At 42.2% G+C, this 57,671-nt stretch carries 53 protein-coding genes; 41 read left to right on the top strand and 12 right to left on the bottom strand.

The features are described from left to right. Positions 1-77 precede the first annotated feature (77 nt). The 30 genes from ACMVDV_RS13595 to creD all read left to right on the top strand — a co-directional run bounded on the left by ACMVDV_RS13595 (position 78) and on the right by creD (position 27,622). Positions 78-566 (top strand): hypothetical protein, encoded by a 489-nt coding sequence (locus tag ACMVDV_RS13595; RefSeq protein ID WP_416158482.1) that lies wholly within the window; start codon positions 78-80, stop codon positions 564-566. Positions 567-653: 87 nt separating this feature from the next. Continuing rightward, entirely contained in the window at positions 654-956 is a 303-nt protein-coding gene (locus ACMVDV_RS13590) for a hypothetical protein (RefSeq protein ID WP_416158481.1), read from the top strand. 84 nt (positions 957-1,040) lie between these two features. Then, a complete protein-coding gene (locus ACMVDV_RS13585) occupies positions 1,041-1,622 on the top strand; it encodes a glycoside hydrolase family 108 protein (RefSeq protein ID WP_197120486.1) in 582 nt (193 codons plus the stop codon). Then, positions 1,619-1,849, top strand: coding sequence for a hypothetical protein (locus ACMVDV_RS13580; RefSeq protein WP_283709806.1), 231 nt, complete (start codon positions 1,619-1,621; stop codon positions 1,847-1,849). Before ACMVDV_RS13585 ends, ACMVDV_RS13580 begins: the two co-directional genes overlap by 4 nt. Next, positions 1,833-2,195, top strand: a complete 363-nt coding sequence (locus ACMVDV_RS13575; protein WP_416158480.1) for a hypothetical protein — start codon at positions 1,833-1,835, stop codon at positions 2,193-2,195. Before ACMVDV_RS13580 ends, ACMVDV_RS13575 begins: the two co-directional genes overlap by 17 nt. A gap of 143 nt (positions 2,196-2,338) precedes the next feature. Then, entirely contained in the window at positions 2,339-2,635 is a 297-nt protein-coding gene (locus ACMVDV_RS13570; protein WP_416158479.1) for an ArsR family transcriptional regulator, read from the top strand. Between the two features lie 2 nt (positions 2,636-2,637). Further along, entirely contained in the window at positions 2,638-3,213 is a 576-nt protein-coding gene (locus tag ACMVDV_RS13565; protein ID WP_416158478.1) for a phage protein Gp27 family protein, read from the top strand. Continuing rightward, positions 3,213-4,748 (top strand): hypothetical protein, encoded by a 1,536-nt coding sequence (locus ACMVDV_RS13560; protein WP_416158477.1) that lies wholly within the window; start codon positions 3,213-3,215, stop codon positions 4,746-4,748. The genes ACMVDV_RS13565 and ACMVDV_RS13560 overlap by 1 nt, the downstream gene beginning before the upstream one ends. A 120-nt stretch (positions 4,749-4,868) precedes the next feature. After that, entirely contained in the window at positions 4,869-6,431 is a 1,563-nt protein-coding gene (locus ACMVDV_RS13555; RefSeq protein WP_416158476.1) for a hypothetical protein, read from the top strand. Then, positions 6,418-7,254, top strand: a complete 837-nt coding sequence (locus tag ACMVDV_RS13550; RefSeq protein WP_416158475.1) for a hypothetical protein — start codon at positions 6,418-6,420, stop codon at positions 7,252-7,254. Before ACMVDV_RS13555 ends, ACMVDV_RS13550 begins: the two co-directional genes overlap by 14 nt. Positions 7,255-7,263: 9 nt before the next feature. After that, positions 7,264-8,343, top strand: coding sequence for a phosphoadenosine phosphosulfate reductase family protein (locus tag ACMVDV_RS13545; RefSeq protein ID WP_416158474.1), 1,080 nt, complete (start codon positions 7,264-7,266; stop codon positions 8,341-8,343). 127 nt (positions 8,344-8,470) lie between these two features. Continuing rightward, positions 8,471-9,010, top strand: a complete 540-nt coding sequence (locus tag ACMVDV_RS13540) for a hypothetical protein (RefSeq protein ID WP_416158473.1) — start codon at positions 8,471-8,473, stop codon at positions 9,008-9,010. Between the two features lie 11 nt (positions 9,011-9,021). After that, positions 9,022-11,289, top strand: coding sequence for a hypothetical protein (locus ACMVDV_RS13535; RefSeq protein WP_416158472.1), 2,268 nt, complete (start codon positions 9,022-9,024; stop codon positions 11,287-11,289). Between the two features lie 66 nt (positions 11,290-11,355). Further along, the gene (locus ACMVDV_RS13530; RefSeq protein WP_145236453.1) at positions 11,356-11,733 is read left to right on the top strand and encodes a hypothetical protein; all 378 of its coding nucleotides are present in this window, start codon (positions 11,356-11,358) and stop codon (positions 11,731-11,733) included. Beyond that, entirely contained in the window at positions 11,733-12,239 is a 507-nt protein-coding gene (locus ACMVDV_RS13525; RefSeq protein WP_416158471.1) for a hypothetical protein, read from the top strand. Before ACMVDV_RS13530 ends, ACMVDV_RS13525 begins: the two co-directional genes overlap by 1 nt. Then, positions 12,232-12,678, top strand: coding sequence for a hypothetical protein (locus tag ACMVDV_RS13520; RefSeq protein ID WP_416158470.1), 447 nt, complete (start codon positions 12,232-12,234; stop codon positions 12,676-12,678). Before ACMVDV_RS13525 ends, ACMVDV_RS13520 begins: the two co-directional genes overlap by 8 nt. 6 nt (positions 12,679-12,684) lie before the next feature. Then, on the top strand, positions 12,685-12,831 hold the full coding sequence (locus ACMVDV_RS13515; protein ID WP_416158469.1) for a hypothetical protein: 147 nt from the start codon (positions 12,685-12,687) through the stop codon (positions 12,829-12,831). Then, positions 12,824-13,738, top strand: coding sequence for a phage tail tube protein (locus ACMVDV_RS13510; RefSeq protein ID WP_416158468.1), 915 nt, complete (start codon positions 12,824-12,826; stop codon positions 13,736-13,738). Before ACMVDV_RS13515 ends, ACMVDV_RS13510 begins: the two co-directional genes overlap by 8 nt. Positions 13,739-13,774: 36 nt before the next feature. Then, a complete protein-coding gene (locus ACMVDV_RS13505; protein WP_182757792.1) occupies positions 13,775-14,098 on the top strand; it encodes a hypothetical protein in 324 nt (107 codons plus the stop codon). A 131-nt stretch (positions 14,099-14,229) separates the two neighbouring features. After that, on the top strand, positions 14,230-14,436 hold the full coding sequence (locus tag ACMVDV_RS13500) for a hypothetical protein (RefSeq protein WP_145236472.1): 207 nt from the start codon (positions 14,230-14,232) through the stop codon (positions 14,434-14,436). Next, a complete protein-coding gene (locus tag ACMVDV_RS13495) occupies positions 14,423-17,194 on the top strand; it encodes a tape measure protein (RefSeq protein ID WP_416158467.1) in 2,772 nt (923 codons plus the stop codon). The genes ACMVDV_RS13500 and ACMVDV_RS13495 overlap by 14 nt, the downstream gene beginning before the upstream one ends. Next, a complete protein-coding gene (locus tag ACMVDV_RS13490) occupies positions 17,194-17,658 on the top strand; it encodes a hypothetical protein (RefSeq protein WP_416158466.1) in 465 nt (154 codons plus the stop codon). The genes ACMVDV_RS13495 and ACMVDV_RS13490 overlap by 1 nt, the downstream gene beginning before the upstream one ends. A 1-nt stretch (position 17,659) precedes the next feature. Further along, entirely contained in the window at positions 17,660-19,705 is a 2,046-nt protein-coding gene (locus tag ACMVDV_RS13485) for a sialate O-acetylesterase (protein ID WP_416158465.1), read from the top strand. Between the two features lie 12 nt (positions 19,706-19,717). Beyond that, positions 19,718-20,467 carry a hypothetical protein gene (locus ACMVDV_RS13480; protein WP_416158464.1) on the top strand — a complete coding sequence of 250 codons (750 nt, stop codon included), beginning with the start codon at positions 19,718-19,720 and terminating at the stop codon, positions 20,465-20,467. Next, on the top strand, positions 20,467-20,958 hold the full coding sequence (locus tag ACMVDV_RS13475; RefSeq protein ID WP_416158463.1) for a DUF1833 family protein: 492 nt from the start codon (positions 20,467-20,469) through the stop codon (positions 20,956-20,958). Before ACMVDV_RS13480 ends, ACMVDV_RS13475 begins: the two co-directional genes overlap by 1 nt. A gap of 4 nt (positions 20,959-20,962) precedes the next feature. Beyond that, complete coding sequence (locus ACMVDV_RS13470; protein WP_416158462.1) at positions 20,963-21,358, top strand: hypothetical protein; 396 nt, start codon at positions 20,963-20,965, stop codon at positions 21,356-21,358. Further along, the gene (locus ACMVDV_RS13465; protein WP_416158461.1) at positions 21,342-23,828 is read left to right on the top strand and encodes a host specificity factor TipJ family phage tail protein; all 2,487 of its coding nucleotides are present in this window, start codon (positions 21,342-21,344) and stop codon (positions 23,826-23,828) included. The genes ACMVDV_RS13470 and ACMVDV_RS13465 overlap by 17 nt, the downstream gene beginning before the upstream one ends. Before the next feature lie 271 nt (positions 23,829-24,099). After that, a complete protein-coding gene (locus ACMVDV_RS13460; RefSeq protein WP_416158460.1) occupies positions 24,100-24,780 on the top strand; it encodes a response regulator in 681 nt (226 codons plus the stop codon). Further along, positions 24,767-26,248, top strand: a complete 1,482-nt coding sequence (gene creC / locus ACMVDV_RS13455; RefSeq protein WP_416158459.1) for a two-component system sensor histidine kinase CreC — start codon at positions 24,767-24,769, stop codon at positions 26,246-26,248. Before ACMVDV_RS13460 ends, creC begins: the two co-directional genes overlap by 14 nt. A gap of 78 nt (positions 26,249-26,326) precedes the next feature. After that, positions 26,327-27,622, top strand: a complete 1,296-nt coding sequence (gene creD, locus ACMVDV_RS13450; RefSeq protein ID WP_416158458.1) for a cell envelope integrity protein CreD — start codon at positions 26,327-26,329, stop codon at positions 27,620-27,622. Between the two features lie 43 nt (positions 27,623-27,665). On the opposite strand, the gene ACMVDV_RS13445 is transcribed toward creD, so the two are convergent. The 4 genes from ACMVDV_RS13445 to ACMVDV_RS13430 all read right to left on the bottom strand — a co-directional run bounded on the left by ACMVDV_RS13445 (position 27,666) and on the right by ACMVDV_RS13430 (position 32,803). Then, positions 27,666-28,331 carry a hypothetical protein gene (locus ACMVDV_RS13445; RefSeq protein WP_416158457.1) on the bottom strand — a complete coding sequence of 222 codons (666 nt, stop codon included), beginning with the start codon at positions 28,329-28,331 and terminating at the stop codon, positions 27,666-27,668. A 373-nt stretch (positions 28,332-28,704) separates the two neighbouring features. Beyond that, positions 28,705-29,976: a LysM peptidoglycan-binding domain-containing protein gene (locus tag ACMVDV_RS13440; protein ID WP_416158456.1), complete on the bottom strand. Its 1,272-nt coding sequence runs from the start codon at positions 29,974-29,976 to the stop codon at positions 28,705-28,707. A gap of 89 nt (positions 29,977-30,065) precedes the next feature. Beyond that, the gene (locus ACMVDV_RS13435; protein ID WP_416158455.1) at positions 30,066-31,382 is read right to left on the bottom strand and encodes a sensor histidine kinase; all 1,317 of its coding nucleotides are present in this window, start codon (positions 31,380-31,382) and stop codon (positions 30,066-30,068) included. Between the two features lie 2 nt (positions 31,383-31,384). Then, on the bottom strand, positions 31,385-32,803 hold the full coding sequence (locus ACMVDV_RS13430) for a sigma-54-dependent transcriptional regulator (RefSeq protein WP_416158454.1): 1,419 nt from the start codon (positions 32,801-32,803) through the stop codon (positions 31,385-31,387). 226 nt (positions 32,804-33,029) lie between these two features. On the opposite strand from ACMVDV_RS13430, the gene ACMVDV_RS13425 reads away from it, so the two are divergent. Genes ACMVDV_RS13425 through ACMVDV_RS13415 form a run of 3 tightly spaced genes read left to right on the top strand, consistent with a single transcriptional unit; the run spans position 33,030 to position 37,403 of the window. Further along, positions 33,030-34,283 carry an efflux RND transporter periplasmic adaptor subunit gene (locus ACMVDV_RS13425; protein WP_416158453.1) on the top strand — a complete coding sequence of 418 codons (1,254 nt, stop codon included), beginning with the start codon at positions 33,030-33,032 and terminating at the stop codon, positions 34,281-34,283. An 11-nt stretch (positions 34,284-34,294) separates the two neighbouring features. Beyond that, on the top strand, positions 34,295-34,999 hold the full coding sequence (locus ACMVDV_RS13420; RefSeq protein ID WP_304181204.1) for an ABC transporter ATP-binding protein: 705 nt from the start codon (positions 34,295-34,297) through the stop codon (positions 34,997-34,999). Between the two features lies 1 nt (position 35,000). Continuing rightward, complete coding sequence (locus ACMVDV_RS13415; RefSeq protein WP_416158452.1) at positions 35,001-37,403, top strand: FtsX-like permease family protein; 2,403 nt, start codon at positions 35,001-35,003, stop codon at positions 37,401-37,403. Between the two features lie 96 nt (positions 37,404-37,499). On the opposite strand, the gene ACMVDV_RS13410 is transcribed toward ACMVDV_RS13415, so the two are convergent. Continuing rightward, entirely contained in the window at positions 37,500-38,027 is a 528-nt protein-coding gene (locus ACMVDV_RS13410; protein ID WP_416158451.1) for a sugar O-acetyltransferase, read from the bottom strand. Between the two features lie 180 nt (positions 38,028-38,207). Between ACMVDV_RS13410 and ACMVDV_RS13405 the strand changes: the two genes are divergently transcribed. Both ACMVDV_RS13405 and glmS read left to right on the top strand, forming a co-directional pair. After that, positions 38,208-38,966: a DeoR/GlpR family DNA-binding transcription regulator gene (locus ACMVDV_RS13405; protein WP_416158450.1), complete on the top strand. Its 759-nt coding sequence runs from the start codon at positions 38,208-38,210 to the stop codon at positions 38,964-38,966. 113 nt (positions 38,967-39,079) lie between these two features. Beyond that, entirely contained in the window at positions 39,080-40,900 is a 1,821-nt protein-coding gene (gene glmS / locus ACMVDV_RS13400; protein ID WP_416158449.1) for a glutamine--fructose-6-phosphate transaminase (isomerizing), read from the top strand. Positions 40,901-40,957: 57 nt separating this feature from the next. Here the strand turns inward: glmS and ACMVDV_RS13395 are convergent, their stop codons facing one another. From ACMVDV_RS13395 to ACMVDV_RS13385, 3 genes are all read right to left on the bottom strand, one after another. Next, the gene (locus ACMVDV_RS13395; RefSeq protein WP_416158448.1) at positions 40,958-41,227 is read right to left on the bottom strand and encodes a hypothetical protein; all 270 of its coding nucleotides are present in this window, start codon (positions 41,225-41,227) and stop codon (positions 40,958-40,960) included. A gap of 178 nt (positions 41,228-41,405) precedes the next feature. Continuing rightward, a complete protein-coding gene (locus tag ACMVDV_RS13390) occupies positions 41,406-41,594 on the bottom strand; it encodes a hypothetical protein (protein ID WP_416158447.1) in 189 nt (62 codons plus the stop codon). A 174-nt stretch (positions 41,595-41,768) separates the two neighbouring features. After that, positions 41,769-42,857: a hypothetical protein gene (locus tag ACMVDV_RS13385; protein ID WP_416158446.1), complete on the bottom strand. Its 1,089-nt coding sequence runs from the start codon at positions 42,855-42,857 to the stop codon at positions 41,769-41,771. Positions 42,858-43,183: 326 nt separating this feature from the next. Between ACMVDV_RS13385 and ACMVDV_RS13380 the strand changes: the two genes are divergently transcribed. Further along, positions 43,184-44,374 (top strand): alpha/beta hydrolase-fold protein, encoded by a 1,191-nt coding sequence (locus tag ACMVDV_RS13380; protein WP_416158445.1) that lies wholly within the window; start codon positions 43,184-43,186, stop codon positions 44,372-44,374. A 126-nt stretch (positions 44,375-44,500) separates the two neighbouring features. Here the strand turns inward: ACMVDV_RS13380 and ACMVDV_RS13375 are convergent, their stop codons facing one another. Then, positions 44,501-45,892 carry an MATE family efflux transporter gene (locus ACMVDV_RS13375; RefSeq protein ID WP_416158444.1) on the bottom strand — a complete coding sequence of 464 codons (1,392 nt, stop codon included), beginning with the start codon at positions 45,890-45,892 and terminating at the stop codon, positions 44,501-44,503. Between the two features lie 716 nt (positions 45,893-46,608). Between ACMVDV_RS13375 and ACMVDV_RS13370 the strand changes: the two genes are divergently transcribed. Together ACMVDV_RS13370 and ACMVDV_RS13365 are read left to right on the top strand one after the other, a co-directional pair. Further along, positions 46,609-47,568, top strand: a complete 960-nt coding sequence (locus ACMVDV_RS13370; protein ID WP_416158443.1) for a FecR family protein — start codon at positions 46,609-46,611, stop codon at positions 47,566-47,568. Positions 47,569-47,710: 142 nt separating this feature from the next. Beyond that, positions 47,711-50,461: a TonB-dependent receptor plug domain-containing protein gene (locus ACMVDV_RS13365; protein ID WP_416158442.1), complete on the top strand. Its 2,751-nt coding sequence runs from the start codon at positions 47,711-47,713 to the stop codon at positions 50,459-50,461. Between the two features lie 26 nt (positions 50,462-50,487). On the opposite strand, the gene ACMVDV_RS13360 is transcribed toward ACMVDV_RS13365, so the two are convergent. Next, positions 50,488-51,276, bottom strand: coding sequence for an NPP1 family protein (locus ACMVDV_RS13360; RefSeq protein WP_416158441.1), 789 nt, complete (start codon positions 51,274-51,276; stop codon positions 50,488-50,490). A 98-nt stretch (positions 51,277-51,374) separates the two neighbouring features. After that, on the bottom strand, positions 51,375-51,854 hold the full coding sequence (locus tag ACMVDV_RS13355) for an RNA polymerase sigma factor (protein WP_416158440.1): 480 nt from the start codon (positions 51,852-51,854) through the stop codon (positions 51,375-51,377). Positions 51,855-52,038: 184 nt separating this feature from the next. Here ACMVDV_RS13355 and ACMVDV_RS13350 point away from each other — a divergent pair, with 184 nt between their 5' ends. Further along, positions 52,039-53,139, top strand: coding sequence for a Ca2+-dependent phosphoinositide-specific phospholipase C (locus tag ACMVDV_RS13350; RefSeq protein ID WP_416158439.1), 1,101 nt, complete (start codon positions 52,039-52,041; stop codon positions 53,137-53,139). A 25-nt stretch (positions 53,140-53,164) separates the two neighbouring features. Next, on the top strand, positions 53,165-55,873 hold the full coding sequence (locus ACMVDV_RS13345; RefSeq protein WP_416158438.1) for a TonB-dependent receptor: 2,709 nt from the start codon (positions 53,165-53,167) through the stop codon (positions 55,871-55,873). 119 nt (positions 55,874-55,992) lie between these two features. Here ACMVDV_RS13345 and ACMVDV_RS13340 read toward each other — a convergent pair whose 3' ends face one another. Continuing rightward, positions 55,993-56,673 carry an AraC family transcriptional regulator gene (locus tag ACMVDV_RS13340; RefSeq protein ID WP_416158437.1) on the bottom strand — a complete coding sequence of 227 codons (681 nt, stop codon included), beginning with the start codon at positions 56,671-56,673 and terminating at the stop codon, positions 55,993-55,995. A gap of 212 nt (positions 56,674-56,885) precedes the next feature. On the opposite strand from ACMVDV_RS13340, the gene ACMVDV_RS13335 reads away from it, so the two are divergent. After that, on the top strand, positions 56,886-57,590 hold the full coding sequence (locus ACMVDV_RS13335) for a type 1 glutamine amidotransferase (protein ID WP_416158436.1): 705 nt from the start codon (positions 56,886-56,888) through the stop codon (positions 57,588-57,590). Positions 57,591-57,671: the final 81 nt, after the last annotated feature.

The raw sequence follows: 57,671 nt of genomic DNA, 5'->3' as shown, positions 1-57,671 counted from the left end.
TCGGAGGTTTATCTTTATTTAACTCTTACTGATGCTACTTGCAAACCAGTAGCTTAACGATTTAAAAGGAATTTCACATGATAAAACGTGGTTTAATTTTTATGCTTGCTATAAGTAGTGCATTGCTTGGTTGTGGTAAGCAGGAAACCAAAGTGGAAACAGTGCAGCTTACTCCACCGCCTGCTGAATTTATTAGCCCTTATCGGTTTCTTAAATTTAGGATCAGCGCAGCGAGTGACATTTTAAAAGTAGCACCAGATGCTAATGGTTCGATAGTTACTAGCACCAGCCAATATGAAACGCGATATGAAAGTAATGATGGCATTATTACTTATTCAGAAATTGCACTTCTAGAAACCGCTCCATGTAGCCAAACACAAGAGTTTGATCCTATCGCCATGCTTAATGCTGTTTCGGTAGATGTTAGACGCTTAGAAGCTCAAATGAGAATGACGCATGTAGCGACTTATTATGATCATAGCGACAAGTTAAAAGTGAGTGTGACTTGCCAACAAGATGGAATGCCAATAATAGTCGCCTTTAGCAATAAATATTATGGCTATTAGTCTATTTGTTTACGGTCATTTAACTCTTGCGGATGTGATTTGCAACCAATAGACTAAAAAGCACTCTTATATTGCTAATTAATTACAATGACGCCTGAGCTTTCTGAGCACATTACTCTTGTTATATTTTTTGTTGGTATTGCTTTGTGCTTGCCGTATTTATGCCATGTTGGGTATCACCTGCTGCGGTATTTGTGGGTGATTATTAGTATTCGTTACAGTGTTAAAGAGCGCGAATACCGTAAAAACATGGCACGATTAACAAAAGATCGTAAGGCGCTTAAAAAGTCAAACAGCTCAACTGTGCATGTTGAGCAACAAATACAGGCATTAATAATTGATTATTGCCGTGACAGTGACGAACTGGTTGAACAATTACTCAAGCATTAACATTCCCAATATCATTCTTATAACCCCTATTTTTACTAAAACCCTTTAATTTAGCCCCTTAGAAAATAGCGCCACACTGGCGCTATGAAAAAACTTATTCCAGCCGACCTTACCCCGCATTACAGCCGTGCCTTTTTATTTTGCATGGACTGGATTTATGAGGCAGAAGGAGGCGACTCTGATCATAGTGCAGACAAAGGTGGCCGTACTCGCTTTGGTATTAGCAAAGGCGCTTACCCTGGTGTGGATATACCGACTTTAACGTGGCCGCAGGCTATGCGCATTTATCACCGTGACTTTTGGCGCGGTAGCCGCGCTAAAGAACTGGCTGAGCATGGCTTACTTGAACTTGCCTTTTTACATTGTGATGCCGCCATAAACCACGGCGTGCCACTGGCCAACATGCTGTTACAGCAAGTGCTGGGTGTGAAGGTAGATGGCATTTTAGGCTCGCGCACCCTTGCTGCGGCCATTAACCACAACCAAGAAGATTTACTGGTTGATTACTTTGCCCGCCGCGCCAGTAAATACAGCCGTATTGCAGTGAATGATCCTAGCCAAATAACGTTTTTATATGGCTGGCACCGCCGCCTATTTAAGCTTGAAAACCGCATAGAAAAAGCGGTAATGAACGAGTCATTTTATTGCTCTTGGGATTTTGTATGAAGAGCATTCCACTTTATGAAAAGCGCGGTTATGAGATGCGCATTAGCACCTTTGCTAATGGCGAAAACCCCGACCCTCAAACCGTTTGCCCCACAGGCAACCCCACATTAAAGAACGCCTTTTTAAAAGGTTGGCACTCAATAACGGGTGTGCGCCTTGAAGTAGAGGCGCGTGTTTTGAATTCAAAAAATACAGTAAGGAGTTTGCCCCGTGGACGAATATGTTAAGTGGTACCCATGGGTGCAAGGTTTTGTGCTGGTGGTGTTTTTTGTGGTGGTTTATGCACTTAAAAAATCCTTTGCCAGCAAAGACGATGTGAACAGCCAAGACAAGCGCTTGCAAACCGTTGAGCAAACCTATGTGACCAGTAAAGATTTTACCAAGGTGAACGAAACCGTGCAGCGCATTGAAGTTGAGATAAAAGATTTACCGCAAGACGTAAGTAGGTTGACCCAAGAAGTCACTAAGTTGCAGAGCGAAACCAAGCATCTACACGATATTTTAAAGCGTATAGAGCACCCACTTAATTTAATTGTTGCATCAAAAATTACAGGTGAACGAAATGGCAAGTGAGTTTCAGGTAGAGGTGTGGCTGCTTATATGTTTGCTCATTGCGGGTGCATTGTTCTTTTTGTATGTGTGTGGGCGGCTTGGTTATGTACTGGGTATGTTTATAGGTGCGTTTATTTTTAAACGATTTTTTAAGGATGGGGACAATGAAAGAGCTATTTGAAGCTGATCAGCGTTTAGTTATTTTGCGTGCCTTAGCTGAGGCCGCAGGCTATAGCGCTAACTGTAGCATGTTGAGCTGTGTGCTTAGCTCGTATGGGCATCAATTGAGCCGCGACAAAGTACGCGCGCATATGCGTTTTTTAGAAGACGTTAACTTGATCACCATTGATGTGGTGGGTGATAAAACCTTAGTGGCTAAAATTACAGAGCAAGGGGCTGATGTAGCAACAGGCCGTAAGTTTGTAGATGGCATTAAGCGACCAGCACCTGGGGGCATTTAATTATGGCACGCGGCAATAAGATAGAGCGCTTGCCTGATCACTTACGTGAAAACCTACGTGAAATGCTGGCAACCAAACAACACACCTGCCAACAAATAGCCGATGCAATTAACGAAGAACTAGCGGAATTATCTGGCGTGCAAACCGATGTTGAAAGCATTGATGACAACACAGTATGGCGTGAGAAAAAACGTATTGAGAGCATTGCTGATGAAATACGCCGCAGCCAAGCCTATGTTGAGTCGTTATCTAAGCAGTGTGATTTAACCAGTATTGGTGACACTGGCCGCGTACTTATGAGCCTGCTGCAAAGTGCGGCGTTTAAAACAACCAGTAGCTTAATGGGCGGCGAAGACCCCATTGATGCTGAAACACTTAACGATCTTGTATTAGCGGTTGCCCGCTTACAACGCAGTGCTAACCATAATGCCGACTTAGAAAAGCAGATAGCTGAAAAAGCCCGTAAACAGGCGCTAGCTGAAGCACAAGCTCAGGCTGAAAGTGCAGGTAAAGCGGCTGGTTTAAGTTCTGGCAATATTGATTTAATACGCCGTGCAATTGCAGGAGAGCGTTTGTAATGGCTATGAATGAAGAAGAATTAACCGCGATTTTATTACCGTATCAGGCGGAATATGTGTGGGATCAATCGCCGGTTATTCTTTATGAAAAGTCGCGTCGTATTGGTTTAAGTTGGGGCGAGGCGGCGGCCAGTGTGCTTGATGCCGCTGCAAGTAAAGCCGCTGGCGGCATGGATTGCTGGTACATAGGTTATAACAAGGATATGGCCGAAGAGTTTATACGCGACTGTGCCAACTGGGCTAAAAGCTTTAATGAAGTGTGCGACGATGTAAGCGAAGAGATTTACGTTGATGAAGACAAAGACATTCTTACCTATGTTATTCGCTTTGCCAGTGGCTTTAGGATTAACGCGCTTAGCTCACGCCCATCGAATTTACGGGGTAAGCAAGGCCGCGTGATACTCGATGAGGCTGCATTCCACGACAAACTTGATGAGCTAATAAAAGCGGCGTTCGCGTTATTAATTTGGGGCGGCAAAGTGCGCATTATTAGCACCCATGACGGCGAAGAAAACTCCTTTAACTTACTTATTAAAGAATGCCGCGCGGGCACTAAACCTTATAAGGTTTACCGCACAACGTTTAGAGAAGCATTAAGCCAGGGCTTGTATAAACGCATTTGTGCAATGAAAGGCACAGAGTATAGCCAAGAACTCGAAGACGAATGGGCCAATGGTATTTATGACTTTTATGGTGATGGCGCTGCAGAAGAACTTGATGTGATCCCAAGTGCAGGCGGCGGTGTTTACATTAACCGCTTGTTGGTTGAGCGTTGCCAACACCCAGACAGTAAAGTGATCCGCCTAGAAAAACCGGATGACTTTGTAACGAACCCTGAGCGCACTCGCATTATTGATGACTGGTTAATCGATACCTTAAAACCATTAATTGATGCTATGCCTGGGCAGCGCACTGTGTTTGGCCAAGACTTTGGCCGTAGTGGCGATTTAACCGTACTTTGGCCCATGCAGCAGCAAAGCCCCATTAAGTACCACACGCCTTTTTTAGTTGAGCTGCGCAATATTCCATTTGATTGCCAAGAGCAAATAGTGTTTTACCTGCTGGATAACCTACCGCTGTTTTTTCATGGCAAGTTTGATAGCCGTGGTAATGGCCAGTCGATTGCTGAAAAAGCCATGCAACGTTATGGCCCCAGCCGCATTGATTGCGTGATGCTGTCGCGCCCTTGGTACAACCAATTCTTTCCTAAATACAAAGCCGCGCTTGAGGGGCAGTTTATTACTGTGCCTGAAAGTGAAGATGTAGTGGCCGACCACCGCCGTGTGATTTTAGAAAAAGGCCAACCCAAAATGGATGATGGCCGTGACAAAGGCAGCGATGGTAAATGGCGACACGGTGATACAGCCGTTGCAGGGGTGTTGGCTAATGCCGCCACATTAGAAGAAGGCGAACCCGCCGCAGGTGCCACGGTGAATAAAAATAAGCAGTCAATTAAAAACCAGCCATCGCGGTTACAAGGTCGAACAAGACCTGGTGGCTTGTTTAAGCGAATTACCGGTTATTTAAAAAATTAACGCTGACGCGCTCAGCGCGATTTTAAGGCTGTGTTGGGTGCGTTGAATGGCATTGCACGCAAAAACGAATTTAAAGCCGCTTAGGCAAATGTAAAAGATTTACAAAAGGGTTGAAAAGCTATGTTTGGTTCTAAAAAACGCAAGGCAAAGCAAGAGGCAGAATTTGCAGCAAAAATTGCGGCAATTGTGACTGAAACAATTGCCGCAAAAAATTCAGCAAATGAAAATACCACCACGTTTAAAGAAGCCGCTGGGGCGATGGCGGGCAGTATTGACGCAGACGATCACTTGTATTCTAAGTTGTCGGCAGATTCTAACCGCAATTTAAGTGGCCCTACGCGGGTGCGTATGAACAAAATAGCCCCGTACCTTTGGCAAAGTAATATGATTGCCAACCGCATTATTGAATTACCGCTGGCCTACCTACTGGCCGAGGGCGTTAAAATTACCAATGACGATGAAGACTACCAAGCGGTGATCGATGCGTTTTGGAATCACCCGATTAATAACATGGCCATTAAGCTTGAAAAGAAAGTGAGGGAGCTGGCGATATTTGGTGAGCAGTTTTACCCAGCGTTTGTAAACCCCTTGAGTGGTGAGGTGCAATTAAGTTATTTAGACCCCGCCCATGTAGAAGAGGTAATTTACGACCCGCGTAACCCAGAGCAACCAGTAGGCGTTAAAACTAAACGCATGAGCAATGGCCGTCATTATTTTTATAAAGTGATCATCAATGGCAGTGAATCGGTATTTACCAAACAAACCCAGCGGCTACGTGAAGGCTTTGCCGATGGTGATATTTTTTACTTTGCAATAAACAGCTTTTGCGCCCACGGACGGGGCAACTCCGACTTAACCGCGCAGTGCGATTTTTTAGATTTGTACGACGATTTTATTTTTGGCGAAGGCGACAGAGCCGAAAACTCCCGGGCGTTTGTGTGGGACGTAACCCTAACAGGCGCTGATAAAAACAAAGTGACTGAGCGCGCCTCAGAAATTGAAAGTAACCCACCGCGCCCAGGCTCTGTAAATGTGCATAACGACAGCGAAGTGTGGAAGGCCGAGAGTCCATCGCTTGGCACTGGTGATACAGAAGCCCTGGCTAAGTTATTTAGAAACCACATGCTAGGTGGTGCAACCATGCCGCCGAGTTGGTTTGCGGATGGTGGCGACGTTAACCGCGCCAACGGTGAAGCCATGGCCGAGCCAACTTTTAAAATACTTGCCATGCGCCAGCGTTACATAATTTATATGCTGCATGAAATAGCGACCTTTGTTATTCGCCAGTATTACAAAGCTACACTAGGCCAAGAGCCAGACCGCACGATTGAAGCCGATGTGTTTAAGTCAAAAGTGGTGATGCCCGAAATGACCGCTAAAGACATTAGCCGCTATGCTGCTGCGTTACAGCAAGTGGTGGTGGCTGTAAATCTTGCGATTACACAGGGCATTATTACTGAAGAAACAGGCTTAAGTGTGATTGCCTCAATTGCTGATCGCTTGGGTGTTGAGATAGACCCCGCCACTGAGCTTGAGAACGTAAAAACTGAAATAGCGCAAAAAGCAAAAGACCAGGCAAAGGCCGACACATTTAATGCGTTTGATGGTGCTGACGATGATAGTGCTGATGAAGCGGCTAATGAAAAAACAGCCGATAAAGAGTTAACTGATGACGCCGAGTGAGCGCACAGCGGCGTTTAATAAAGCCCGCACTGCACAGCTCAAGGAGTTGCTTAAAAACAAGCAAGGGCTGTGGGATTCGTTATTACGCTTATTAGAGCTGGCTGAAGAAAACACCCAAACCATATTGCAAGGGCAACCAACCGATTGGCAGCAGTGGCATTACGGTAAATTGCAGGGGCAAATTAACCAGGTGATGCTGGAACTGGGGGAGCGTAGCGCGGCGCAAATTACGGCGTTTTCAAAAACAACATGGGTGGCGGGCATTAACTTAATTGACGTGCCACTTAAAGCCGGTGGTGTAACGGTTAACGCCATGACGCAACTTTTACAGCACCGCCAGCTTGTGGCCATTGACAGCTTTATGGTTGATCGGATTAAAAACGTACTCAGCGGTAAAGCCGACTTTATACGCTCGCAGCTGGGGCTGGTGATGATGGGCGCACAAGATGCAAACACCGCTAAAAAAGCCATAGCGGAGAGCTTAGGCGATAAAAAAATGTGGCGCGCTAAAACCATTGTCAACACCGAGCTTAGCCGTTTATACAATGTTGCAGGGCAAATGCGTATGACCGAAATTGGCGATGCAGTACCAGGCATGGAAAAAGAGTGGCGTATGGGTAAACGTAAAGAACACCGCGCTAATCACTTGGCTGTGCGCAATACCCGCGTTGGAGCAAGCAAACCATTTACGGTAGGCGGTATTAAAATGATGCACCCACACGACCCCAAAGCACCCGCTAAAGAAACCGTAAATTGCAGCTGCTTTACAGTGCCGGCAATGGCGCATTGGAAAGTTGATCCAAAACTGACTGTTAAAACTTAGGAGAGAAAGATGCATGAATTTGATGATGTATTTATTCTACCCTCTTTAGAAAAAATGGCGGGTATTTGTTCTAAAAGTGATAAGCGTAGTTATTTTTCTGCACCAGAGATAGCCGTTGATGAATATGACTACATAATACTTTGTATGTCAGGCGGCAAAGATTCAATTGCAGGGCTTCTTCATTTGATAGATATAGGAGCTGATCTTAATAAGATTGAATTATGGCATCACGATGTTGATGGTAATGAAGGTTCCACCCTGATGGATTGGCCATTTATGAAGGACTTTAATAGAAAGCTCGCAGATCATTTTGGCTTACCTATTTATTTTTCTTGGTTAGAGGGGGGGTTTGAAGGAGAAATGATTAAGAAAGATTCATATAGCCGTCCTCAACATATAGAAACTCCAAATGGCAAGATAATTCTTAGTAGAGATACTAAGCGCGCTAAGCCTAGAACTAGAATGAAATTTCCACAAGTTTCAGCCAATTTACAAACTAGGTGGTGCAGCTCTAGCCTAAAAATAGATATAGGGCGAAGAGCAATTAATAATCAAGATAGGTTCAATAATAAAAAAATTCTATTTGTTACTGGGGAGCGAAGAGAGGAAAGCCATAATAGGGCTAAATATAACCAGTTTGAACCACACTCATGTGATAGGCGTTTTGGTCAAAAAGCACGATATGTAGATAGTTGGAGACCAGTTCTACATTGGGATGAAGAGCAAGTGTGGGAAAAATTGAAATCGCATGGCGTTACACCACCTGTTCCATATCGTTTAGGCTGGAGTCGTTCGTCTTGCATGAAATGTATATTTAATGATCCCACTATATGGGCTACCCTGAGACATCACTTCCAAGGGAGTCTAGATAAAATTGCTGAATATGAAAATCAGTTTGGGATTACGATCAGTAGAAGTCGCAAAGGAGTAATGCATCTATCTGAAATGGCGAAACCATTAGATATTGAAGACAGAGAAGCTTTTCTACAAGCACTTAAAAAAGATTTCACATTACCAATAACCCAACCAGTAATTGATTGGAAACTACCTGCCGGGGCATTTAACAAATCAAGTTGTGGTCCGTCATAGTTTTAAAAGGGGCTTTGATTATTTTAAAGCCCCGTTAACTTTCCTAAAACCCTTTAATTTAGCCCCTCCCCACATTCCCTTACATTAGAAACTCATTAGCCAAACTAACAAACTTGAGGGCGACATAATGAGTTTTCTTGCATTACTGACCAAGGGCCATGCGTTACTAGAAATAGCAACCAAAGTGCTCGACATTGTTGAAGACGTTAAAGAGATTGGCGACGACAAAAAGCCTAAAACGGATGAACGTGGTCAACCGATTATTAAAAAGCAAATCCGCAAAGTTCAACCTGAAGAAGTGTTTGATTTTAAAGTTGAGCGCGAAACAGGTGTTGTAAAAGCACTTACCAAAGCTGGCCAACGTGTGGAAGGTGTACTTGCTGCTGCCGACCTTGCCGAAGCTTTACTGGTTAGTGATGGCGCTAGCGATATTGGTAAAAACTTGCTGGAGCAAGAAGCCGCTGCCGCTGATAAAGCCAAAGAATTACTTGCTAATGCAGAATTGGACGCTGCAAACAAAGCGAAAGACGCAGAAAAGCAAGCGGCGGATATTATTGCTAAAGCCCACGCTGACGCTAAAGCGATGCTTGATAAAGCTGAAAAGGATGCCAAAGCTGTTGCAGATAAAGCGCCTGCTAAACCTGCTGCAGATAAAGCGGCTAAGTAAGGGGCTAAATTATGTTGACCTTATTACCTGCTGGCATTGGCTTTTTAGGCAACCGCGCGTTTGTTGAGGCTAAAGCATCTGATTACCGTGATGTGATGGACTTAGTGCGCCGTGAGCTTGCAAAAGTGATATTACCTCAAAATTCTCATAGCGAGTGTTGGGTAGATATTACCGCTTTTTACCCTGAGCAAGTGGTGGTTAAAAAAGATGGCCGTTACTGGGCATACGCTTACACAGTGAACGAAGCTAACCAGGTTACGTTTGATGCACCGGTTGAAGTGGTTAAAGAGTTTAAACCAGCGGGTGTTGTAAAGCTGACCGAAGCCTGGTTTGACGAAAACCGTTTTATTGAAGCCAGTAATATTAAGCCAAGTAAGTTTTTAGTAACGCTTATTGAAGTAGGTAAAAGCTTAAATGGTGTGAACTACCCAGCCCACGTTCTACGTGAAGCAGCCCATTTGTTTAACGGTGCCAAGTGTATGGTTAAGTCTGATGACGACCATATTAAAGGCGGCGCTCAACACTTTAACAACCTGATTGGCCAGTTTGCTAATGCCCAGTTTGTTGAAGGGATTGGCGCAGGTAAGCAAGGTGCTCTGCAAGCTGATTTAACCGTGCTTGAAAGCTCAGGTTATGCAACTAAATTGCGCGAAGCCGTTGATAACAACATGCAAGAGCTGTTTGGCTTAAGCATTGATGTAGACGGTAAAGCCACTGGCAAAGGGGCTAACCGCACGGCTAAGCAATTCCTCAAAGTTAATTCCGTCGATTTGATCATGGTACCTGGTGCAGGTGGTCGGATCGTGTCATTTAAAGAAGCTCATAATCAAGGCAATGTCATGAATGAACAATTGTTGCGCCTAATCGAAGCGCTTAAAAAATCGAACCCCGCGTTAGCTGCATCTGTGACAGCTGACGATGATGAAACCGCTATTGTGCAATTAACCGAAGCGCTGGCAAAACACGGTGCGCCCGAGCCTAGTAACGGTGAAGGCTTAACCCTTGCTGATGTGAATAAAGTAATTGTTGCAAGCCAACGTTTAGTTGAAGCAAAGCAAAGCGCGGTGGCGTTAATTAACCAATCGACTTTGCCAGACGCCGCCAAAACACGCTTAACCGAAAGCGTGCAAAGCAAAGACGACGTAACCACTGAAATGGTGAAAGGCTTAATTGATGCTGAAACCAGTTATTTAAAACAGTTTACTGAGTCGGGCAAAGTGAACATGCCGCATGGTGTGCAGTACTCCGATAACCCAAGTGGCATTGAAATGCTCACGGCATTATTTGACCCTGCTAACAAAGACGTTGTGAGCCTTAAAGAAGCTTACATTGACCTGACCGGTGATAAGCATTGTACAGGTAAGTTACGTGATTGTAGCCGCACCCGAATGGTTGAAGCACTTGATACCGATAGCCTGCCAAATGTGCTGGCTGATGTAATTAACCGCCGTGTGGTTGATGTATATGGCAGCCTTGAGAAGTACCAGCTATGGCGCAAAGTATTCCGTATTGGCACTGCAACTGATTTTAAAGATCAGAATGTCACTGAGTGGGGTGGCTATGGCGACTTACAAGAAGTACTTGAAAGCGATGCTTACCCAGAGCTTGCAAAACCTACCGATAGCAACGCGAAATACCGTGTGAGCAAAAAAGGTGGTATTGCAACCATCACCATGGAAATGATTAAAAATGATGACCGCAACATCATTACGCAAATTCCTAACAAGCTGGCACGTGCTGCTGCGCGAACTCTGAGTAAGTTTGCATGGGACTTTTACATTAACAACCGCAATGCACCGGATGCTAAAGCGCTGTTTCATGCTGACCACAACAACCTGTTTAGTGGTGCACTTGACCAAACTGAGCTGATGGCCCACTGGCGCGCGATTATGAATCAGCAAGAGCTTGATACCGGTGAGATGCTAGAAATTGAGCCAGCATTTTTACTGTGCTCGCTGGGTAATGTGGATGCTGCATTTGACTTGTTCCAACGCCTGCAAAACAACGACAAGGCGTTTGCTCAGCAACTAAACCTTGAAATCCTGCGGGTTCCTGGTGCGACTGATCCGAACGATTGGGGCTTAATGACCGACCCAGGCGAGCTGGCTAACTTTGAGATGGGCTTTTTAGATGGCATGGAAAACCCTGAAATCTTTACGCAAGACATGCAGAACGTGGGCACGGTGTTTACGAACGACCAAACCACAATGAAGATCCGCCACATTTATGGTGGCCAATGTACTGACTACCGTGGTGCGACTAAAGCGATAGTTATTTAATTTCCTTGGTGAACTGGTGATGGGATGACACGTTGCGCACGGATGCGCTTTATAAGGGTTTTTATTATGTATGCAACACGATTGCCAAGTTATGTACAAGACGAGCAAGGCATTTTAAGCGCTGAAGAAATCAATAACGCGTATGCCGATATGCTTGCTAAGTACCAAAAAGACACGGGCAATTTAGATATTGCAATTGAACATGTTGATGCCTGTTTAAAACTGGCCGCAGCAAGTTGTATTGATATGTTAGCAACCTATTTTGCTAACAATGATAACAGCACGATTTCAAGCGATAGCGTTGACCACGGCAGCAAAGCCGACAGTTACCGACGCATCGCAAACGGCTACCGCAGCCAGTACAACGCGGTAGTGATCAATGACAATAAAAGCTCTGCGTATGGTAAGCCAGTTGCGTTACCTAAACGCCAACGGTTGCGCTAATGACGGTACGAATTACCGCCCAGGGCTTTGATGCGTTAACTGAGCTTTGGCAACACTCACCGGCGATTGTACAAAATGAGTTGTCGAGCGCGATGAATGAAGCCGTGGCGTATGCACAGCATCAAATTGTAAGCCGTACACCTACGGGAGCCGGTGAAGGTGGCCACTTGGCGGCGAGTATAAACAGTGAGGTGATAATTAACCCCACTGTGCAAATTGGTTATGTGGGTACCAGTAAACTTTACGCTGAAGCGGTGGAGCTTGGCACTAAGCCACACATGCCACCCATTGAGCCATTAGTGACCTGGGTAGAAGCCGTACTGAACTTAGAAGGCTTAGAGGCTGAAAAAGTAGCCACGTTAATAGCACTCAAAATTAACTCTCGCGGTACTGAGGGGCAATTTATGTTTAAAGAAGGCCTAGAGGCCAGTGAACCTTATATTCAAGAGCGTTTTAACCAAGCAATGAAAACGCTGCTGAATACATTGGGAGACGGTAATGCTTGAACAGCTTAGAACGGCCATTGTAGCGGTGTTAAACGGTGCCAACATTGGCACGTTTTACCCTAAAGAGCGTTTTAGTAAAAACATGAACACGCTAAAAGAGATGTATGGCCAAGGTGAAGGCATTGCCGGCGGTTATATACGGCTAAAGCGCCGCAAGCGCCAAAACCCGTACGCTACCCGAACCACTAAAACCTATACGTTTGATGTGGTGTTTTTACAAAGCTTTGTTGATGAAGACAGCAGCCAAGTGGCCTTTGAAGATGCCATTGACGCATTAGATGACGCCTTTGCTGTTGATCCGCTGTTGAGTGATTTGGTTGACGATTTAGACGATGGCGATGACACCGGCCTTATTTTAGATGACCAAACACCGGTGATGTTTTGTGGCGTGTTATGCCACCAGGCGCGAATGCATTTAACCGTGAACGTGAGTAGTTAGGAGAACATGATGAGTAAAACACCCAGCCACGGCGGCAGCTATACCAAAGACGCTGACGGTAAATTAACCCTGGTTGCGCGTACACAGCCGGTTGCCACGGTTAAAAAACCAGTTACTAAACCCGTAAAAGCAAAGGGGAAAGACAATGATTAAGTGGAGCCAAACCAGCCTTTTAGCCGCAATAGAAGCGACCTATGGCACGTTGCCAGCGGTGCTAAATGCGATGCTAACTAAAGATATTGAAGTACGCCCGCTGGAAGGCGAAGAGGTTGAACGTGGTTTAAATACGCCGTATTTGGGCGCTGAAGAAACCATGTTTACCAACGAATATGCGGGAATAAGTTTTAAGGTTGAGCTTGTTGGTTCGGGCACGTTGGGCTTAGCGCCAGCGTGGGGGCCACTTATGCGCGCCTGTGGTATGGCTGAGGTGATTGTGGCTGATACCAGTGTTGAGTACACGCCTGTTTCTGATGCGGTTGAATCGGTGGCGATGCACTTTCAGCTTGGCCGAAATAAGCACACGCTCTTGGGCGCGCAAGGCAGCTATACCATTGAGCTTGAAAAAGGTATTCCTTATTTGTCGTTCGATTTTAAAGGGCTTTATGTACCACCCAGTGATAACGCATTGCCTGCTGCTGACTTTAGTGCATGGCCTAAACCAATTCCGCTCGGTCCTGGGCGTACTACTGACTTTTTATTGCATGGCTTTGAGGTTGTGCCGTCAAAACTGAGTATTGATAGCGGTAACGAAGTGGAGTTTGACCCAACGCTTACTACGGCAAAAATTGAATTTTTAGACCGTGCTATGTCTGGCTCTGTGAATATTGCTGCGCCTAACATTGCTGATATCGACTTTTTTAGCCGTGCTCTTAACTCGCAAACGGGCAACTTACAAATTAAGCACGGCCCTGCAGGTGGCCACCGCGTAACAATTAGCTGCCCTAAAGTGCAAGTAAAACAGCCTAAGTATGTTGAGCGCACTAAAAAAGCAGAGATTGAGATGGCACTGGCTATTTTACCAAGCGCCGGCAATGACGAGTTTAGCTTGCTACTCGATTAATTCTTTTTAAACCAACTTAAACACCAGGAGAAAACAATGGCTTTTTCAATAGTGACCATGCAGAACCTAGAAGTTAAACAGCCTGTTAAATTTACTTTTGACGGTGATACTCATGAGTTTACAGGCAAGTTCAAGCTGCTTGATGACAACAGTAATGAGCAGCTTGCCAATGGCGGCGACCATGATTTTATTAAAAAGATTTTGGTGGGCTGGGGTGATGACTTTGTAGGCGAAGACGATAAGCCATTGCCATTTAATGCGGAGAACTTGGCTGCGTGTTTAAAAATTAGTTGGTGGCGCACCGCTGTGATTGACGCTTATTTTGTTGCGGTTGCCACGGCCGGAAGAAAAAACTACTAGAGGCTGCACGCTATTGGGTAGCCGATGAACACCCAGATACAACTCATTTAATAGATGTATTAACTCAGCAAAACGCACCAAAGCATGTAATTGACCAAGTTAAAGCGCTCGATCTAGACAAAGAATTCAATGTGTTTAGGTGCAATGCGCTGGCCCTTACTGCGTTTTTAACGGTGTCAACACAATGGCAAGGAGACGGAAACGGCATTAGTTACAGCAATGCCGCCGTGGCATGGAAGCTGGCTGGGTTAGAGATTACGCCTGATACGTTTGCAAAGTTTCAGGTATTAGAAGTTGAAGCAATCAACGCAGCACGAGAGCAACATGAGCCGATATAATTTGAGTTTAAAAGTACTGTACGATGGCCGAGCAATCAGCCAGGGTACGCGTACTAATGCAAACGATATACGCTCGTTACAGCAACAAGCGCAGCAGCAAGTTGCGCAAAATCGTGCGTTAGCCACCAGTAATAACAGCGTAGCGCAAAGCTATAGCGGTTTAGCTACGGCCGTTGGTGGCTTTATGGCACTTAATTTTGCACAGCAACAAGTGCAAAACATTGGCCAAATTCAATTACTCAATGCCCGCTTACAAGGGCTTACTTCATCAAGCCAAGAATATGCCCAAGTGCAAAATTACTTGATAGCAACAAGTAATAAGCACAGCAAAGTGTATTCAGCAATGGCTGATAGCTACACCAAACTACTTGCATTAAGACGATCTGGCATTGTCACTGACACAGAAAGCAAACAATTGCTTGAAGGTATGAGTAATGTAGCCAGTCAGTTAGGTGCAACAACAACTCAATTGTCGCAAAGCTTATTTGGTATGGCGCAAGGCTTTACAGCTGGCACTTTACGCGCTGAAGAACTTAACCAAGTAACAGAACCTTTACCTGGTTTATTACAGAGCTTAGATAAAGCGGCTGGCTTAGTGTCTGGTGGTTTTAGGCAAATGGTTGTCGACGGAAAGATTAGCAGCCAATTCTTTAAAGAAACCTTGATCAAGGCATTCACAGATTATGAAGGGGCTGCTGAGCGTATTGCTACGACAATCCCAGCGGCACTTAACCGCACAGAAACCGCCTATGAGCAATTAATTAACCGTATTGAACAGCCTGTAAGTATCGCGCTAGTGCCAGCAATTGATGCAGCAACTAGTGTACTAAATGAGTTGACCACTAACCAAGAACTACTTGAAGACATAACCACTGCCGCCACAGCCCTTGCCATTGTATTGGGTGGGCGTTTAGCAACGAGCCTTACTGTTAGCGCTGCTGGGTTTGCGAAAAGCACCATTGCCAAAGCACGGCTAGCCCAAGAAACCGTTAAGTTGACTGCAGCAGAGCTTGCTGCAGCGCAGGCTAACTTACACAGTGTGCAAACAACTGTTAATTTAACGGGTGCGAGTAACATTTTAGCACCCGCTAAAGCGCGGTTAACTGCGGCTACGGTTGCTCATACCGCGGCTGTTCGTGGTTCTAATGTTGCGATGCGTGCGCTCGGTGGCACCATGAGTTTGCTCGGTGGGCCAGCTGGTTTGATCATGCTTGCAGCGTGGGGTATTTATGAATTTGCGAGCAGCTCTGATGATGCCACTGAATCAGTTAACAAGCTAAAAGAAGCCAGCAAGGATTTAAACCCGTATGCAAACCTAACGGGCAAACAAGCACAGGGCTTATTGTTATTAGCGCAAGGGCGTTTACAAGGGGCCATTCAATTAGCGGATGAGGCCCGCCAGCGTTTTAATAATCCGTTTTTAAAAGGCAAGTTTGATGACGTAACTGCGGCTGAACAGCGTGTTAAAGATTTAAAAAATGAAATTGTTGCGCTGCAATCTGTAGTGGGCAAGCCTGCAGGCAAAGCGCCTGAGAAAGGCCAAGACCCAAAAGAATTAGCTAACTTTCAAAAAGCGAATGCTAATTACCAGCAACGCTTGGCACTGCTTGGTAAAAATACCGAGCTTGAAAAAGTTAATTATGAAATAGCCAGCGGCAAATATGCCAGCTTACTTCCTGCGCAGCAGCAGGAATTACAGAATATTGCGAAGTTAATCGACCAAAAAAATAAACAGGCAGACTCTGAAAAAGACTTTAGCCAGCTTGAAACTGATTTACTGACTGAAGAAGGGCGAATTCGTCGGTCATACACGCGCCGTATTGATATAGCACGCACAGCGCTTGATGAGCAAGGCAAAGACAGCACCCGTTATGCTGAAATTGAGCTGCAACTACGCCAACAACGTGATGCTGCCCTTGATAAGTTAGCAACTGATAAAGCAGCACGCGATGCACAGCGCCAAAATGAATTACGCCAGCTTGAAGACCAAACCCGCCGCGACCGCTACGAAACTGAAATAGCCGAATTACAGGGCTTTCATAGTCGTTTGGAAGCCGAAGAAGCCGCACACGAAGACCGTAAACGCCAAGTGCAACTTAGATACGCTGGCAACTATGGCCAAGTAGTACAGCAATTTGTTGATTTAGACCGTGCCAGCGGTAATGACCGCGTTGCGATTGGTTTAGATATTGGTGAGAACTTAGCTGGGCAAGCCGCAAAACATAGTAAAAAAGCGTTTAAAGTTCAACAAACATTGAACATTGCTAAAGCATTAATGAGCACGTATACCGCTGCAGCAGCTGCATTAGAGCTAGGGCCAATTGCTGGGCCAATTGCGGCTGGTGTTATTACTGGCCTTGGTATGTTGCAAGTTAAATCAATAGCTTCACAAAAACCGCCAGGCTACCAATACGGTGGTTATACAAACGGCAATAAACTCATTGAAATTGGTGAGCGCAATACCCCTGAGCTGCTTGAGCTGGGCGGTAAAAACTATATTGCGGGCGGTAATGGTGGCCGTGTGTTCAACCCAAGCCAATTACCTACTGCTAAACAAACACCAGGCGCAGGTGGTAACACAGTTGTAAATGTAACTGTGCAACTAATAGAAGATGCCAGCCGCAGCGGCCAAGTAGAGCAAGAACGCACCAACGACAGTGAATTTGTTATTAAAGCCTTTGTGGCCGATATCCGCCAAGGCGGCGATGCGGCAGGTGTGCTTAGCACAACATTTGGCTTACAGCGTACAGGAACTTAATGATGGTTAATTACCCGTTGTCGCTGCCTTTACCGCGCTTAAAAGAAGTGTCTTACAAGCGACAGTCAAACATATTAAGAACAGAAATGAGCAGCGGCCGTGCCCGCCAGCGCCGCAGGTTTTTAAGCGTGCCAACATTTATGGAAGCCACATGGCGCTTGAGAAAAGACGAAGCCACCGTGTTTGAAGGTTTTATTGATCACGGTGTGAATTTAATTGAATGGTTTTTGATGGACATTTTAACGCCACGCGGTGTTGTTAAGCACCGCGTGCGATTTGTTAAAGACCCACTAGAGAATTTTAAGCCAATCAGCGCATTGGTATGGCAATACCAAGCACAGGTTGAGGTTAAAGAATATAAAGCAGCGAGTGAGGAAGAGGCGGTAATACGCTTGTTGGAACCAAGGTCGTTAGAAGATTTTGTTAATGGGCTGAGTGCGGCTCTTAATTTGTATGAGGCTTAAAATGTCAGGTTATTTTCAATTAGTAGCAAGGCTTGAAGAATATACTCAAGCATTAAGTCAGATACTAGCTGGCGATGAGAATACATCAGTCAGTATCGATGGTGAACAGAACTCATCTATTAAAAAAGCCATAGCAGATCAATTTTTGGCATTGAAATCCATGGCAAATGGTCGCGTAGCATTTGAAACGGTTGCACAGATGTATGCTGATTTAAATCACTCAGCAAATACACTTGCTGAAGTTTGGAATGACGCTGAAAATAATAATGGACTATATGGAAAGCTAGGCAGCGCGGGCAGTGGTTCATGGCAAAAATCTCCATATGACAACATAGAGCAATTTAATCAAAGTTTAAATAATATACAAACATCATTAGCTGAATTTGAGCCCTCGATTGCAAAAGTTGCGACTATTGAACCCAGCGTAAATGAGCTAAAGAGCTTTAATCAGCATATCGTTGAGCCTTCTATCAAAGCGGGATTAAAGCGCTTTATAGGTGATAAAAATAAACTAGTACCTTTGATTGTTGATGAGCAAAATAAAGTTTTGCTCGGTGTCGATGCTGAAAGTGCTGACTTGATAGCGTCTGGAATTGATAGCTATAAATATCGTGATTCATTGGTTACACCAATCGTTGTTGATCAACAAGGAAAAGCGGCAATAGCAGTAGAAAAACAATCGGGCAGAACGATAATGGATTTGCATGATAAGTCGTTATCGCCAGCGTTAAACAGATTTGGTTTATATAAACGAGATATCAAGGGAGTTGCATTTGCTATTGCAGACAAAGATGGAAAAATTGCATTTGCGATTGACGATGACGGCGAGCAAATTCGAGTAAACTTTGAGAAATGCGCTCCAATAGAAAGCAAAACCAGCACTGATGTAGAAATAAATCATATCGTATTTTATGGTCAAAGTTTATCGCTAGGTGCGGCTGGACAACCCGCAATTAGTTTAGAACAGCCATATAGCAACTTAACATTTGAAGGCGGACCGCGATCAGATTTTGATGAGTTATTATCGTTGAAACCACTTGTAGAAGACAATCTTCGTGCTCCGGATGGAGGTGCTAACAGAGGCGAGACAATTTGCAGTGGCGCTGCAAACTATATAACTGAGTTGCTGCAAATTGAAAATGGCATGTATCCAGACACACATAATTACAGCATGTTGTGCAGTACCGCCGGGCATGGCGGTTATCGTATCGATCAACTAGAAAAAGGCAGCGAATGGTACCCGCTGCTAGTTGCTCATGCGACAGCAGGATTTAACTTATCTCAAGCAGATAATAAAACGTATGCAGTTCAAGCGCTTGGTTGGGTTCAAGGTGAGGCGGACCAAAGCACAGGTAGTAAAACTTTCCAAAGTTATTTTGATGCGTTAGTTAAATTACAAAGCGACTTTGAAACTGATGCCATTGCAATTACTGGGCAAGTTAGTCCTATCCCGTTAATTACATATCAATTAGCGACATATGTCAGTAGAGGTACATTTAACGTTACATTAGCGCAGTTAGCTGCGTCTGAACAAAGTGAAAATATCATTCTTGCGGCACCAACATATCAACTCATTTACAGTGATGGTGTTCACTTGAATAACATTGGCTACAAGTGGCTTGGTCATTATTTTGCAAAAGCATATAAGCGACAAGTATATGAAGGCCGTCCATGGAAACCACTTAGCCCATTAAAAATGCAGGTTCAAAATAAATTAGTATTGATTGATTTTCATGTGCCCGTACCGCCGCTTGTTATTGACACTGACACGCTACCTGAAACTACCGATTTTGGTTTCACGGTATATGAAAACGATATACAAATCGGCATTGACTCTGTTGATGTTGTTTCATGCAATCAAGTCAAGTTAACACTTTCTCAAAGCGTTATTAATCCAGTCGTACGATATGGTTTAGACAATATTGCACCCGGCTTAAATCACACTGATGGTGGTTCGGGAAATTTACGAGATAGTGACAAATTAAATTGGTCGTATGGCGGTAAAGATTATCCGCTTTACAACTGGTGTGTAATGTTCGAAAAATAGCGAGAAAATATTATGAGCGTTTTATTAAGATTGGATGGGGTTAGTTTTACTAACTCAAATTTACCTACGTTAAATGATGCTGATCTAGTGGATGCAAATTTCATTGACGTAGAGCGAGGTGCGGTTGGACACTGGTTATTAGGTGGTGGGTTATATTCATTTAATGATATGACAGCTCAAAAACACTTATTAATGCCTATATCAAATGTACCCCCAATAAGTGATAACTTTATAACTGTATCAAAAGATCACTCGCTAGATACAGGTATCGAATTAGGTGCTGGTTCTCAAGTTACTATTATTTGTGTGTTTAAAAATAAAATTTCTAACGTTTTGCCCGTTACGACGATGCCTGAGCAAATAAACGATGATGGTACAGGCATCTCATTATTCACGACTACAAACGGTGGCACACTTGCTTTTAGTGGACGATCTCTAACTAACAGCTCTCAAGTAGCGCTGGATGGTCTGCCCTTAGGTGATGTTTTTACGGCGGTATCGGTAGGTAATGATAAAGTTATTTTACATTCACCACAAATCGACAACCCAACCGAAGGGAATATCAAAGAGGTTTCGAAACCGAATGTTAATGCTATATCTAATAACCCCATCGCCATAGGCTCGTACTATTACCAAGGCGCGTTTGGTACTGTAGACGTATCAGAAGTTATCATTTTTGATAAAGCGCTCACAGCATCAGAAATCAGTAATGTTTATGCGAGATCTAAAACACGGTTAGCTAAACGTGGTGTTTTAATCTGATGAGCCAAGTACTCCAACGCATCTACGCCAGCGCCACAACGAACGACTTGCCGATACATACATTGGAACTACAAGCCGATTCGTTTTGGGTTATCAGACTCTGTAATGGGTTTGATAATGTTAATGCTGGTATTGAGGGTGGCGAGAATGTAATTTTTGAAGCAAGTGGCATGGGAGTTTCGCTCCCATCTCGCGCTGTAAAAGGCCGCCAAGATTTACAGTTTCAGCTTGATAATGTATCGGGCGAAGCACTGGAAAAAGTTGATGCAGCTAAAGATGCTGGCGATAAAATTAAAGTGATTTATCGGGTTTATACCGCGAGTGACTTAACTGAACCTGCCGAGCCACCCGTAGAAATGACCGCTGTTAGTGTACAAGCCACTGCAATGCGGGTGAATGTGGTTGCATCATTTAATGACTTGGTTAACAGAGCATGGCCAAGAGACCGCTATACGCCAGATACTGCTCCTGGCTTAAAGTATTTTAGTTAATCCCATGAAACATATTAATGATTACCTGAGTGTACCGTATGTCGATGGTGGTCGAGATATGACTGGGCTTGATTGTTGGGGCCAGCCACGTCTTGTGCTTCACAACGTATACGGAAAACCTTTATTTAAGTCGTTTGGCCATGTTAGTCCTGATGATAAAAACAACCTCACTAACTCATACAGACAAATAGTTGATCAATTTAAACCTTGCTCAGCTAAAGAGCAGGCTATTGCGTGTGGTTTTAGAGGGGGAAACTTAATACATATGGGGTTATGTGTATTTACTGATGGCCAACTACAAATACTGCATACATCACGCAAAAAAGGGCCATCTATTATAAAAGTATCTGATTTCTACAAGCTATTTTTTGAGGTTAAATTTTATGCGTACACAGGTTGAAATTAAGATTTACCCAAACAAGCTTGACGATAGTTTGTATGAGCCATGCACTGGTCTAGTTGGTCAAACAGTAAACTCATGGTTAGATGCAAACGTGCCAGCATATGCAGAGCTAGAGCAGCCTCTATTTAGTGTAAATATAAATAGCAGACATGTACTTCCTAGTGAATGGGATACTTACACGTTTAAGCACAATGACGACATAAAATTTGTTGTTGAATCGAAAGACCCAGCAACAATTGCGTATGCGGTTATTGCTGTTATTGCCATCGGTGTTGCTATCTATGCGACTAACCAAATACCTGATAATTATAATTCGACTGTGCCTGATGGCAGCAGTATTTATGATGTTAATACGCAAGGTAATAAGCCTCGCTTAATGGGGGTTATTCCAGAGATAGCTGGTCGGCATTTAATCTTTCCCGATTACCTTACTATGCCACGGCGTGAGTACATTAATAACGAGCAATGGCTTTATCTTATGTTATGTGTAGGCAAGGGTGAGTATGAAATTTTAGATGATGAAGTGTTTATTGGTAATACACCTGTCACCGGTAAACCTAATGATGTTGATTATCAAATTTTTGGCCCAGGTGAAGACGTTACGGTTCATGAAGCGCATCGCAATGTTTATACCTCCAGTGAAGTAGGTTCAACCGCAGGAAGTACAGGTATAGAATTAAAAGGCCGTGTAACGAATACTGGTGGTTTGAATAGTCGATATATATGGTCATTTGAAGGAAACAAGCTGGTGGTTCATCGTGAAGAGTATGAGCCTGAGCTTGGCACTATAAAATATAAAACAACGCCTCCTTTTGCAGTTGGTGAAACACTTAAAATAGAAGGTACGTTAAGTGCTCAAAATGATGGGTATTTTGAGTTACTGGATGCTAGTAAATCAGGCAGTGAAGTTAATAAAGTCGATGGTCAGAACCAGGATGATCCTACGTGGAGTTCGTTTGTCACTGAGATTAATTCAAACGCCAATGTATTAGTTGAAGGCGGTGGCGGTGATGGGCAGTTTAATGGGCCATTTTTTGCGTGTCCTGCGGGTGAAAAAACGCAGAAAATATGGGTTGATTTTACATTGCCTCAGGGTCTGGGCGAGCTAGATGATGATGGTAATTTTCTAAGTCGTTCAGTGACGATAAGAATAGAATATCGTGATGAAGGCGCGCAAGAGTGGTCTTTTGTTGAGGAAACATACAGTAATTCAACTAACGATCAACTGGGCAGAACCTTTCCTATCGAGCTACCCACTAAAATTAGACCTGAAGTGCGTATTAAGCGTGTTACTGCTGCTAACGATGATACGCGTATTAAAGATGAAATTTACTGGACGTCTTTAAAAGCTGAACTTGATAGCGCAACTAGCTATGAAGGTATGACAACAATTGCAGTTAAAATTCGTGGTACCAATGCACTTGCTGGCTCTGCAGAGAATAAGTTTAATTTAATTGGTACTCGTATTTTGCCTGTATATGAAAATGGTGCATGGAGCGCGCCTAGGCCTACTACCGACATTGCACCATTCTTTACTCATGTTATTAAAAGCTCAGGCCATAGCGATAGTAAGATTGGCTTAGAGGAAATTAATACATTACACCCCGTTTGGCACAATCGAGGTGATGAGTTTAATGCTGTTTTTGATAGTGGTAGCACGATGTTTGAAGTATTAAAGCGTGTGCTAGCCGTTGGTTTTGCAGAGCCAACAATTGATTATGGCCGTGTAATTCCAGTGCGTGATCAACAGCGCACTATATTCCAGCATATGTACCAACCAGATAACTATATCGGACTTTTAGAGCGCACCATTACATTGATAGATGATGATGAACATGACGGCGTTGAAGTTGAGTACTTCTCACCAATTACATGGAAGTCAGAAACAATCTTGTGTTTACTCCCTGGTGACTTAGGTGTTAACCCTGAGAAGGTAAGAGCGTTTGGTATTACTAGCAGGGATAAAGCATATCAATTTGGCATGCGTAAGCGCCGAGCTCGCCGCTATCGCCGTACAAGCTTTAGCTTTAAAACAGAGATGGATGCATTAAACTCGCGTTACTTAGATTACTGCGCATTAGCAGATGACATACCAGGATATGAACAGACAGGACGGGTTGAATATATAGTAGGGCGGTCTGTGTATGTTGACGCTATATTAAAGTGGCAAAGCGGACAATCGCACATATTAGCGCTGAGAAAGCCTGACGGTACTTTATCTGGCCCTTACACTGCGACTATCGGTTCATCAAGCAATGAAGTTATAATTGATAGTGACATAGACTTTGCACCAGTGTTTGATGGTTCAATGGAACCACCTTTATATATGTTCGGGATTACAAACAAGTGGTGTAATGCTGTGCTGATAAGGGATATCAAACCATCGTCGGTTGATAAGGTTAATGTTACTGCAGAACTGTACGACGATAGAGTTTATCTTGACGATAATAGTTTAGCGCCTACTTAACATAATAAAACTAGTAACCAATCATCAGGCAAAAACAAAGCAGCTTAACGGCTGCTTTTACTTTCATATACTCAAATAAGCTTTAAAATACTGCAAGGTTTAGTTTTCGCAGTTTTCGCGATTTTCTATAGCGAATTTTCGCGGCTTGCATCAGGCTAGGTCGCTAGGAACTAGGATAGGCCATGTAGTGGTATCTAGCAATTGACTACATGCTTGCTAACTGTAACTATTAAAAGCTGTTAACTCAGTTTGTAAAATGGAATAGTTGCGTATGTCTAGCAGTCGGGTTGTGATCATTGAAGATGAAAAAGCGATCGCTGATACACTGATCCACACTCTAGAAATAGATGGTTTTGCTGTGCAGTGGTTTGCTACAGCGGGTGAGGGGCTTGAGTATATTAAAAACAATATGCCTGCCCTGCTGATTTTGGATGTTGGTTTACCAGATGCCAATGGTTTTGAGTTGTGCAAACAGATAAGAGAGTTCTCAGCGGTTCCAATTATTTTTCTTACTGCCCGAAATGATGAAATTGATCGGGTGGTGGGATTAGAAATAGGCGCCGATGATTATGTTACTAAGCCATTTAGCCCACGAGAAGTGCTTGCACGGGTTAAACTTAGAATTAGACATAGCGAAGCTGCGATTAAAGAATCTATTTCCTCTGAACAAGCCTCAGGGCTTTATGCTGAAAATTTCGATTATTATTTCCAAAACCAAGCACTGGCTCTTACAGCATTAGAATTTAAACTGCTGGATAAGTTAATTAGCCATCCTCGCCAAGTATTCTCCCGCGAGCAATTATTGTTGTCGGCGCAAAATCACCAAGATGCTATTTATGCCCGTAACGTTGATAGCCACATAAAGGCTATTCGTAATAAATTACGCGCGGTATCGGCTCCAGAATGTATTCATACTAAACGTGGTTTTGGTTATTACTATGAATCCAGCTAAGGAAGTAACTACGGTATTTGCTCGTCTTAAAAGATGGCCTAAGATCCCGCTTGGATTGAGGCTGTTTTTACTCTACTTTGTGTTAGTGATTTTAACCGCTTACTTAGTTAGCTCGACAGTAATGAGAGAGATCAAACCAACGGTACGCCAAGCAAGTGAAGAAACACTGGTCGACATGGCTAACATGCTGGCTGTGATGGCGAGTAACCCGATGGTTAAAGGAGATATCGCACAGAGCGCTTTTGCTAAGCAAATCAACTTTTATGGTTTACGTGATCCTGATGCTGCTATTTGGGGAATTGAAAAAAAATCAGTTAATCACCGAGTTTATATAACCGATCAACAAGGGATTGTGGTGCTGGATTCATGGCAGCAAGATGTTGGCAATGATTTTTCTAAATGGAATGACGTTTATCTCACTTTGCGTGGTGAGTACGGGGCACGTTCAACTGCATTAGACCCAAATGATCCGCTATCAACCGTCATGCATGTTGCTGCACCAATCATGTATAACGATGAGATCATTGGCAGTGTCACGGTTGCTAAAGCGAACCGCTCGGTACAGCCCTTTATTGATATTTCTAAGTATCGGGTATTAACCTGGTTAGCGTTAATGAGTGTACTCGCGCTCATTATTGGTGCTTTAATCGCGTGGCGGATAAATACCGCGCTATATAAGCTTGCTGACTACGCTGCTAAAATGGGCCGCGGTGAAAAAACCAGTAAACCCACCTTTAGAGTTTTTTATGAATATAGCTTACTGAGTGATGCGCTTGAAAATATGCGGCGTCAGCTTGATGGTAAGCGTTACGTAGAAAACTATGTGCAAACTCTAACACATGAGTTAAAAAGCCCATTGTCAGCGATCAAAGGGGCTAGTGAAATACTACAAACCCCTACCACGGTAGATAAACAACAATTATTTGCTCAGAATATTGAAACCGAAGCTACGCGAATGCAGCAATTGATTGATAAGTTGTTAGCTCTAACAAAGCTTGAGCAACTTCCAGAGCTTGAACAACGGCAATTAATTGATTTACCAGCTTTATTGGCGCAGATAAAGGCCTCTTGTATCAGCAGGCTAATGACCAAACAGGTAGAGTTAAGCGTTGCCTGTGATAACAAAGTCGCTTTTGTGGGGGATCAATTTTTAATACAGCAAGCTTTGTACAATTTGTTTGAAAACGCGCTGGATTTTGTAGATGAACAGGGCAAAATTAATATTACCGTCACGCAAACCGCAGGCGAGCTTTGTATTAACGTCGAGAACACTGGCCCGAATATACCTGATTATGCTTTAGAGAGAGTAACCGAACGCTTTTATTCGCTTGCCAGAAGTAACGGACAAAAAAGTACCGGCCTTGGGCTTAATTTTGTAGAACAAGTGGTTAAGTTGCATAAAGGAAAGTTAGACATCCATAATACCCCGCAGGGCGTATCCGTTAAGCTGTTTTTACCAACTCCATAAAGACTCCACATAAGCACCATTTAAAATCCACTTTTGTCGATTACTCTAGTTCCTATATTAAATAGGGAGTAAATAACAATGAAGCAAAAACTGGAAACAAAATTGGTAATTATCATAGGCCTAATTGTACTGTTATTAGTGCCTATTTTTATGATCCAAAACCTAATAGATGAACGTGCAGAACTACAGCAACAAGTGCAAGCTGATATTGCTAAAAGTAGCAGCGGCGAGCAACAAGTCATTGGGCCGTTTATTCAAGTACAATTTATAGAAACTCATACCGTGGAAGGCAACACCACTGAACAGTTAAGAACGCTGTTGTTGCTACCTGAAACCTTAACAATAAACAGTGAATTATCTTCTTTTGAAAAATACCGAGGTATTTATAAGGCGTTACTCTATCGCTCCGCGAATCACTTTGCAGGCCAATTTAATACCGAGGCTTTAAATGAATTAGCCGATAAAAAGATAAAGCAGGTGCATATGGTGATGGCGATTAAAGATATTCGCGGTATTGGTCAAGGTAGTAGTATGCGTATAAATAACCAAGAATATGCGTTGCAACCTGGCACTAAGCTGGCGCAATTGCCTGAAGGCGTTAATACTGAGCTTGATTTTAGTGCTTTGCTTGAGCAACAAACATTGGATTATCAAATTGATTTAAATCTACAAGGAATGCGAAAACTAGCTATTGCTCCTATCGGTAAAGAGACCAGTCTTAACATGCAAGCAGATTGGCCACATCCAAGTTTCGTTGGCGATTATTTACCTATTGACTCAAGTATTTCAGAACAAGGCTTTACTGCCAACTGGCAAACAAACTACTTTGCTACCAACTTAAAAGAGCTGTTTCAGCATTGTGTTTTTCAAAATCAGTGCGAACAATTTAAGCAACGTAGCATGGGAGTTAATCTTGTTGATGGTGTTGATCATTACTTAAAAAGCTATCGCGCCAGTAACTACGCAATTTTAGTGCTGATATTGGTATTTGCCAGCTTCTTTTTACTCGAAGTGCTACGCAGCGAACCCGTTCATCCGGTGCAATATGGCTTTGTCGGTTTAGCATTGGCAGTTTTTTACTTATTGTTGATATCACTTGGAGAACACCTAGGTTTTAACCTTGCTTACTTACTATCAGCATTAGCTTCTTCATTATTACTAAGTATTTATGTGGCCGGTATGTTGAAAAACACTAAGCATGGAGGGTTATTTCTGAGCGGCATACTGTTTTTATACAGCTTACTGTACGGGCTATTAAGTGCAGAAGATTACGCATTGTTGATGGGCAGTTTACTGGTGTTTGTAGTGCTGAGTTTGATTATGATGCTGACCAGACAAGTTAATTGGTATCGTGGTAAAGCTGAGGAAGAATAAAATTCCAAATAAGGGTGAGACAGTAACGTCCACCCTTTTTATATTAATCGTTTAGTGCGCAATGTTCTACCTCGCTAACTGTACCGCGGCCATCACTGATATAGCATTGTTCAAGCAGTGAACAATAGCAGATTGATGTTGAAATTTTAAAGCGTTGCTTATCTACAGTTTGCCATTGTGTGTCATTAAAGCTGGTTCTTTTAAAGCTGAGTAAGCTAATGCTGGCGCCAGCGGCTAATAGCCTATTTTGACTTTCACTGGTAAATAGCCAACCAAATTGTTCGAAAAAGTTTATCTTGGGCGACTTTTCTTGTAGTTCTAGAAGCTGTTTTTCATAGGCATATACATCGAAGCAGCAATCTTTTATAAGCGAGTAAATGTCTACGTACGACTGGTCATTATGAAAATACTTTACATATTTAATGATAGCAGGGCCTGAGCCTGAGTTTGTTATTTCAAGGGCTATTTCAGGTGCTTTTTCTTGGTTATTGAAATTACCAGATATCACTTCTAACCAGGGCCAAGTTGCGGCTTTTACCTGTCGCTCGGCGGCACTTGCTTGTAAGTAGGTGGCATAAAATGATGCGGCTGAAATGACAATAGCACACAGTGCTAGAAGTAAATTGAGACGTTCGTTAGTGAACCAAGCTTGCGGTTTACTGCTGGTTGTAGGCACCGGCAGTGCCTGTTGTGAGTTTTGATCATCCATATCGTTTAGTTTTTATTTTTATGAGTGTAATTAATTATTATACCCAAACCACCTCCAGATGCGAGTTTCAGTTGGAATTAAAAGCGATTTAGGCAAGGCATTGATTGCAAATCATAGTGGTTCTATTGTTAAAATCAATAACGCAGTATAAATCGCTTTTAAGCCAACCCATTGGGCGCTTCACAGGAACTTACTCTCATCGTTGTTCCTTCTTAAAAGGGATGGCCATTCTTGCAAAGTAACGCCTTGATATTAAGCCCCTGTGAAACGCTGAATTCTGCATCTTTAGGTGGCTTGGGTATATAAGGTATGTGTTTGATAAAGTGTAGATAAAATTGCGAGTAGCAAGCTACTCGCAAACATTCTCTTATAGTTAACTATTTGATAAAAATACGGTTAGCTTCTCGCCTACTTTTAAGCGGTCGCCTGAAAGGCTGTTCCATTGCTTTAGCTTAGTGATGCTGACTTTGTAATGGTTGGCTATTTTCCATAAGCTTTCGCCAGATTTTACCTTGTGCTCTATTTGTGTATCGGCTAACTGCGGCAGCAGCAACTTTTGGCCAATACGTATGGTACTACTTTTTAAATTATTGAATGCTTTAAGCTGACTCACACTTACTTTGTAGCGCTTTGCTATAACACTCAAACTATCGCCACGTTTAACAGTGTAATGCTGCCATTGGCTATAATCGTTGCTTTTTTGATTGGCGATCATATTTTCAAATTGCTTTTGCTCACTGGCAGGAACGACGAGATGTGGCGCATCAATAATTGCTGGGAAGCGAATAACCCCGTAGTTTAAAGACTCTAACTGTTGCCATTGGGCTTTATTATCTAAAATAACTGAGCCAGAAATGGCCACTTTGGCTATCGCATCTTTATTTGCGATTGCAGGGAATGCCATCTTTTGGTTTTTTAATAATTGCGCAGCAGCAAGTAGCTTTGGTACATATTGACTGGTTTGTTTAGGTAATTTTAAACTAAAAAAGTCAGTGGGTTTGCCTTGCTTTTTATTGTTGCTGATCGCTCTAAGTACACGCCCTTCACCTAAGTTATAGGCCGCTATAGCGTGATACCAATCACCATCAAAACGTTGGTATAAGTACTCCATAAAATCCAGAGCAGCACGGGTACTGTCGATCACATCTTGGCGACCATCGTACCAAGGGCTAATTTTTACCTTAAAATACTTAGCTATTGAAGGGGTTAATTGCCAAAGCCCTGATGCATGCTTGTGCGAATAGGCACTGGCATCAAAGTCGCTTTCAATCAGCGGCATTAAGGCTAATTCTATCGGTAAGTCCCGTTTTTCAACCTCATTGACAATATAGTAAAGGTAAGGCTCAGCACGGCGACTTATTTCGTCCATGTAATTTGGGTGTGATAAATACCAAGCTATGCGTTGTTGCACATCAGGGTGGCTAGAATTGGCAAATGTTAGCTGCGCTCGAATACGTTGCCACACATCATTAAGTTCTTTAGCATTTAACGGTGCTATTTGCTCAATGGGTTCGCTTGGTTTACTAACAATAGTGGTAGTTTCAGGCTTAATGGCAGGTTGTGAAGATGGCTGTTCGGGTGTGGTTTCACAACCGGATAAAATAACAATCAATGGCAAAATGCGGATAAATCGATTTAAAGACACGTACTAAACTACTCCGAAAAAATGAATGCGGCTAACCTAAAGCAAGTTAGCTTAACATAAGGTGAGTTAAAAATTAGCGGTGGCTGAATTTAACCAAACACACATCTAAAGCAGGCGCCTTGTGCTTTGGCTAGATAGACTAAGTCACCGCCGTGGTTTAGCATTATTTGCCTTGATAGGCTCAAGCCAATGCCAGAGCCTTGCTGTTTGGTGGTAAAAAATGGCACGAAGATCATATCTACCACATGTTCGCTAATGCCTGGGCCGTTGTCGCTAATTTCTATATAGAGTTGTTGGCTGGCGTTTTGTGCCAAGCTGAGTTTGATGTTTGGCTGAGCGGGGCGTTGCGGGTTATATTTTTTGTTGCTGCTTAACACTTCGAGGGCATTTTTTATCAGGTTTACTAATACTTGCTCTATTTGAGTACTATCTAACATTACCAATTGTTGGCTTTGAATTGTCAGTTCTATATTTATTTGTAGCTCGCGTGCCTGTTGTTGATGCAAGGTGATAATACGCGCTAACAAATCTGCTAAATTATTGGGCGCTAAATTGGGTTTAGGTAAGCTGCTAACTTGGCGAAAACGGGCAATAAAGTCGCCTAAATGTGCTGTTCTTGATGCTAACGTGTTTAGTGCAAGCTGTAAGTCTTGTTTATCTTCACTATCAATAAAACACAATTCTTGTGGCAGTAAGGTGGTGCACGTATTCGCTAACGATGAAAGCGGGGTAATTGAGTTGGCAATTTCGTGAGTCAGCACTTTAGTTAAGCGCTTATAAGCTTGTTGTTCTTTGAGTTGTAATTGGTCATGAATTGATTGAATGCTTACTACACGGCGCACTTTACCTTGTATTTCGGCGATACTGAGTTGAATAGAGAGGGTGTCGTGCTGCTCGCCGGTTTGCCAATAGGTGGTGCTGCGAATATTATGACTGGCGTTTAAAATGAGCTCGCCAACAGCGCCTAATTCTTGTAAATGCTGGAAGCTTTTACCCAGTAGTTTGCTGACTGCTGGGTTTGATTCGATCACTTTGCCGTTGTCGTCACACACCATGACGGCTAAATCAACATGAATAAGCAGTGCTTGTAAAAATTGCGCTTGTTGCTCGGCATTAAAGCGTGCCGTTTGCATTTGCGTTTTTACTTGCTCAAATTGTTGGCGCATTGGGTGTTGTTGGCCAAGCCCTAAGGTACTGTCGCCATTGGCTAAAGCGCGGATCACCATTTCGGCTTGTTTTTGTTGGCGTTTAAATAGGGTGAAAATATGTGCTATCAAGGCCGCAGAGACTAATATAACTAACAGTGAGGTTGCTGAAAAGCTGCTGTTTTGTAATAAGTAACTCAGTAATACGCTAGCACTAACAAGCGCTATTATATTAATCGTTAATAATAAATTAGCCCGCATGGTTACAGTCCATATTTTTCAAGGCGGCGGTACATAGCGCCACGGGTTAAACCAAGCGCTTTGGCTGCATGGCTAACATTCCCCTGATGATGCTTAAGGGCTGCACGTACAGTACGTTGTTCGAGTATTTCTAAATCAAAGGTATCGTATTCAGCCTCACTGTTTAGCATCTTTGTGCTTTGGCTATTGTTGTCAGCGCTAAGCGCTGCTGTGTTACCAACCACTGAGCTTATATCTAGCCTGTCTCCTTCAGTTAAAATAACCGCACGCTCAATAGCATGAGCAAGCTCGCGGACATTGCCCGGCCACGAATAATGGCAAAGTGCGTTCATATCATGATCGCTAATGGTTAAGTCGCGTTTATATTTTTGTGCAAAGTGCTTTAGATAGTAATTAGCTAATAATGGAATGTCATCACTGCGTTCACGCAATGCGGGTAGGCGAATTTCAACGGTGTTGATCCGGTATAGTAAATCTTGACGAAAGCGCCCCTCGGCGACAGCTTGATCAAGGTTGTCGTTGGTGGCACAAATAAGGCGAATATCTATATCAACTGCTTTGCTGCCGCCAACTGGTGTTATTTGCCTATTTTGTAATGCGGCAAGTAATTTAGCTTGGTGTTCAAGTGGTAAATTACCGAGTTCATCTAAAAATAAGCTGCCGCCTTGGGCAAGTTCAAACTTACCAATGCGATCGCTTTTAGCATCGGTAAACGCGCCTTTTTTATGGCCGAATAACTCACTTTCAAATAAATTCTGTGCCACGGCGCCCATGTCCAAGCTCATAAAGGTTTGGCTATGGCGCATACTTGCCTGATGAATGGCATGGGCGGTGAGCTCTTTACCTGTGCCGCTTTCGCCGGTTATCAATATATTGGCATCAGTTTGCGCGGCTTTTTCAATGGTGGTGAATACCTGCTGCATAGCGGTACTTCGGCCTAAAAATTCAAAGTTGGGTGTGTTTAAGGCTTGGTTTAACCCTTGCTTTTGGCGAGTTAATTTACCGACTTGTTGTTTATCTTTAGCGTGTGAAAACGCGGCTGCAACGGCGCCAAGTAACTGCTCGTTTTGCCAAGGTTTAGCAATAAAATCAGATGCGCCCGCTTTAATCGCATCCACTGCAAGTTGAATGTCGCCGTAGGCAGTCATCAACAAAACCACGATATTAGTGTCTTGCTCGATGATTTTTTTTAACCAATAAAAGCCTTCTTTGCCGCTGATGGAGTCTTGGGTAAAGTTCATGTCGAGTAAGATCACCTCAATTGGCTGATCAGCTTTGCGTTGCTCGTTAATGATGCCTGCAATATCAAATGGGTTGTCAGTGGTTTTAACGCTTTGATAATGCTGTTTTAGCAATAACCGTGCGGCGATGAGAATATCGGGGTTGTCATCAACAATTAACAGCGAGCCTGAGTGTTTCATGATTGTTATTTTTATAGAGTTTTATTTAGCCTAAAACAAAAAGGGGACAGTGTCCATAAATGGACGCTGATAAAATAACAAAGTGTTCTATAAGCGGACACTATCAATATTTAAATAGTTAAAAATAAATTTAACCTATTGAATTTGTTTGTTAAATAAAGTTGGCACAACGTTTGTAATAACTATCGGTAATTAGTTTATTAAACCTGTATCAAGGTAGCCAAACATGGACAAAAAAATACAACGCTCATTTACTCAAAAGTACTTAAAAAAATTCACTTTTGCAGCACTAGCTCTAGGTGTTGCGGCGGCTGCCTATGGCTTTACGCAAACCAGCGATACAGGTCGTAGCCAGAATATCGATCGTAGCAGTTTAACTGTTAGCACGGTAACGCAAGGTGCATTTAAAGACGCCTTGAGTTTACGCGGTCAAGTAGTGCCAAAAACCAGTATTTACCTTGATACCATCGCCGGTGGCCAAGTTGAGGAGCGCTTAGTAGAGCAAGGCGAATATGTTGAGAAAGGCCAACCTTTGGTACGCTTAAGCAACACTAACTTGCAACTGGATGTAATGAGCCGCGAAGCACAAGTAACTGAGCAGCTTAACTTTTTACGTAATACGCAAATGACCATGGAAACTAGCCGGTTAAACTTACGCCGCGACTTATTAGAAATCGAATTAAAAATTACCCACTTAACCCGCCGTTTAAAGCAAACTAAACCGTTAGTTAAAAGTGGCGTATTAGCGCAGGAGCAACTTGCAGAGCTGGAAGAGGATTTAAATTATTACCAAGCCCGTAAAGAGCTCACCCTTGAACGCCAAAAGCAAGAAAACTCAATCCGTGAGGTGCAAGTCGCACAGCTTGCCGACAGCGCTAAAATGCTGGAAAAGAATCTGCAGTTTGCGCGTCGAAATCTCGATAACTTATTAATCAAAGCGCCGGTATCTGGTTATTTAAGTGAGCTTGATGTTGAAATTGGTGAATCTAAAAACAGTGGCGCGCGATTAGGCCAAATAGATATTCCAAATGAATATAAATTAGTGGTACGCCTTGATGAGTTTTATTTAAACCAAGTACAGCGTGACATGAGCGTGATGATTGAACTTGAAAGCGGCATGATAAACGCCAAGGTGAGCAAAATTGATAGCCGCGTACAGCAGTCGCAATTTCAAATTGAAGTGGATTTACCGAGTAACACCAAAAGCATTAAGCGCGGCCAAAGTATTGATATTGAGTTAATGCTGGGTGGCGACAAAAACAATGCCTTACTGCTTAAACGTGGCGCCTTTTTTACCAACTCGGGCGGTAACTGGGTTTATGTTATTGAACAAGGCGGTAATAAAGCGCTGCGCCGTGATATTCGCTTAGGCAAAAAGAATCAACACTATTTTGAAGTGCTCGAAGGGCTAAACGCAGGGGATCAAGTGATTACCTCTAGCTACAGCAACTTTGATAAAGCACAGCAACTACAATTTTAAGGAAAATAACAATGATCAAACTAACTAATTTAAGTCGTGTATTTCGTACTCAAGATGTTGAAACTACAGCGCTAAGCAATATTAACTTAACCGTAAACGAAGGTGATTTTTTAGCGATTATGGGGCCCTCTGGCTGTGGTAAGTCAACCTTGTTGTCTATTTTAGGCATGTTGGATTCGCCAAGTGCAGGAAGCTTTGATTTTGCGGGTACTGATATCGCAGGGTACAGCGAAAAGCAATTGTCAGAGCTTCGTAAAGCATCAATCGGTTTTGTATTTCAAAGCTTTAATTTGATTGATGAACTAACCGTATATGAAAACGTAGAGCTGCCATTACAGTATCAAAAAATATCAAAAAGCGAGAGAAAACAACGTGTTGAAGCCATTTTAAAGCGCGTAGGTATTGACCACCGCGCCGAGCACTTACCACAGCAGCTGTCGGGTGGTCAGCAGCAACGGGTAGCCGTGGCGCGTGCATTAGTGATTAATCCTAAACTCATTTTAGCCGATGAACCAACCGGTAACCTCGACTCTAAAAATGGCGATGAAGTCATGGCGATGCTGCGCGAGTTAAACCGCGAAGGTACCACGGTTATTATGGTGACTCACTCAGAGAAAGAAGGCGCATATGCTGACCGTTTAGTACGCTTACTCGACGGCCAAGTGATGCTTGACAAAGCGAATGTTGTGCAGCAAAGCGCTGCTGAGGTTGCTTAACATGTTTATTAATTATTTAGTGACAGCCCTACGGGCATTTAAACAGCAAAAACAACATTTTTTACTTAACATCATTGGCTTAAGTGTTGGTTTAGCTGCGGCTATTTTAGTGGCCATGTTTGCTTTTAATGAAGCTTCTTATGATGAACAGCAACCCAATGCTGATCGCGTGTATCGTGTATATCAATATTTTCCATCACTTGGAATGGGGGCACCCGTAGTCAATAAAGATGTGATCGCGTCTTTTAAAGACATGGCTGAAATTGAAGACATACTCTCACTTGATCTGGTCCCACCTGGCTCTGAGTTTGTTCGTGATGGGGTTGGCTACAAATTAGAAAATGTACTCGCGGCGCGTAGTAACGTGACTGATTTTATCAATATCGATATTGCAGCAGGGGATCTGGCAAAAGTACTCACTACGCCAAATATGATTGCTCTCAGTGAGCAGTACGCAATACGGATTTTTGGCAGCACGGCTATTATTGGTGAGACCTTAATACAGGGTAATAAACGTTGGCAAGTCGGTGCGGTATTTGCCGATCTGCCAGATAACACTCATTTTTTCTTTCAAGCATTAATTAAAGAGCCACCAGCAAATAGTAACTTTCAAAATAACAATGGCTATACCTATATTCGGGTTACTCCTGGCACTGATGCTGGCAAGCTTGCTAAAGCTATTGAGCAACGTTATAGAGAGGTTGTTTATAAAGACTCTGATTATGACTCAGCACAGCTTACGTTGAACCCTTTAACAGCCCTACATTTAACTGCCAGCTCTAATTTTGAAATGAAAATGAATGGCTCGCTTTCAACGCTGCGTATTTGTATTGGTTTAAGTATTTTGTTGGTGCTGCTAGCGGCTTTTAATTTTATCAATATGAGTATTGCGCAATCTGCAAAGCGCGCAAAAGAAGTGGGTGTTCGTAAGGCGCTTGGCGCGAGCAAATCACAAATTGTTTGCCAATTTTTAGTTGAATCATTACTTATTACCATTATTGCAGCACTAATAGCGTGCATGTTGGTTGAATTGGTAACGCCGGCTTTTAATCAATTAGTTGATCGTCAGCTAGCGCTTAATTACAGTTCAGCTTTAGGCGCAGCAATTGCAGTTGTTACCTTGTTGGTAGGTTTGCTTGCGGGGATTTATCCTGCGATGTTTATGTCGGCGTTTAGTGCCAAACGAGTACTTAGTGGTGATATACAACGCGGCCGCACAGCCATAGCGGTGAGAAAAAGCTTATTGGTTTTACAGTCTGCGTTGTCGGTCGCACTGATCATTGCCGCCTTATTGCTACAACAGCAGCTGGCACATTTGCAATCACTCCCTGTTGGTTACGCAAAAGAAGGCAAGCTGATGATCAGTGATATTGACGCAGGAGATATATTCTATAACCAAAACAATGTGCTGTTAGATCGCATTAACGCTATTGATGGTGTGAAACAAGCCAGCGTAATAGATATTTCACTAACCGGTGCTTATAACTCGTCTCGCACATTTACGGCTGATAACGGTCAGTTTACTAAACAAACATTACCCTTTATTGGTGTGGGTAATGATGCTGTGAGTGCTTTGGATTTATCACTGGTAGCTGGGCGTGACTTTAGTGCAAAAATGGGAGCTGATTGGTTTAATAAAGTCAGTGATACTCAAGCGACCGCGTCAGCAATATTGACCGAATCTTTAGCTAAACAAGCGGGCTATGCAACCGCAGAAGATGCAATTGGCAGCATTTGGCGTACTGACACAGGTTACGGCCAAAAACTTACCATAACGGTTGTTGGCGTTGTTAAAGATATAAAAGTAGGTAGCGTTAAAGATACACAGCCCTCCACCATCTTTATTTGCGGTTACACCAGTAGCTGGGTTGGTAGAATTATCGTTAATCTGGATTTAACACAGCTCCCGCATGTTAAGTCACAGCTTGCTAACATCTTGGCCGAAACGCTTGATATTTATGACCCAAAAATAGAAATGATGGCTGACAATTACCGTGCGCTTTATCGTAATGACGAACGCGCCACTGAGTTTGTCACTTTGTTCTCAGGCTTAGCTGTATTCTTAGCGTGTGTGGGGACCTTTGGGTTAGCGTCATTCTCGGTATTACGTCGCCAAAAAGAAGTCGCGGTACGCAAAGTACTTGGCGCATCACGCATCAGCATTATGAACCTACTGGCGAAAGAGTTTTTGCTTTTAGTTGTGGTGAGTGTAGCCATAGCATACCCGCTTACTTATTGGCTGGTGGGCGATTGGCTCGCAAACTTTAATGAGCGTGTTGACCAAGCTATCTGGGTTTATTTAATAGCAGCTCTTAGTGTTGCTGCGATCACTTGGCTCACGGTTGCCAGCCTTGCCTTTAAAGCCGCCAGTACACGACCTTCGTTGACACTGCGTTATGAGTAACAATTAACAAACTCTCAAAACTCCAAGCCTAGCAATATTGCTAGGCTTTTTGCTGTTATATTTTGTCGCCATAAATGACGACCTACAACATAAAGCTTAAATATCTTTAATTTTCACAGCAGGATTACCGACAACAACAGTGTTCGCGGTCACATTTTTGGTAACGACTGACCCTGCGCCCACGACAGCATTATCGCCAATGGTAATGCCTGCTAATACTATAACTCCCGCGCCTATCCACACGTTATTGCCTATGATAATGGGGGCTGTAAAGTTCTCTTTATTGAGCCGTTCTGTAGAATTAACTGCGTGCGAAACTGCTAATAGCTGTACATTGGGGCCAATTAAGCAGTCACTGCCAATGTTTATTGTGCCTTCACTTATTGGCGCATCTAACACGGTGCAGTTAATGTTTATAAATGTACGATCACCTATATGTATTTGCGAGCCATAATCACAATGAAAGCCCGCCTCAATAATAACGCTCTCGCCAGAGTGAAAAAATAGCCCTTTAATACGCTTTAAATTACCTTTACTGGGGCTTTTGTTAAACAAGCGGCAGATTTCATGGGCGATTTTGCGTTGCTCTAAATATAATTTATCGAGGCTGTTGAATTTATTCATGAATTAACGCCGTTATTTATAATTGCACTTAGCTTAACTTGATTGCTAATAAGGTCAACGCTTGATGGGGCTTATTATATTTTTATGAAAAAAGCGGTATTTTTATACATTCACTTGCCATTTATGTTGTTTCGTTTAAAATCCCCTAACTTTCGAAACGAAACTTAAATGGTTTGCTTAATGACTAAACGAAACACCCAGCAACGTCGTCACCTTATTCTTACTCAAGTTAATGAGTTAGGCGAGGTAGCCGTAGATATTTTAGCTGAGCAGTTTCAAACCTCTGAAGTAACCATTCGTAAAGACCTAACCGCGCTTGAAAAAAGCGGACTATTACTGCGCCGCTACGGTGGTGCAATTGCGCTACCGCAAGAAATTGTAAGCGATGACATTGATTCAAAACGTAAAGTGGCGATTGCAAAAGCCGCAGCAGCACTCATCAAAGATCATAACCGCATTATTATCGACAGTGGTCGCACTACTGCCGCAATGATCCCCGAGCTGGGTAATAAGCGCGGTTTAGTGGTGATGACCAATGCAATTAAAGTGGCTAATCGCTTATTGGCGCTGGAAAACGAGCCAACACTTTTGATGACCGGTGGTACTTGGGACCCGCATTCTGAGTCGTTTCAGGGGCAGGTTGCAGAGAGTGTTTTACGTTCTTACGATTTTGATCAGCTATTTATTGGTGCCGATGGCATTGATGTTGAGCGCGGTACTACTACCTTCAATGAGCTTGTGGGCTTAAGCCAAGTAATGGCAGGCGCTGCCCGAGAAGTGATTGTGCTGGTGGAGTCAGAAAAAATCGGCCGAAAAATCCCTAATTTAGAATTACCTTGGCAGCAAGTGACTACGCTTATCACCGACAGCAACTTGGCGCTTGATGCTCGCAAAGCAATACAAGCGTGTGGTGTGCAGTTGATTTGCGCTGAGCTATAAACTTACAAATTCGTGTTTATCACAGGCCGACAACACTTGTGATGTACATTTAAATATTAAACAACACATACAAACCCAAAGTTGACGCTTTGGCATGTGCAAAAGGAGATAATATGTGTGGAATCGTTGGGGCAGTTGCAGAACGCCCAGTAAATAAAATTTTAGTCGAAGGCTTAAAGCGTCTTGAATACCGTGGTTACGACTCAGCAGGCGTGGCATTACTTGAAGGCAACAGCCTAAATACCGTAAAAGCGGTAGGTAAAGTAGCAAACCTCGAAAGCGCGCTGAATGAAGCAGGCGTTAGCGGCCACACCGGTATTGCACACACTCGCTGGGCAACTCACGGCGGCGTGACTAAAGCAAATGCGCACCCGCATATTTCAAACAGCGAAATTGCCTTAGTACACAATGGTATTATTGAAAACCATGCCAGCTTACGTGAAGCGCTAAAAGGCGATGGTTACGAGTTTTTATCAGACACAGATACCGAAGTTATGGTGCATTTAATTCATCAACTTCGTCAGCAACACACTTCTTTACTTGCGTCAGTACAAGCGGCAGTTAAGCAGTTTGATGGCGCATTTGGTACGGTAGTATTTGATAAAGCTAACGATAATGAAATTATTGTCGCCCGTTCAGGCAGCCCGCTAGTAATCGGCTTAGGCCTTGGCGAAAACTTTATTGCTTCAGACCAATTAGCATTATTACCTGTTACGCGCAGCTTTATTTACCTTGAAGAAGGCGATGTAGCGCGTATCACCCGTGATAGCGTAGAAATCTTTGATGTAGACGGTAACGCTGTTGAGCGTGAAGTGATCGAATCAAACATCACTCAAGATGCTTCAGGTAAGGGCGAATACCGTCACTACATGCTTAAAGAAATTTACGAACAGCCACTTGCGGTACGTAATACCCTTGAAGGGCGTTTAAATGACGACCGTGTAGCGATTGATGCCTTTGGCGACAGCGCGCAGCAGATTTTTAAAGATGTAAAACACGTACAAATTATTGCCTGTGGCACGTCTTACCACTCAGGTATGGTTGCACGTTACTGGCTTGAGCAATTTGCAGGCGTTAGCTGTAACGTAGAAATTGCCTCTGAGTTTAGATACCGCCAATCTTACGTACATGAAAACAGCCTACTTGTGACAATTTCACAGTCGGGTGAAACAGCCGATACTTTAGCAGCACTGCGTTTAGCAAAACAGCAAGGCTACATGGCTTCAATGACCATTTGTAACGTGCCTGGCTCATCACTGGTGCGCGAATCAGACCTTGCCTTTATGACCAAAGCCGGCGCTGAAATTGGTGTTGCTTCTACTAAAGCATTTACCACGCAATTGGTTGGTCTGTTAATGCTTACTGCGTCTATCGCGCAAGAGAAATGCTTAGATCAAAGCACTATTGTTAACGCCATTAAATTGCTTCCAGCTAAATTAGAAGAAACTTTATTACTTGCTGATGGCATTGCCGACCTTGCAGAAGAGTTTGCCGACAAGCACCACTCACTGTTTTTAGGTCGTGGTTCACAATACCCAATTGCAATGGAAGGCGCGCTTAAGCTTAAAGAAATTTCATACATCCACGCAGAAGCCTACGCAGCCGGTGAGCTTAAACATGGCCCATTAGCACTGATTGACGCCGACATGCCAATCATCGTTGTAGCACCCAATAACGAATTGCTTGAAAAGCTTAAATCAAACGTAGAAGAAGTACGTGCTCGTGGCGGCATCATCTATGTATTCGCTGATAAAGATTCACACTTTGAGTCAGACGAAACCATGCGTGTGATCAACGTAAACCACGTAGATGACGTGATTGCCCCAGTGGTATATACACTGCCATTACAGTTGCTTTCGTACTATGTAGCGGTAATTAAAGGCACTGACGTTGACCAGCCTCGTAACTTAGCAAAATCGGTTACGGTTGAGTAAAATCAATAGATTGGTAATTACCTGCTAAAGATAAAAAAGGCGCTCAATGCGCCTTTTTTAATATGTGCGCTCACCTAAGTCATAAGCAAAGTAGCCATAAGCAATTATTAGCATCAAACCTAAAAATGATATATGCATTACGCGAGCTAAAATCAAATCTATAGGTCTGGCGTGCCGTAAAATGGCTTCGTCATTAACAACCGTCGCTTTTGCGGGTTTTTGTCGTCTAATTACTTTGCCATACATGCTCACTCTTATACCTATACCTTTATCCCAAAGCGGCTCATGTATCCCTTCTTTGCGCATTTTTTTCTCAATATGTTTCATTGAAATGCGAGTGAAACACAAGGTTGAAATGAAAAAAGAGATCAATACAGGAAACGATACTATAAAAAAAATGATTTCGGGTATTATATACATGATTTAAAACCAATTCATATCAGAGTAGGGAGTATATATTAAGGTACGAGATGATATACCCATCGATTATAATTTAGGCGAAAAATTAATAAGCTCGTTCTCCAAAGTCATATGCAAAATAACCATATACAGCTAAGATCATCGCCATAGTAAAGGAGTAATGCATTACTCGAGCGAGTACAAGATCAATAGGGCGTGCATGGCGAAGTATTGCTTCGTCATTAATGACAGTCGCTTTGGCTGGCTTTTGACGACGAATTACTATTGCGTACATATTAATCCTGATACCTAGCCCTTTATCCCAAACCGGCTCGTGTATTCCTTCTTCGCGCATTTTCTTTTCAATGTGCTTCATTGAAATGCGAGTAAAACACAATGCTGAAATTAGGAATATAACTATTGAAGGGCCAGCTAGTAGCCAGTAAAAATTCTCAGGTATGATTAACATTTAAAACCAACTTATGCTAGAGCTTGTATCATACAACATTCCTGCAAAGGCTTGTCCAGTAGAGTCACCAGCTTTACCAGCAGCATACCCAGCACCTAAACCTGCTCCAATTAATATAACCCAGCCAACAGGGCCCATAGCAATAGCTATGCCGACACCTGCAGTAATTGTGGCACCACCAACGAAAGCACCTGCGGCGGTTCCAAAGCCAAACCCTGTGGTTTCAACAACTGCACGACGCTGCCAGTCTTTACCTGCCTTATAATCGTTATAAACATTATCAGCACGTATGCCAGCATCAATCGCAATGACAAATTTTCCTGCAATATTAGAGCCTTGCTCTAATTTACGTAAATGCTGAATATTTGCTATAGATGTTAATTGCAAAGGAGCAGAACTTCTTGCGCTTCTTGCTGTATCAATGCCTCGCTGCGCATTAGACCAGATATTACCCCTTGCAGATGCTTTCACTTTGCCTTTGAATTTAACCATTTCTCTTTTAAATTCAGTATTAAGTTCTAGATGGGCTTGCTTAGCTTTATTACCTAGTTTGATTAATTCTAATTTAGGTAGCTTGTTCTGTGACGCTTTTCTAATTTCAATTAAGCTAGTTTGATATTTTAGAATAGCTTTTCCAAATGTACTTAATCTAACTTGGCTTGACTCTAAGGAAGTAAGTGCTGCGCCAGTGGCAGTTAAGGTATCAAGATTCCTCCCAAGAACTTCTTGGCTCGTTAAACTTCTTACTCTATCAACATATGGAGATATTTCCGCGTCGTATAGCGCAGCAATAGCCAAAGCATCTTCATCGCCGAAGTTGTTTACTATAGTGCTGACATTTCTCTTAGTATGCTCAGGCCAAGACACTGTATTATCTAGTGCGCATGCAATATCAGGGCGAGAACGACGAAAATCACTCATATCCCCAGATTGTGGAGATCTCAATATGAACGGAGTTCCTTGAGGTATAAAGTTACCTATAATATGAGGGTTATCCTCTCTAAACCTTTTTAATTGATCTAAATCACTGCTGTTAAATGGTAAGCTTGCTCGGCTTTTTGTATTAAAGCATAAGTCAAATTGAGACATGATATTTCCTTGTATCTAAAATTAATCCATTCAATCAAAGAAAATAACATACTCGAATTAATAAGATCAAGAATATAAGCGCTCTTAATAAATACTTTAATGTGGTATTCGTAACTAATCACCCCGTTACAGTTACTTTCATACTACGTAGCGGTAATTAAAGGCATTGACGTTGACCAGCCTCGTAACTTAGCAAAATCGGTTGCGGTTGAGTAAAATCAATAGTTTGGTAATTACCTGTTAAAGATAAAAGCGCTCAATGCGCCTTTTTTTGTGCCTGAAAGTCTGTTAACTTAAGTAACTCATTATTCTCTAAGGGATTAGTCATGCGTTTATTTGCTGCCATTTGTTTTATTAGCTTTAGTATTTTTAGTTCACAAAGTGCCTTTGCACAATCTAACACTAAACAACAAACAGCTGATTACTCTGTGCACACGCACACTATTAAATCGGCTGTTTTAAACGAAGAACGCACTGTTGTCGTTCAATTGCCTAAAAGCTATCAATCTGAGCCAAATAAGGTGTATCCAGTCATATATCGCTTAGATGGAGCGGGTAATATACCGCTTGCTAGTGCTGTTATTGAGCGCTTACAAAATGATAATCGTGCGCCTGAGGTTATTATTGTCGCTATTGAAAACACCAATCGACTCAGAGATTTTTATCCTACAGTGAACAAGGAACCACAGGGCCCAGTTGGTGAAGGGGGCGGTGCAGCAACGTTTTTAGCATTCTTTGAGCAAGAGCTTATTCCTCTCATTAATAAGAATTATCGCACGCATGACTATAAGGTTATTTCTGGTGCCTCCGCTGGTGGTGTATTTGCCTTATATGCGTTGCAGGCAAAACCTGAGTTATTCCAAGCACACATTGCTTATAGCCCCGCAGTTTGGTGGAACTATGGCGCATCGGTAAAAAGCACAAAATCTTTTATCGCTAAAACGAAAGAGCTTAACAGTTACGTTTACATTAATATTGGCGAAGAAGCCGGTATTATGCGCGAAAGATACGATGACTTACAACAATCATTGCAATCGAATAAGTTGGCAAATTTGCGCTTTTTTAATGATGCGTTTGCTGGTATCTCGCATAACCTGACTTCCGTCGCAGGGGCATTTAATGCCTATCACAACTTATTTTTTCCTAAACAAATGCCAATGAGCGCTTTAACTGACGATGTTGCGTCTATTGATGCATATTATAAAACATTATCTCAACAATGGGGCCAGCAGATATCTCCACCAGACCGTGCTGTTAGATTACTTGGTTACAACCTAACGGATAGCAAGCTGTTTGCCCGTGCAATTGAGGTGTTTAAGTACAATTTAAAAAACCACCCCAAATCAGTCGATGCGCTTTCAGCCTTATCTTATGGCTATGAAATGCAGGGTGATACTCGTCAAGCGCTTGAATATATGGACTCTGCTTTAGCGATTGCTGACGACTCATATCCTTATATTGATTACTTAAAAGAAACAAAAGCTAGGTTGCAAATACAGTTAAATAATAAACGCTGATATAAGATTAATGCCACTCACTCTTTAGTGAATGGCATTATCATGGGCTCGTAGCTTTCGTTTTGAGTTTAGCGGTGCTGATCTTCCAACTTAGTTAAGCTTTCGACATTTTAAACTGCTGCTTTGTTATGGCAGGGCTTCCTCTGTGCCTAAGTTCCGATCTGGTTGTTGCTCTTCTTGTTGAGCTGATGTGAGTGCACGTTTGAGCCATAGCAGCCCAAATAAAGATGCAATAACACTACCAACAACAATAGCTATCCAAACAGTCCAAATTGCTAACGCGAATACGTTAATGGTAATAAAGCTAATGACGAGAGAAAGGCCAATTCTTGCAAATGTAATCCAAAAACCTGGCCATGATTTTCCTATGCCTTGAAAAATACTGGCTTCAATGAAAGCAACAGCAAAAAAGAGGTAGCCTAATGGCACGATGCGAAAATATTGCAGGGCATACTCTGTGACAAGCGGATCAGCTGTAAAAATGGCCACAATATAAGGAGCAAAAATTAACACCAGTAAACTAAACAGCAAGGCGGAGCCTGAGCCATACCGTACAGACACATTTAAAACTGCACGAACTCTATCGTGATTACCTGCTCCGATATTTTGCCCAATCATCGACATTGCAGCAAAACCAAAGCCAATAGCGGGAATAAAAGCAAAAAACTCTATTCTAAAACCGATAGCAAAAGCGGCGGCCCCTGCTTCTAAAAAAGTAGCTGAAACAATAAACATTAATGCAGAAAAACCCAGTGGATTAAGTACTTGATTGAGCGATGCGGGCAATCCAATATCGATGACTTTTTTTACCGACGACCAACTTAGTTGTAAATATTTTAGGTGTAGCGGCACCATCATGGTGGGTTTCATCAATAACCTTAAGGCTAGTACAATAAAAACAGCTTGAGAGATCAAGGTTGCATACGCGGCACCAGCAATACCCAACGCAGGGAAACCTGCATAGCCAAAAATAAAAATGGGATCAAGCACCATATTAATCATAGTGGAAAGGGCGAAGAGTTTAGTCATGGTAAAGTTATCACCCTGGGCATTATAAGAAATCGAGATCATCATCATTAAAAATGTCAGTATCGATCCTGCAGTGATTACAGTGAAATAGGGGGTTGCTAGCGGTAATATGTCGCCAACTGCGCCAGAAATAATCAGAAATTCATTACGGAAACTAAAAATGAACAGGGTAAAAAGCAGTGCCGCAATAATGGTTAATAGAAAGCCTTGACCGAGTACTCGCTCAGCGACGGCTATTTTCTTTGCCCCAATATTTTGCCCAACTAAGACAGAAGTGCCAACAGAGATACCCATTGCCAAACTGATCATAATAAATAAAATTATTTGTGAAATTGATACTGCGGCAATGGCAGAAGCTGAAATTTTCGCAACCCAAAATGCATCCACTAAGTTGTAGAGGGAATGAAAAAACATTGAGAGCATCATAGGCCATGCCAAAGACCATAACTGCTTTGGAATAGGGCCACTTGTTAGGTTTTGTCCTTGCATTGTTTAACCTTCCTTAATTTAAATGACAATAGATCTTCTACTTAGTCGTATGAGCAAGCGCACAATCGACAAATCACAACACTTACGGCGATACTTTTTATTGTGCGTTTAGTTAAAGCATTGTATCCAATATTATCTTCATTGTCTTATGCGGGTACGGCCACCATAGTAGCTTTATTGGGAATAAACGGCCATTTGGGCGTTGCTAATGGCCGTTAGTGTAATAAAAAACAAGGAGCAGTTTGAAAAACCGCAATAGGTTGTGGTTTAATTTGTTGATAAAATATCATGGAAGTGCGGAGTAAACTCGCGCCTACAAACAACATAAACCTGCTCGTAATTTGTAGCTCGAAATTGGCTACTGATATTTAAATCACTAACCCCTACTTACATACGCTAAAATTACAGGTTGTTTTTTAGTAATGAGCCCGCACTTTTTATGACCTCAGCCGCAAACCTTAGCAATTTCAACGAATTTGGCCATATTTTAGAGCTACTCGCATATTCTCTAGTAGTAAAACGCGAGGTAGCAACGTCGATTGAAAATATAAAACCCTCGCCCCTGCAGGCGTATTTAAATAAGCAAAATTGAGTTGTAATTTTTAAGCATATTAGGCTTGTAGAGTGTTTTAGTTGAGGGGGATTAAATGATCTGTGTAGCCAAATTGTCATATAGCATTGTTATACTGCCTTGAACTTTATTCAATAAATCACACATGACAGATAGAATCGCCATTTTCGAGCAAGCGGCTAATTGGGCTGAGTTATCTCAAAGCTTGTCAGCTGAACAACAGCAACAACTTAGAACCTGGCTAGATGAGGCGCCTGAACATCGTGATGCGTATCAAAAATGCCTTAAAATGTGGCATTCTGATGAACTTGAAAGCATGCTTGAAGAACAAGCAGAGCAACTCACGGTAAGCAGCAAAAAACCGATAACTAAGTGGTTGTGGGCAAGTGCATTTTGTTCAGTTTTTTTGCTAATTGCTGTTAACTTTTTAGCTTTACAGTCACCCGCTAAACCTGAAAGTATTATAGCAAAAACAAGCACCTCACAATCACGCTATGTAGATTTACCTGATGGCTCAGCCATGAAGGTTGGCCCGCAAAGTACCCTTAGTTACTTATTTACTGAGCGGTTACGTAAAGTTGAGCTAAGCCAAGGTGAGTCGCTTTTCTCTGTGCAACATCTAAGTGATAACCAACCATTTATTGTTGATGCTGGAGATACACAGGTTACGGTAACGGGCACTGAGTTTTCGGTAGATAAAAGTGACTTTGGTACTCAAGTTATTGTAGTTCATGGCAGCGTTCATGTTGCAAATCAGGTAGATAACACCACCGTTGAGTTAACCGCTGGGCAAAGTGTTGAAATCATTGATGGAAAAATGGGAGAGGTAAAACATTTGCCTAAGTCATTTAACCATTACTTAGATCTAGATAACCCGCAATCACAATGGCTGGATGCTTATCAAATGAGTTTGGGTTCTGTACTTGCAAAGCTTGACCGACAAATGAGCGAGCAAATTAGCTTAGAAGATAATGCCCTCAAATCAATGCTTGTTACTGGTCGGTTTAATCTAAACACGCCAAAACAAACGCTGCAGATGCTTGCCTTAGCCAATAAACTAAGAGTATCGCAATACTCGGGGCAAATTATTATACGTAATAACTAACATGCAAAGAGTAAGCGGTTTATTGCTATTACTCTGCCTCTGCAATAGTCAGCTTAGCTTTAGTCAACAGGCTATAGTTGCCTCTAATTCTAATGAAAATTTAGTGATAGTTCAGGCTAATGATTTATTTAGCAGTTTAAAAATGCTTTCAGAGCAAACCGGTGAAGCCGTTTTTTTTGCCGCTGATCTGGCCAATATATCTGCCAATTTTTATTACTCAGGTGACAATGATTTAACGCGCATCATTGAACTGATAGCAACTCACTACCAAGTTAATATTGAGCAATTAGAAGGCTCTTTAATCGTGTCTGAGTTAATAACAGCTGCAGATAAAAATGATGAACTAATTAATACGCCAATTCTCCCCGCAAAAAAAGATATCCTACTTGAAGAAGTGCTCATTAGTGCTTCGTCAGTGCAGACTAAGAGGGCTCGCAGATATTCTGTTAATAATGATGTGAACCCCGGTGACGCTGTGCGAGTTGAATCAATATCACTAATGAATGCCGCGAGCTTTGCGACTAATAATTTAGCTGATTCATTACTTAATGTTGCAGGAATGTCGGCTAGTTATGACAGTGCTGAGGCAAGGCAGGTTGCCATGCGAGGATTAAGTGGTGATTTTATTCATGTTGCATTAAACGGTATGCAGACTCTTGCGATACATGGCTCTTCCCTTGATAGCAGAGAACAAAATGAACGTGCGCTCGCATTTGATTTTAATGTGTTGCCAAGTGAGTTATTTGAAAAAGTAGATATTGTTAAAGAGTATAGTGTTGATCAGGATAGCGCAGGCATAGCGGGCAATATTAATCTATATACGAGCAATGCTGAACAGCTTATGGATGAAGAGCCGCAATTAAATGCCATGTTTGAATACAGCCAAACAGACTTTGTTGATAAACCAATACATCGTGGTGCGTTTTCTTGGCAATACAAACGCCGACATTGGTTTTATATGCTCGGCGGCAGCGTAAATAATAAAGTAACGCAAGAGCAGGGGTACAATACTTATCGGTGGCGACAGTTAGATATTGCAAGTACTGACATTAGCCAACTTAGTACTGACATACAGAAAAAGCTACAAGCGCAACAGGTTTACTTTCCGCGAGGAAATCGATATTCCATTTGGAATAATAATATTAAACAGCAAGGGGTTACCGCTGCTGTACATTATTATGGTGATAACTTTAGCCATAAACTTGATTGGTTATATGCAGCGCTTAATAACCAAAAGCAGGAGTATCACCTTGCAACTCGAGGGATCGGCTCCTCGGCACTCGCAGCCGGTAGCGACCAGCCGAGTAAAATTACGCAGCTTGAAATTGATGAATATGACTATTTACGCTTTGCAGAATTTGAAAATGCGCAAATAGCTACTGAGAGTCGGCAACTAAACAAAAAAACACAATTTTCGCAGCTCACTTGGCGAGGCGATTATTGGCTTTCTCCTAAGCTTAAGTTGAATTGGTTGTTAGGGAGCTCGAAAAACGAGTTAAACGTGCCAAAAGATGAAAAAGTATTTTTAAAAGCATTTAGTAATTTAACAACCGACTACTCCCCTCAACTGGCTTATCCTCATAATAGTTACGGTATGGATTTAGAGGCGAGTAAACAATGGCAATTGGATGAAATTGATATACAGGCTAATCAATCATTAATTGAACAACAACAGGGTAATATAGGCTTTAGTTACCAGCATGACGCAACCCTTTGGCAATTTGGTGTCCAGTATAAGCGTTTTGTAGATGGGCGAGTGCAAAAACAACAGGATGACCTTTATAAAAGAGAATTTAATACAGGTCTTTTAGATAATGCACTTGATAGTGAATTAAGTAAGGTTATTGATTATCATAAAGACGTTTCTTGGCTAGGGGTAAATAATAGCAATGTGGCCAAGCGTTACTTAACAGGTATTCGCCTCGATAGTGGCGATATTTTAGATTCGCAAAGTTATAGCTTAAAGCGAATTAACAGCGCTGCTTGGTTGCAGTATGGGTATCAGCAGGATGATTACAGTGTTGATTTAGGTGTGCGTATCGAGCATTTTGATGAGCAAGTCCGCCAAGCCAAAAACCTTGAAGGCACAAGTAATCGTTATTCACGGCCGCTCTTTTCAGCTAATTTTAGATATGCACTTTCAGCTAACTGGCAAACCCGCTTAAATATAAGTGAAAATCTTACCCCTGTTGCCACCAAGTATTTTAACCCAACAAAGCAACCATTATCGGGTATTGCCGGTTATGAAGTGAGTAATACATCACTATCTGCTTATGAAAGTCAGCAAGTTACGGTGCAGTTGCTTGGTAGTGTTGATTCGCACACTCAACTTGTCAGTAGTGTGTATGCTAAAAAGTTGTCAGGGTTAATTAATTTTCAGCAGGTTGCTGATGAGAGCAGCTTATATCAGCGGGTGAACCAAGCAACGGCTTGGGTCAAAGGTATCGATATTGATTTAACTCACCACTTACACCCAAATATAACACTTAATGCAGCTTATAGTTACGCTAATAGCGAACGAGATTACCGTTTTGCTGATATGTTTAAGTATACCGGGCAGTTAGAAGGGTTATCTAAACATGTGGCTAATTTTTCACTAGATTACCAACAACCAACATGGGGCAGCAGACTACAGCTGAACTATCGTAGTGGTTATATTAGTGAAGTAAATTACCAGCAAGTATGGGTTGATCAGTTCGAAACGGGGTTTTTACCGTTTAGGCGTATTAATTGGTCTGCTTATTTTGCTTTAAACGATGTACTTGAATTAAATGTTGGCGTGAATAATCTTAGTAATGAATATTACCGAGAGTATGCAGGCCAACATCATGCTATATACAACACCACTCAAGCAGGGAGGCAGTATTATCTGCGCTTTATATTGATGCTGTAACGACGCCATTTTTAGCTTTAACGCAATTAGAAGCCTGGATAACCAGTAGGCAGCGATGAGTTAAGTTTGTTGATAAAGTTACCATCGTTAAAAGGGGTGTTAGCTTTATCAAAGCTGGTGGTATTAAATAAATATTGTAAATCGGCATTTGTTGTCCCTACATCACCTTGCATTAACTGCCACGAAGCTAGTGTTGGTGTATGCCATGCCCCAGTCCCGTTTTCTGCCACCTCTTGCGCACCACCAGGCCTAAATACGTGAGTTGATGCACCATCTTTGTGATACACAATGCGAACATGTTGTTGCTGAGCGTCGTCATAAGCGTAATCGTTTTTGGCAGCCGTAACCGCACCACGGTGTTTAGAGTAGCTGATATGAGTTAAATTATTATTGGTAAGCCATACAATTACGTATTCCCAGTCATGACGATGGCTGAAAATATCATCAAACCAGGCGTCATCTATCGCCTGATCTTTCTCAAAATATAACGCATACATATGTGCACAATATTGAACATTTCCGTTATTAACACAGGTACTACGATGATTAGTATTTGAGTTAACTAAATCAGAGTTATCCCTGCAACCCCCTCTAATACTGCCCGTTGGCTTTAATCCGCCATTAACTTGGCCATTACGACCAATCCCAACCGATGGGTAGCAGCCATCAGTATCATAATCAAAACGAGGGGCCCACTTTTTAGCCTCACTGGTTGTAAATTCTGCAATTTTTGGTGGCGGAGCAGCGTGTACTGCCTGACAAAAAAAGGATGTACTTACAAAAGCTAAAGTATAGATAAAGCATGATTTTTTCATTTTACGTTTCCTTGAGTTTAGTTTGAATGTCCTATTAAAGAGCAAACTAAACATACCAAGGAGACAAATTTTATTATGAAACTTTCATTACCAGCTGGTTATTGTGCATGCATAGCGAGTTGCGCGAGTGCTCGATTTATATGTTTTTTTACGGCATCCTCGCTTAAATCTAATTCTTTGGCTATGTGCTCTCTGCTTTGGTTGTATAAACGACGGCGAATAAAAACTTGTTGACGCATCGGCGGCATATTTTTTAATACCGCCTGTATTGCTGATATTTGTTGATGTTGTGAGTAGCGCTGCTCAATACATTCAGACTCTCTGGTATCAAGCGTTTCATCGTAAGGCTCGCTTTTTTTAGCTGATAGCTTCCATGCAAAATGACGTGCGACAGTTACTGCATAAGCAAGAGGATTATCGATTTTTTTATGTTTATCTTGCTCGATCACCGTGGCAAATGTTTCTTGGAACACATCAGCCTCATCTTCAGGCACTTTGACCCATTTACGGATTGCGGCTTTCAATTTTTGCTCATCTTTTAACAACTCAGTTGTAATTGAAAATTCGCGTTTACTCACGGCTATATTCTTATTTTTAATTTAAAAATCTACCCTATGCTGACAGACAAATATGACAACCAAATTAACTTTTATCGCATTATGAATAATTAAAAAAATTTAATTTTTTTTGGCGCCTTTTTAACTTTCCCCCTCTCTTTACAGGCATTAACAACTCGCTTTTAAGTAAAAATACAGGGTCGATATGTTTAGTAAAGGGTTGCAAGTTATTAGCGTTATGGTTTTTTTATCTGCCGTCAGCTTGCCAGTAAAAGCTGCTGTAAAGCTTAATGAGTTACAGGTGATTGGTAGTCATAACAGTTATAAAACAGGGCTTGATGAGCAGATAGTCAATAAGCTAGATAATTTAGAAAGCGGGTTTGCAGATAAAATTAGTTATGCACACCCTGCGCTTAATGAGCAGCTAGATTTAGGGTTAAGACAGCTTGAGATCGATGTACTTGCAGATAACCAAGGTGGCCGATATTCAAATCCTCTGGGCCAAGCATGGACTAAAAATCAACTATACAGCGACGTGCAAAAGCAGCAGCTTGCAAAGCCTGGGTTTAAGGTGCTGCATATTCCAGATATTGATGTGGGCAGTCACTGTGTTTTATTTGCTGAGTGTTTAACGCAATTAAAGAGCTGGTCAAATCAGCACCCTCATCATCTACCGATTTATATCTTATTTAATGTTAAAGAATCACGTTGGACAAAAATGGCTGGAGTTCAGCCTGAGCTTTTCTCGGTATCTCATTATCAAGCCCTGAGTAAAGAGATTGCTAAGGTGCTAGGGCAAGATAAGTTACTCACCCCAGCAGATGTCAAACAGCCCAATCAAGGTTTAGCTGAATCGATAAAAAGTCAGGGCTGGCCTGAATTGGAGAGCGTAAGAGGTAAGTTTGTATTTATTTTTGATGTAAATGAACGCCAGCTACAGCGGTTTGCTCAAGTAGCAAACCCCAATATGTTTGCAGCGTGGCCAATTTCTCATCCAAATGCCGCTTTTCTATTGTTTAACAACCCCCAACAGCAACACAAATTAATAACGCAGGCTGTTGCACAAGGCTTTATCGTGCGTACCCGTGCTGATGAATTTAATGCCAAACAATCGCCGCATAATCGCGCAAAAAGTGCCATTACCTCAGGTGCACAAATCATATCTAGTGACTTTTATTTAGGTGCAAAGCAAACACCGCTGAATGCCCCTTTTGTCAGTTTTAAATTAGTGAAAAAGCAACACGTTAAGCAGCCTGCAAATCCGTTTGTACGCTGTGTGAGTTCTGTCACTGATTGCCCACTTTAACTTTTAATTTTAATTGGAGAAAACCATGAAACCGCAATTAACAAAACGCTACCTAACACTGGCAATTTTAGCGGGTATAGCTAGTACCAGCTCGTCTATTTTTGCAGCACAACAAGGTGAGCAAGTACAAGATATGGAGCAAATAGTCGTTAAAGGCTTTCGCCAAAGCTTATTAAAGAACCGTGATGTAAAGCGCGACTCTTTAATGGTGCAAGATAGCATTGTAGCTGAAGATATTGCTGACTTTCCGGATCTAAACTTAGCGGAATCATTGCAACGTGTTCCTGGGGTAACTATTACCCGGGAAGGTGGTGAAGGGCGGCAAATATCGTTACGTGGCTTGGGCCCTGATTTTACTCGAGTAGAACTGAATGGTTTAGACGTACTCGCAACCAGTGGCAGTAGCATGGATAGTCGAGGACAGGCTAACCGTTCGCGTGGATTTGATTTTAACGTTTTTGCCTCTGAACTATTTAGTCAAATTGATGTGAAAAAGTCATTCTCGGCAAGCATGGAAGAAGGTGGCATTGGCGGTACAGTTGCGCTGCGCCCAAGTAAGCCTTTTGATTACGACGGACTAAAAGGGGCGATCTCTGCTCAAGTAGGCTCTAACTCGATGGCGCATGGTACCAGCCCGCGTTTAGCGGGGTTGATCTCTAATACCTGGGATAACTTTGGCGCATTATTCTCATTAGCTTACTCTAAGCGCGATACAATGGAGCAAGGCACAAATACGTATCGTTGGCGCCCACTTGATGGCGCAGGCTCTGACTTGAGTGCTTTAGATCAAGCAACGCAAGATGAAGTGGCCAATAAAGAACTGCGCTTTGCACGCGGTAATCGTTACTCAGCATGGGAAAACGAACAAGAGCGTTTAGGGGTTACCTCTGCCTTGCAATATAAAGCTAGCGATAACTTATCTTTTGATTTAGATATTTTATATGCAGAACTGAACAACGATAAAAATGAGCACCATATAGCAACGCGTGGCGCAGGGTTAAGTGGTTTGGGTGGTTCAACAACCGCTGGTGGACAAACTGTTGGCGGCGCAGTGGTGAATGAGCTGCGTTATAACGAGAACGGTGAAGCTGTTTACACCGATATTAGTAACGCAACGTTAGCAACAGAAAGCCGTGTACAAAAAATGGATACAACCTTTAGCCAAGTATCATTTTTAACTAATTGGCAATTAAGTGAATCTACAGCGCTTAAGTTGCTACTCGGTCATTCTGAGAATGAATTTACCATTCCTGTCAGTGATAAAGTGTTTTATGAAGGTTTTGGCAGAGTGACCTCTGATTATGTGCAAGATCGGTTTTACGCTAAGCATACTTATGACTTTGATACAGCCGCAATCGATAATTGGAAAATGCACGAGTTTGATCTGGATGAAAGCGAACAGAACTCTAATTATGACACGATTAAACTCTCGTTCAATACGTTTGTAGGCGACACTGGTGAATTAAAGTATGGCGTATTAAATAAAAAGTTTAGCTCTGACGGTAAAGAGTACCAAGTTAAAGACGCACTAAAAGGAGAGTTGGAGTCCGGAGCAATCGATAATAGCCTAGATGCGAGCTTTTTTAGTGTTTATAGCGGTCATGACAAAGCAAACTGGGCTGCTGCAAATGTTGGCAAAGCACAAGACTATTTTGCTGTAAACCCTGCTCTAACGGAGCAAGATTTACAAATCAATAGTATCTATGATTTAACCGAAGAAACCCGTGCAGCATGGCTGGAGTATCAATGGCAAAATGAGCTGTTCGGCGGTAACGTTGGCGTGCGATATGTGCAGACAGATATCACTTCAACTGGTTATATATCAACTGGCAGCGACAACGTAGAAACTCAGGTTGAACAAGATTATGCTGAGTTGTTACCTTCATTGAACGTAGTTTGGTATGTCGCCGAGAGTGTTCAGGTAAGAGGAAGTATTAGTAAAAATCTCACACGTCCTTCTTTAGCCTCACTTGCTATTTCAGGGTCTGTTAACACCGATAAGCTAGAGCTAAGTTCCGGTAATCCAGGGCTTTCACCTTATGAGTCAATAAACTACGACACTGCGATTGAATGGTATATCGATGATACTGGTTTTATCACCGCAGGCTTATTCTACAAAGATATTGATAATTTTGTAATTGGCAGCAGCACTAAAATGCCCTATGGGCAAACAGGCTTTTCAGAAGCATTGTTAGCACCAGGACAAACCGCAGCCACTGAGTTTACTTATTACACCAGCGTAAATGGTGAAAAAACCAGTATTCAAGGTTTAGAGTTAGGCGGCCAATTAGACTTTACCTTTTTACCTGCGCCATTTAACAATATGGGGGTGATCGCCAACTACACTTATGCTGACGGCGACATGGATTACTACGATGGCGATGAGTACTTTGCTACTAAAGCGTTCCCCGGTTTATCTGAGCATTCAGCGAATGCCACGTTATATTACGAAACCGAGCAGTGGGGTATGCGGGTATCGTCATCGTATCGTAGTGAGTACTTAACAGAGATAGCTTCGCCATCGGATTCAGACCAAGATGAAGCTGGCTTTCATGGTACGACTTATGTGGATTTTTCAGCTTTTTATAATATAAGTGAGAAGTTAAAAGTCACTTTCGAAGCAGTTAACTTAACCAACCAACGTGAAGAGCAATATAGTGACTCGGACGATCGTTTGTATAACACCACTGAATTTGGCTCAACTTATTATGTAGGGGTTAACTACCAGCTGTAGTTAATAGTAAGCGCCACTTTTTAGTGGCGCTTTTAATATAAGCTGGTAGTGACATTGTTTTTATCAATATTTATTAGGGAAAAAACGCTGTCATCCTTAACATTATCAATTAATTTGTTCTAAATTCTTAGCGTTAAGTTATGCGCTAAGCTATCGCGACGATATTTACTCGGGGTCTGATTAAATAATTTTTTAAATGCGTAAATGTAAGCTGAATCAGAGGTATAGCCTAACTCTAATGCAATATCTTGAATCGACCTCTTTGAATCCAACAGTTGTAAAGATAAAACAAGTCTTATATTTTGCCGCCACAATGAGAAAGATTGATTAAATTCTTTTGCGCAAGCTCTCGATAAAGTGCGTTCTGATGCCCCAACTTTTTTAGCCCATTCTTTTAAAGTGAATGACAAATCAGGTTGTTGCTTAAGTTGTTTGAAAATTGCTAGCAGGCGTTTATCGGTTGGCAGTAATAATGGGATGTCATAACTATTAGCCATGACAATTTGATCTCTGAGCACGAGTAATAAATGAGTAATATTGGATTCTGATTGTTGGCTCATTTCATTTTCAAACAAGAGCAATATGAGCTGTTTAATGAATGGCGTTACAAGGCAAGATTTAGCTTCACTTGCATACTCCACCCATACATCAGGATTAAGATAAACGGCTAAAAATTCAGTATTTGTAACTGCTACAGATTTATGAGACGTGTTTGCGGGTATGTATAGCATTGCATTGTGAGGCACGATTATGCTTTTACCAGCAATGCTTGATTGTAGTAAACCTTTAAATGGGAACACTATTTGATGCCATGGATGTGAGTGAAAATCATCAACGTAACCAGCAGGCATATGAATTGTTTTTGTTATTAGCTGTTTATGTGTATAGCTTTGGATTAGCTCGTTAGCTTGCATGGTGGCGGTTTATCGATGTTTTGTGTCAGTTAGTATAAAACGCATAGCGCTGATTTGGTATATCATCGTGAGCTTCTGTTATATAAAAAGGCAAAAAAATGCATATTCACTTTATTATCCATGAGCATTTTGAAGCGCCAGGTGCATACGAAACTTGGGCTAGAATGCATGGTTATAATATTAGCTATTCTAAGGTGTATGAAGGTAGCCCTCTGTTAGATACGATTAAAGATATTGATATTTTAATAGTAATGGGTGGCCCCCAAAGTCCTAATACAACAATTGATCAATGCCCTTATTTTGATGCAAAAGGTGAACAAGCCTTGATCTTAAAAGCGGTTGTTGCTGGGAAAATTGTACTTGGCGTTTGTTTAGGAGCGCAGTTGATTGGCGAAGCATTAGGTGCTCATTATGAACATAGTCCTGAGCGTGAGATTGGTAAATTTCCAATTACTTTAACACCAGCAGGTTTAGTGCATCCCTTGTTTGAGCACTTCGATAAAGTGTTAGAGGTAGGTCATTGGCACAATGATATGCCGGGGCTGACATCTGATGCAAAGATCATCGCATATAGCGAGGGCTGCCCAAGACAAATCGTTGCTTATAATGAGCGAGTATTTGGTTTTCAATGCCATATGGAGCTAACTAAAGAGGTTGTAGCCTTGCTAATTGAGCATGATGATCTTAGTGAAGCTGCAAAATATCGCTTTGTGGATGAGCCAGAAGTATTACTTGCTCATGACTATGATGTAATGAACCAAAAGCTCTATTTATTTTTAGATAAATTAGTAAATACCTATTAACTCAAAGGTATGTGCTGCGCTGCCTGTTTCTATCAGTTTTCTCTAAGCTGAAGTAAGATAGAGTTACTTTAACCATCGTGC

The sequence above is a fragment of the Pseudoalteromonas sp. ASV78 genome (assembly GCF_047806705.1).
In the GTDB taxonomy this organism is placed as follows: domain Bacteria; phylum Pseudomonadota; class Gammaproteobacteria; order Enterobacterales; family Alteromonadaceae; genus Pseudoalteromonas; species Pseudoalteromonas prydzensis_A.
This window is presented reverse-complemented; position numbering and strand designations above follow the sequence as displayed.

What these genes read in the sequence shown, in the direction of transcription:
- ACMVDV_RS13595 (WP_416158482.1), top strand. Translation starts at nt 78, where the DNA reads ATGATAAAACGTGGTTTAATTTTTATGCTTGCTATAAGTAGTGCATTG.
- ACMVDV_RS13590 (WP_416158481.1), top strand. Translation starts at nt 654, where the DNA reads ATGACGCCTGAGCTTTCTGAGCACATTACTCTTGTTATATTTTTTGTT.
- ACMVDV_RS13585 (WP_197120486.1), top strand. Translation starts at nt 1,041, where the DNA reads ATGAAAAAACTTATTCCAGCCGACCTTACCCCGCATTACAGCCGTGCC.
- ACMVDV_RS13580 (WP_283709806.1), top strand. Translation starts at nt 1,619, where the DNA reads ATGAAGAGCATTCCACTTTATGAAAAGCGCGGTTATGAGATGCGCATT.
- ACMVDV_RS13570 (WP_416158479.1), top strand. Translation starts at nt 2,339, where the DNA reads ATGAAAGAGCTATTTGAAGCTGATCAGCGTTTAGTTATTTTGCGTGCC.
- ACMVDV_RS13565 (WP_416158478.1), top strand. Translation starts at nt 2,638, where the DNA reads ATGGCACGCGGCAATAAGATAGAGCGCTTGCCTGATCACTTACGTGAA.
- ACMVDV_RS13560 (WP_416158477.1), top strand. Translation starts at nt 3,213, where the DNA reads ATGGCTATGAATGAAGAAGAATTAACCGCGATTTTATTACCGTATCAG.
- ACMVDV_RS13555 (WP_416158476.1), top strand. Translation starts at nt 4,869, where the DNA reads ATGTTTGGTTCTAAAAAACGCAAGGCAAAGCAAGAGGCAGAATTTGCA.
- ACMVDV_RS13550 (WP_416158475.1), top strand. Translation starts at nt 6,418, where the DNA reads ATGACGCCGAGTGAGCGCACAGCGGCGTTTAATAAAGCCCGCACTGCA.
- ACMVDV_RS13545 (WP_416158474.1), top strand. Translation starts at nt 7,264, where the DNA reads ATGCATGAATTTGATGATGTATTTATTCTACCCTCTTTAGAAAAAATG.
- ACMVDV_RS13540 (WP_416158473.1), top strand. Translation starts at nt 8,471, where the DNA reads ATGAGTTTTCTTGCATTACTGACCAAGGGCCATGCGTTACTAGAAATA.
- ACMVDV_RS13535 (WP_416158472.1), top strand. Translation starts at nt 9,022, where the DNA reads ATGTTGACCTTATTACCTGCTGGCATTGGCTTTTTAGGCAACCGCGCG.
- ACMVDV_RS13530 (WP_145236453.1), top strand. Translation starts at nt 11,356, where the DNA reads ATGTATGCAACACGATTGCCAAGTTATGTACAAGACGAGCAAGGCATT.
- ACMVDV_RS13525 (WP_416158471.1), top strand. Translation starts at nt 11,733, where the DNA reads ATGACGGTACGAATTACCGCCCAGGGCTTTGATGCGTTAACTGAGCTT.
- ACMVDV_RS13520 (WP_416158470.1), top strand. Translation starts at nt 12,232, where the DNA reads ATGCTTGAACAGCTTAGAACGGCCATTGTAGCGGTGTTAAACGGTGCC.
- ACMVDV_RS13515 (WP_416158469.1), top strand. Translation starts at nt 12,685, where the DNA reads ATGATGAGTAAAACACCCAGCCACGGCGGCAGCTATACCAAAGACGCT.
- ACMVDV_RS13510 (WP_416158468.1), top strand. Translation starts at nt 12,824, where the DNA reads ATGATTAAGTGGAGCCAAACCAGCCTTTTAGCCGCAATAGAAGCGACC.
- ACMVDV_RS13505 (WP_182757792.1), top strand. Translation starts at nt 13,775, where the DNA reads ATGGCTTTTTCAATAGTGACCATGCAGAACCTAGAAGTTAAACAGCCT.
- ACMVDV_RS13495 (WP_416158467.1), top strand. Translation starts at nt 14,423, where the DNA reads ATGAGCCGATATAATTTGAGTTTAAAAGTACTGTACGATGGCCGAGCA.
- ACMVDV_RS13490 (WP_416158466.1), top strand. Translation starts at nt 17,194, where the DNA reads ATGATGGTTAATTACCCGTTGTCGCTGCCTTTACCGCGCTTAAAAGAA.
- ACMVDV_RS13485 (WP_416158465.1), top strand. Translation starts at nt 17,660, where the DNA reads ATGTCAGGTTATTTTCAATTAGTAGCAAGGCTTGAAGAATATACTCAA.
- ACMVDV_RS13480 (WP_416158464.1), top strand. Translation starts at nt 19,718, where the DNA reads ATGAGCGTTTTATTAAGATTGGATGGGGTTAGTTTTACTAACTCAAAT.
- ACMVDV_RS13475 (WP_416158463.1), top strand. Translation starts at nt 20,467, where the DNA reads ATGAGCCAAGTACTCCAACGCATCTACGCCAGCGCCACAACGAACGAC.
- ACMVDV_RS13470 (WP_416158462.1), top strand. Translation starts at nt 20,963, where the DNA reads ATGAAACATATTAATGATTACCTGAGTGTACCGTATGTCGATGGTGGT.
- ACMVDV_RS13465 (WP_416158461.1), top strand. Translation starts at nt 21,342, where the DNA reads ATGCGTACACAGGTTGAAATTAAGATTTACCCAAACAAGCTTGACGAT.
- ACMVDV_RS13460 (WP_416158460.1), top strand. Translation starts at nt 24,100, where the DNA reads ATGTCTAGCAGTCGGGTTGTGATCATTGAAGATGAAAAAGCGATCGCT.
- creC (WP_416158459.1), top strand. Translation starts at nt 24,767, where the DNA reads ATGAATCCAGCTAAGGAAGTAACTACGGTATTTGCTCGTCTTAAAAGA.
- creD (WP_416158458.1), top strand. Translation starts at nt 26,327, where the DNA reads ATGAAGCAAAAACTGGAAACAAAATTGGTAATTATCATAGGCCTAATT.
- ACMVDV_RS13445 (WP_416158457.1), bottom strand. Translation starts at nt 28,331, where the DNA reads ATGGATGATCAAAACTCACAACAGGCACTGCCGGTGCCTACAACCAGC.
- ACMVDV_RS13435 (WP_416158455.1), bottom strand. Translation starts at nt 31,382, where the DNA reads ATGCGGGCTAATTTATTATTAACGATTAATATAATAGCGCTTGTTAGT.
- ACMVDV_RS13430 (WP_416158454.1), bottom strand. Translation starts at nt 32,803, where the DNA reads ATGAAACACTCAGGCTCGCTGTTAATTGTTGATGACAACCCCGATATT.
- ACMVDV_RS13425 (WP_416158453.1), top strand. Translation starts at nt 33,030, where the DNA reads ATGGACAAAAAAATACAACGCTCATTTACTCAAAAGTACTTAAAAAAA.
- ACMVDV_RS13420 (WP_304181204.1), top strand. Translation starts at nt 34,295, where the DNA reads ATGATCAAACTAACTAATTTAAGTCGTGTATTTCGTACTCAAGATGTT.
- ACMVDV_RS13415 (WP_416158452.1), top strand. Translation starts at nt 35,001, where the DNA reads ATGTTTATTAATTATTTAGTGACAGCCCTACGGGCATTTAAACAGCAA.
- ACMVDV_RS13410 (WP_416158451.1), bottom strand. Translation starts at nt 38,027, where the DNA reads ATGAATAAATTCAACAGCCTCGATAAATTATATTTAGAGCAACGCAAA.
- ACMVDV_RS13405 (WP_416158450.1), top strand. Translation starts at nt 38,208, where the DNA reads ATGACTAAACGAAACACCCAGCAACGTCGTCACCTTATTCTTACTCAA.
- glmS (WP_416158449.1), top strand. Translation starts at nt 39,080, where the DNA reads ATGTGTGGAATCGTTGGGGCAGTTGCAGAACGCCCAGTAAATAAAATT.
- ACMVDV_RS13395 (WP_416158448.1), bottom strand. Translation starts at nt 41,227, where the DNA reads ATGAAACATATTGAGAAAAAAATGCGCAAAGAAGGGATACATGAGCCG.
- ACMVDV_RS13390 (WP_416158447.1), bottom strand. Translation starts at nt 41,594, where the DNA reads ATGTACGCAATAGTAATTCGTCGTCAAAAGCCAGCCAAAGCGACTGTC.
- ACMVDV_RS13385 (WP_416158446.1), bottom strand. Translation starts at nt 42,857, where the DNA reads ATGTCTCAATTTGACTTATGCTTTAATACAAAAAGCCGAGCAAGCTTA.
- ACMVDV_RS13380 (WP_416158445.1), top strand. Translation starts at nt 43,184, where the DNA reads ATGCGTTTATTTGCTGCCATTTGTTTTATTAGCTTTAGTATTTTTAGT.
- ACMVDV_RS13375 (WP_416158444.1), bottom strand. Translation starts at nt 45,892, where the DNA reads ATGCAAGGACAAAACCTAACAAGTGGCCCTATTCCAAAGCAGTTATGG.
- ACMVDV_RS13370 (WP_416158443.1), top strand. Translation starts at nt 46,609, where the DNA reads ATGACAGATAGAATCGCCATTTTCGAGCAAGCGGCTAATTGGGCTGAG.
- ACMVDV_RS13365 (WP_416158442.1), top strand. Translation starts at nt 47,711, where the DNA reads ATGCTTTCAGAGCAAACCGGTGAAGCCGTTTTTTTTGCCGCTGATCTG.
- ACMVDV_RS13360 (WP_416158441.1), bottom strand. Translation starts at nt 51,276, where the DNA reads ATGAAAAAATCATGCTTTATCTATACTTTAGCTTTTGTAAGTACATCC.
- ACMVDV_RS13350 (WP_416158439.1), top strand. Translation starts at nt 52,039, where the DNA reads ATGTTTAGTAAAGGGTTGCAAGTTATTAGCGTTATGGTTTTTTTATCT.
- ACMVDV_RS13345 (WP_416158438.1), top strand. Translation starts at nt 53,165, where the DNA reads ATGAAACCGCAATTAACAAAACGCTACCTAACACTGGCAATTTTAGCG.
- ACMVDV_RS13335 (WP_416158436.1), top strand. Translation starts at nt 56,886, where the DNA reads ATGCATATTCACTTTATTATCCATGAGCATTTTGAAGCGCCAGGTGCA.